The sequence below is a fragment of the Alteromonas sp. CNT1-28 genome, from assembly GCF_022348345.1.
Classification (GTDB): Bacteria; Pseudomonadota; Gammaproteobacteria; order Enterobacterales; family Alteromonadaceae; genus Alteromonas; species Alteromonas macleodii.
In genome coordinates this window covers 1-57,671 of sequence record NZ_JAKREZ010000022.1, presented here as the reverse complement: position 1 = coordinate 57,671, position 57,671 = coordinate 1, and the positions used below count along the sequence as shown (strand labels likewise).

Below are 57,671 nucleotides of genomic sequence, written 5' to 3'. Positions count from 1 at the left end.
CTTTTTGAAACACCATTACCTAAAGAATATCAGGGTGAAATTTATCGTGTTATCGCCGAAGGCTTAAATGACGATAAGGGCTATATCGACCCTTATCAATTCTCCGAGCAGGCGTACCATGCGGTACACTACATCGATAGCAAGCCTTCAAATTTGTACGAGCAAGCGGGCGCGCAACTTTTAACACTCACTTCATCACAAGGCGATTCGGTAAAAGGTGTCAGGTTCTGCGTTTTCGCGCCCAATGCGAGTACGGTGTCGCTCATTGGCGATTTCAATCAGTGGGATGGGCGCACGCATCCTATGGAAAAGACCTCTATGGGATACTGGGTACTGTTTGTGCCAGAACTCGCAGAGGGAGAGCGCTACAAGTATCACATTAAAGATGCACACGGCCACGACCTACCTCACAAGGCTGATCCACTTGGCTTCAGTGCAGAGCAGTATCCTTCTCATGCTTCGAAAATTTACAACCACAATAACTATGAGTGGAATGATAGTGCATGGATGGAAAAGCGAAAGGGGAACAAGTACAACAGCCCAATGAGCATTTATGAAGTGCACCTTGGCTCTTGGAAGCGCCCGGGTATTGATACTGATGCGCGCTACCTTACTTACAAAGCGCTTGCCGATGACTTAATAAGCTACGTCAGCGATATGGGTTACACTCACGTTGAACTGCTGCCTATTTCCGAGTTTCCTTTCGACGGTTCGTGGGGCTATCAGCCCGTGGGAATGTTCGCACCAACGAGTAGATTTGGAAACCCAGATGAATTTAAATACTTTGTTGATAAGGCCCACCAAGCAGGTATAGGCGTAATTATCGACTGGGTACCTGCGCATTTCCCAGAAGACGGCCATGGCTTGGCGCGATTTGATGGTTCTTGTGTTTATGAATATGAAGATCCGAGAAAAGGTTGGCATCCGGATTGGAATTCTTGTATTTACGATTTCGGCAAAGACACAGTTCGTCAATTTTTAGTTGCAAACGCATTGTTTTGGCTAGACAAATTTCACGTTGACGGACTCAGGGTTGATGCAGTGGCATCCATGCTTTATCTCGACTATTCACGCAATGACGGAGAGTGGATCCCGAATGTGGATGGTGGCAACGAAAATTACGAAGCCATCAGCTTACTGAAATGGATGAATGAAGAAGTGTACAAGCACTTCCCTGACGCCATGACTATTGCCGAAGAATCAACGTCGTTTCCCAAGGTTTCTCGTCCAGTATTTGATGGTGGTTTGGGCTTTGGCTTTAAGTGGAACATGGGGTGGATGCACGACTCATTGCACTACATCGCTAAAGACCCCGCCTATCGCAACTATCACCATGGCGATATTACCTTTAGCATGGTTTACGCGTTTGACGAAAACTTTGTGCTGCCGATTTCGCACGATGAAGTGGTACACGGCAAAGGCAGCATGCTGCATAAAATGCCTGGCGATGAATGGCAGCAAGCCGCTAACCTGCGTTGTTACGCGGGCTTTATGTACGGCCACCCCGGCAAGAAGCTTAACTTTATGGGGAACGAGCTTGCGCAGGCACGAGAATGGAACCATGACAGTAGTTTAGACTGGCACTTGCTCGATTACGAAAAGCACAAAGGCATTCAAGCGCTTTATAAGGCGCTCAACCACCTCTATACGTCTACGCCAGCGCTTTACGAGCAAGACCACGAACCAGGGGGCTTTGCTTGGTTGGACCACAATAATGCAGACCAAAGCGTAGTTTCATTTGTTCGTATGTCAAAAGATGCGAGGCAAAAAGTATATGTGGTATCTAATTTTACGCCTGTGCCTCGTCAGAACTTCAGAATAGGCGTAGATGATGCGTGCACGCTGACGCTAGCATTAAATACAGATGATGGTGCATATTGGGGTAGTGACTACGACGTTGCTTCTACTGTAAATACGCAAACCATACCTTGGAATGAGCGTACACACTCTGCAGAAATCACGTTACCGCCGCTAGCCACAGTATTTTATGTTGCCAATGTGGATTAATCCGACTAGGGCGACACGCCCTAGTGAAGAGATAAATTGAGAACGAAGTGAACGAAATTCGAGACACCGCACTAATTGTAGAAAGTGGAATGGGGAAGGCATATCCACTTGGCGCAACAGTTACACAAGATGGGTGTAATTTTGCCGTATACGCGCCCGATGCGAAGGCGGTCGTGCTGTGTTTTTTCAATAGTGACACAGAAGAGGCGGTGAGTGAGCATCCTTTGCCTGAGAAAACCGGTGATGTCTGGCATGGCTACTTTAGCGGCGTTAGCGCAGGACAATACTATGGTTATCGCGTAGAACGCGGTGAGGGAGGGTTGCATGCAGTACCCACCGACAAACTGCTGATCGACCCTTATGCCAAGAAAATTAGTCGCGCAATAAAATGGGACGCTAGGCAATACAAACATGACTCTCAGTTTATGATCCCCAAGTGCATAGTAATTGATCAAAATGACTATGCGCCCAGTCATGTTAGCGCGCCTGTTATCCCGAAACACAAGCGAGTAGTTTACGAAGCACATATTAAAGGGCTCACAAAACTCCACCCCGATGTACCTAAAGAACATCGTGGCAAATTCATCGGTGCTGCCCATCCGAGTGTCATCAAGCATCTCAAAGCATTAGGCATAACCACGGTGCAATTTATGCCGTTGTGCTCATTCATGCCTGAACCATTTATAACAGAGAAAGGCTTAACTAATTATTGGGGATACAACCCGGTTAACTTCTTTGCGCCTGAACCACGCTACGGTGTGTCAGACGCGCTTGCTGAACTGAAGTCTATGGTTGATGCTTATCATACAGCCGGACTTGAGGTCATTGTTGATGTGGTATTTAACCATACAGCAGAGGCAGGCAATGGCGGTCCTATTCTTTCTTATAAGGGGTTTTGCCCTTACCAAGCGTACTTATTAGAGCAAACGAAAAACGGAGAATTGGTTTATTCCAACCACTCAGGCTGCGGTAACACGGTAAATACCGCGCAGCCATTTATGATGGGACTTATTTTAGATGCCATGCGCCACTGGGTATCCGTAATTGGCGTTGACGGCTTTCGTTTCGATTTAGCAGTATGCTTGGGAAGAGAGCCACAAGAATATAGTAAAAAATCTGGGCTATTGAGAGCCATTAATAGCGATACTGTCTTAAAAGAGAAAGTATTGCTTGCCGAACCCTGGGATATTGGGCCTGGAGGCTACCAAGTGGGTAACTTCCCGTCTCCGTGGTTGGAGGTGAATGATAAATACCGCGATACGGTGCGCGCCTTCTGGCGTGGAGACGATGGCGTTACCGCGGACTTTGCTACCCGCTTAATGGGCTCACGGGATATATTTCACAAAGGCCATCGACATATCAGTACGTCGGTAAATAACGTGACATATCACGATGGGTTCACGCTGCACGATATGGTGACCTACGCCGAGCGTCACAATCTCGATAACTTAGAAGAAAATCGAGATGGCCATGGACACAACCTGTCTGCCAATTATGGTATTGAGGGGGAAACGAATGACGAGCAGATACTCGTTATGCGTGAACGTCAAAAGCGCAATCTCTTTGCAACGCTGATCTTCTCGCAAGGTACACCGCATATTCTTGGTGGCGATGAATTAAGCCGCACCCAAAATGGCAATAATAATGCCTATTGTCAGGATAATCCTATTAGCTGGATGAATTGGGAATTAAACAAGCGCAAGCAAGATTTTCTTAGCTTCTGCCAATATGTGATCCGCTTGCGTCAGTCCTCTTCACTGTTAAGCGAACTAAAGCTGCATGATGATACTTTTACGCTCTCACGAAATGTAAAAGAAATAAATTGGTATAAGCCCGATGGTTCTGACAAAGCGTCTGAAGACTGGAATGCGCATCATAACAAAGCGTTTGGTGTGGAAATAAAAGGTTGCGTAACGGGCGAACAGAAGCCAGAGCATTGGTTCTTGTGTGTTAATGCAAGTGAAAGCGACGTGCGTTTTCACCTACCTTCTGTCATACCCAGGGGAGGGTGGACCATGCACCTGGATACGCGCTACAGCTCTCTTGAAGAACAGCCTTCAATTTGCATTCAGAAGGTGTTTTTACAGGCCAGCAAATCGCTAACCTTGTTCAGTTTCTCTCAGTTCTCTGGATAGAATAATGGCTTACAATACGACCTTATACTTGGTTAAGAGTGCCGTTAACGAATTTCAGAGTGCCGCTAAACGGCACTTTACCCAGTGCACTTTAGCTGAATAGGAAACAGAGTCTTTACCTTTGTGTGAATTTCATACAGCATGGGTAAAAGCGCATAACGCAGGTGCTGAATGCGTGCCAAAGTCTCGGCTAAACTTGCTTACAAAACCCGTTAATGTTTACCGCTGGTGACAATTACACCACTGCGCACTAAATTGTTAGCTTAGACTGTTCTTTATTCTTTCAGGTGGTATCATGCGCAGCCATCTGAAATGTGAGGGTGTTCCTATGCAAAAGAAAGGTGGTAATTCGCACGAAGACAAGTCGTGTGACATTGGTTTTATCGGTTTAGGGGTGATGGGTAGTAACCTTACCATGAACCTAGTGGACCATGGCTATCGTGTAGCGTGTTTCGATTTAGACCAAAACAAAGTTGAGTCTATTCTTGCCAAAGACGCGAGCGAAAGAGCTGAAAATACTGAGCCTCGTGTTGAAGGCTGCAGTTCTTACACCGAGCTTTTAAGCAAGTTAAAAGCCCCGCATCTTATTATTATCTCTGTGCCTGCTGGCGATCCTGTTGACCACGTTTGCAATCATCTTATTGACGCCGGAATTCACGCTGACGATATCGTGGTTGATACTGGCAACAGTTTGTGGACAGACTCTGTTGCACGTGAAGAGCAGTACAAAGGTAAATTTATCTTCTTCTCTACCGCCGTGTCAGGTGGTGAAGTAGGCGCTCGTTTCGGGCCATCTCTTATGCCTTCAGGCAACCCTTATGCATGGACACGCATTGAGCCTGTTCTTAAAGCTATTGCTGCAAAGGTTGACCCAGAAACAGGTAAACCATTAGAAAGCCATACGCCAGGTCAACCAGTGTTAGAAGGCGAACCATGTGCGACCTACATCGGTCCGGTTGGAGCAGGGCACTATGTAAAAATGGTGCACAACGGTATCGAATACGCCGACATGCAGCTTATCTGCGAAACTTACCATGTTATGCGCGAAGCGCTACATATGGCGCCAGCTGAAATAGCAGAGGTGTTTCGTCGCTGGAACGAAGGCAAGCTGAATAGCTACCTGATGGAAATTAGTGCTGAAGTTCTTGAGCAAATGGATCCAGAAACACAGCAGCCGTTGGTTGATGTGATCTTAGATAGAGCAGGTCAAAAAGGTACAGGCCTTTGGACTGCAGTAAGCGCATTACAAGTAGGTAGTCCGGCACAGACCATCACTTCTGCGGTATTCGCGCGCAGTATTTCTAGTTTGAAAGACGAGCGTGTAGCTGCGAGCAAGGTTCTTGCAGGCCCAGATGCGCCATCATTCAGCGATGATGAGAAAATGTCGATCATCAACAAGCTAGAGCAAGCGCTTTATTGCTCTAAAATCTGTGCATACGCACAGGGCTTCCAGTTAATGGCAATGGCAGGTAAAGAACACGGCTGGACACTGGAGTTTGGTGAAATTGCTAAAATATGGCGTGCGGGCTGTATTATTCGCGCCGTATTTCTTCAGTCTATTTCTCAGGCCTACGAGAATAACGAAGACTTAGCCAACTTGCTTATGGACCCATTCTTTGCAGAACAAATTACACAGTACCAATCTGATTGGCGCGAGTCTATTGCCCAAGCGACACTGGCTGGCGTTCCTTGCCCTGCCATGATGTCGGCGCTAAGCTATTACGATTCATATCGCACAGCTGTGTTACCTGCTAATTTGCTGCAAGGCCAGCGCGATTATTTTGGCGCACATACTTATCAGCGAGTAGATAAGCCAGCAGGTAAAAAGTATCACATCGAGTGGAGTGATCCCGCACGTCCGCAAACGGCTATCAAAAAATAGTATGAACTAAATAGTGTTACACGCGCTCATAACTGAGCGTAAACTATTAAGAGGTGTATTTGTTTTCAAATACACCTTTTTTGTTTAAAGAGGTAAGTTATGTCGACAGATGAAAAAGCAAACGCATCAGTAGCTAAAAAAGACTGGAAAACTGAGCTCACTGACGAGGAATATTATGTATGCCGCGAAGCGGGTACTGAGCGACCTTTCACTGGAGTATTGCTAGACGAGCAGCGAGATGGATTGTACGTGTGTAAGTGCTGCGAAGCGCCACTTTTCCCCTCAGATACTAAATTTGATGCTGGTTGTGGATGGCCTTCTTTCTATAAGCAGCTTGATGACGGTAATGTAGATTACAGAGAAGACTTGAGTCACGGTATGCGTAGGGTTGAGATTTTTTGTAAGCAGTGTGGCTCGCACTTAGGCCATGTATTTCCAGATGGTCCTGCGCCAACGGGTCAACGCTACTGCGTAAATTCGCTATCTATGACCTTTAAAGGCGAAGATGATACACAAATTAAAGGTTAAAAAGCCCTAGGTGAGCGCTTGATTAAGGTAAACATCTGATTAAATTTTGACCTCATGTGGAAAGTAGAGAGATCCAATCATAAAAAACCGCCCATAAACGGCGGTTTTTTTAATTATTTACCAATGAAATTGTGTAATTGAGTTTCAAAAAATCAGAGCTTGTTCAGTTTTAACGAATCCGCGTCAAAGGTCGCGCTATTCAAGCTACTGACTATTTCATCAACAATATTGTCTAGAATGTCTACCGGAAGAGCATAGCGTTGTCCAAGCTGAACACGCTGAGTGTCGTTAAGTCTCTCGTTAAAGGCTTCAGCCACACCATACCAAACATAAGCAAGACGATAATTATCGACATCCAGTCCCATGGACGCGAGCGAATAGAAGATGCTGACATCAATATCGTCGCTATCTGTATATAAACTTAGCGCGCGATATAAGGTTTCAATAGTACGCTTTTGGTCTGTTTTAATCTGAACAGAGGCCAGTGCGACCAGTAGCTTTGGATCGCTTACACGGTTGCTGGCAGCGTAGCGCTCAAAGCGATGAAAAGCCTCTTTGTCGTTATGTCGTGTCCAATGATAGTAAGAAAGGTAAGGATCAAGGGATTCTTTCGTCTCGCGGCTTAGGCGTTTAATTTCACGTTGAGCAGTAATAACGCCTTTTAGCCGTGTCGCTTCCTTGCCTTTGCGTTTAACGTGTTCGATATGCTGCACTTCTTCGACGCAGGTTAGATACTCTTCGAAGTTTAGAAGAAGAGGGTACTTGTAAGCGTCGTCTTTTGAATCTTGATTGTAGTAACGCAAGCGAATAATCTCAGCTCGCTCGCCGCGACAACGGGCATCCAAACTCAAATCTAAGCAAATCTCGCTGTGAGATTCACAAATTTCACTGATAGTAGGTTCAAAAAGATCGCCACAACCCGTCAGTGTTGTCGCTGCTGCCAGCCACACCGTCGCTACATAACCTTTTGTTGGAAACTTACTAAATAAACTCTCTGTTATAAGAGTTTTCATAGAGGTTATGAAACTTATCAACAATTTGGTCTTCCTTGCTTGTTTATTTAAGATACTGCTCGTCACCGTCAGGCGAAAACTCACCTAGTGTACCCTAAAAATAATAAAAAGCTGACGCGTAATTAGGATTAGTTATGTGTGTTTGTGCCACAAAAAATTGGCCGCGCATACAACAATGACAACACCGTTAAATTAATATCGATGAAGGCAGAAGCATGAATCAACAGTTTGAGCAGGAATTACAAAGCAGCTGGCAAGAGCGTCAGGAATACGCAGAAATGATGTTGCCCCTTATTGGTAAATTGTATCGCAATAAGGCAGTTGAAATTTCGGTTTATGGACGCTCGCTACTGAACGCCAGTGCTATTGATGTTATTAAAGCGCACCGCAAAGTGCGTCTGCACGAAGGTATTAAGCTACGCCTACGCGAAAGCTATCCAATTTTAGAAGCCTTGAGCAACATGAAGCTTGCTCCTGCACAAATTGATATTGGTAAATTGGCTTTTGATTTTCACTACGGTTCTGCGGTCGACAACAACGACCTTACGGCCTACCTTAACGAAAAACTAAACGACGTTGCCGATAAAGAGGACGATCAGAAACCTCAGGACGTTGTACTATATGGTTTTGGCCGTATAGGTCGTTTACTTGCTCGCTTGCTTATTGAACGCCAAGGTAAAAACAATAAGCTTCGCTTACGTGCCATTGTGGTTCGTGGCGGGCGCGATGGCGACCTAGAAAAACGCGCAAGCTTACTGCGCCGCGATTCAGTGCATGGGCCGTTCAACGGCAGCATCACAGTTGACCACGAGCGTAACGCGCTAAAAGCAAACGGTTCATACATTCAAGTCATTTATGCCAACAGCCCAGATGAAGTGGATTACACGCAATATGGTATCGATAACGCTATCATCGTAGACAACACGGGTATTTGGCGTGACCGCGATGGCCTTGGCCTACACCTTAAAGCTAAGGGTGCAGCGAAAGCTATTCTTACTGCCCCGGGTAAAGGTGACATCAAGAACATCGTACACGGTGTAAATGACGAAGAAGTAACACCAGAAGATACAATTGTATCTGCTGCTAGCTGTACGACCAACGCAATAACGCCGGTACTTAAAGCGCTAGACGAAGAATATGGCATTGAAAACGGTCACGTTGAAACCGTTCACTCTTACACTAACGACCAAAACCTTATCGATAACTACCACAAAGGTGATCGTCGTGGACGTAGTGCGCCACTTAATATGGTTATTACCGAAACGGGCGCTGCGAAAGCCGTTGCCAAAGCGTACCCGAAACTGGCAGGTAAACTTACCGGTAATGCTATCCGCGTACCTACACCTAATGTGTCGCTAGCGATTTTGAACCTAAATCTTAAAACGCCGGTGGATCGCATTGCAGTTAACGAGTTCTTGCGCGATACCGCGTTGTTCTCAAAGCTTCAACACCAAATTGACTACACGGCAAGTAAAGAGATTGTGTCAACAGACTTAGTCGGCTCTCGCGCTGCGTCTGTGGTTGACTCTCAGGCGACCATCGCCGCAGATAACCGCCTGACACTATATGTGTGGTATGACAACGAGTTTGGTTACAGCTGTCAGGTACTGCGCGTGGTTCGTGATATGGCAGGGCTAAGTTTCCCTACGTTGCCGCTTTAAGCAACACGCAGTTTAATTAACTGTATAAAAAAACCGACCTAAGTGGTCGGTTTTTTGATGGTGTAAACATTTTGTATACTTTCGATAGTACAAAACCCGCTGTGCGCGTGGAATTTGTGTTTACGTCTATGCTAAATTAGCGCTCAAATAATGAGGAAAACGACAGTCTATGCATATTTCCAGTCAATTCGACAGCGGTAACATTGAAGTTGTTAGCGCACAATCACCAGACGATATCCGTCTAACCATTCCCAACGACAACCAATCTGAATTTGCTCAGTGGTTCCATTTTCGTTTAGTGGGCGAAACTTTTGTAACTCACACTATGACGATTGGTAATCTGGCTAAGTCAGCGTATCCAGAAGGTTGGAAGGGATATAACGTTCTAGCGTCTTACGACCGTCAAACTTGGTTTAGAATTCCTAGCGAATTTGACGGTGACAATCTTACGTTCTCACTAACGCTAGAACAGCCAAGTGTGTACTTCGCGTATTTCATTCCTTTTAGCTACGAACGTCACCTTGATCTTGTGCACGACGCGCAGATGTCACTACTGTGCGAGCACAAATTCCTAGGCCTTACCCTTGATGGCCGTGATATGTCTATGCTGGTTATCGGTGAAGAAACACCAGAAAAGAAAAAAGTCTGGATCACGGCACGTCAACACCCTGGCGAAACCATGGCCGAGTGGTGTGCCGAAGGTATTATTTATCGTCTGCTCGACGAGCAAGATGGTTTGGCGCGACAGTTGCTTGATAATGCTGTTTTCTACATTGTGCCAAACATGAACCCAGACGGCAGCGCACGCGGTCATCTGCGTACCAACGCTGTAGGAACCAATCTAAACCGTGAGTGGGCAACGCCTTCGCAAGAAAAAAGCCCAGAAGTACTTTACGTATTGAATGCAATGAGCGAAATTGGTGTAGACATGTATCTTGATTTGCACGGTGATGAGGCATTGCCGTACAACTTTGTCGCAGGAAGTGAGGGTATCCCTAGCTACAATGACACCATCAAAATGCTTGAAAATACGTTTAAAGATACGCTGTTGAACGCTACGCCAGAGTTTCAAGATGAATTTGGTTACGATAAAGATGAGCCAGGCAAGGCTAATTTAACCGTAGCGTCAAATGCGGTGGGCGAGAAATTTAAATGTATGGCATATACGGTGGAAATGCCATTTAAAGACAATGCAGATGTACCGGACGATATCTACGGTTGGTCGGTACAGCGTAGCCGTCAATTAGGTGAAGATTTACTTATTGGTGTGAATGCAGTTGTTAAAAAGCTAAAAGCATCAGAGCAATAAAACAAGAATAAGGAAGCGAAAGCTTCCGCAAAAAAGGCCTCGACAAAAAGAGGCCTTTTAATTATTAAAATAAAACAACAATTAAACATAATAAAAAAGGGGAATAACGTTGGAAGGGTTATATGGTTTTCTAACTATGCTCGATGGTTTCTTAGGGGGCGCGTTCTGGTTTCCTTATGTACTGTTAGGCGTAGGTCTTTTCTTTACTGTTTATCTTAAGTTTCCGCAAATTCGTTTCTTTAAACACGCCTGGCAGGTTGTTACCGGTAAGTTTGATAAAGAAAGCGATCCAGGTGACACCACGCACTTTCGTGCACTTACAACCGCACTGTCTGGTACCGTAGGTACAGGTAACATCTCAGGTGTTGCATTCGCTATTTTCCTTGGTGGCCCCGCTGCACTATTTTGGATGTGGGTAACCGCCTTTTTAGGTATGACAACAAAATTCGTTGAAGTTACTCTGTCGCACAAATATCGCGTAAAGACAGAAGACGGCACCATGGCCGGTGGCCCTATGTATTACATGGACCGTCGCCTAAACATGAAGTGGTTAGCGGTTGCATTTGCTGTTGCAACGGTAGTCAGCTCATTTGGTACCGGAAACCTTCCTCAAAGTAATGGTATCGCGCAAAGTATCGAAGCAACGTTTGGCTTCGAGCCTTGGATGGTAGGTAGTGTACTGGGTATTCTTCTAGCCTTGGTCATTCTTGGTGGTATCCAACGCATTGCCGCGTTTACAGCGCGTGTTGTTCCAGTTATGGCTGTTATCTACCTTATCGGTGCGCTAGCGGTTATTTTCGCTAATCTAGACAACATTGGGCCTTCGTTTGCCGCAGTTATCGGTGATGCGTTTACTGGTTCAGCTGCCGCAGGTGGTTTCTTGGGGGCTTCATTAGCTTATGCGTTTAACCGTGGGGTTAACCGAGGCTTGTTTTCAAACGAAGCGGGTCAAGGCTCTGCACCTATCGCTCACGCAGCGGCAAAAACGAAAGAGCCTGCGTCAGAAGGTATGGTGTCACTGCTTGAACCCTTTATCGACACTATTCTAATTTGTACCGTAACGGGTTTGGTTATTTTGTCGTCTGGCGTGTGGAAAGAAAAACACGAAAACGTATTCGATCGTTCAGACATGTACTTTGTTGCAGGTCAATACGACGACTCGAACCAGGATGACGTAAACAAACTATATGGTTACTTGAATGAAATTGAAGGTAACAATGTACAGCCTTACACTGGCTCAATTACCGTTGTTAACGGCACGGCGGTAAGCGATGGGTTTACACTGCTTAACGCTAGGTCTGTAGCAGAAGACGTGAAGTATGCAGTAGGTAGTGAAGACTTGTTTACTGGCACGCTTAAGATTGTTGACGGAAAGCCGGTTAAAGAGAACCTTGAAGTAAGCGGTAAGTCACTGGTTCACTCGGCAGCGCTCACCACCATTGCCTTTACTCGCGGTTTCTTTGGCGATTTCGGTCAATATATCGTGTCAATTGGGCTTATGCTGTTTGCGTTCTCAACCGCCATCGCTTGGTCATATTATGGTGATCGCGCTATGACATATTTGTTCGGTCCTCGCTCCGTAATGCCGTATCGCGTCATCTACGTCGCCGGTTTCGTTTGGGCTGCATTCTCTGACACCACATTAGTTTGGGCACTTTCAGCTGTGGCTATCGTGGTAATGACCTTGCCAAACTTGTTCGGCATCATGTTGCTTTGCAAAGAGATGAAAGAAACGGTTAACGACTACTGGTCTCGACATAAAAAATAAGGTGAGTATTGCCTAAAGCATCGCCCCCTCTTGAGTTTCACTGAAGGGAAATGCAACTTGGCTATCAGGTAAAAATGCGTAGCGGTGAACTTTGTATAAAAGTTAACACCCTGCGCATTTTTGTTTTATGGCGATAAGGTTAATCCACAGAATCGACTTCATTGTTGTGATGAACTTAAGTATGATACCCATCCGCGTATAAATGCGTATTCGCTCAATAGCGAGTTGCGCATTTCCATTTCGCACCCAATAAACAGGAGCAACATATGGCATTAGTTGACTGTCCTTCGTGTAACAAAAAAACGTCTGACAAAGCGAAGACGTGTCCTCACTGTGACTTTAAAATCGGTGATGCGACCTCTGAAGATATAGAGCGCAAACAAAGCTTACAAAGATTTAAAAAGTTAGCCAGTATCCAGAACCAATCCCTTCTTGCTATGCTGATATTCGTTGCGAGTTTTGGCTTCATGTATTGGGGCGGAACACGCCCAGGTGATTTGCAACATAATTTAGCTATTTTGGGCGCAGTGGTTGGCTTTGTTTGGTACTTAGTAAACCGCGCGCGTATTGTTTACATAAAGCGTTTTTCCTAAATGAATATAGAAGCACTTTTAGCCAGCATGACGCCGGAGATTTACGAGCGTCTGCGTCAGGCTGTTGAAACAGGTAAGTGGCCAGATGGCACGCCTTTAAACGAAGAGCAAAAAGCAAGCAGCATGCAGGCTGTTATGCTGTATCAAGCAAAAATAGAAAAGTCCTCTGAGCATATGACAGTAGGTGAAAGCGGCGAAATCGTACATAAGAGTAAAGCCGACTTTAAACGCTCGTTACGCGATGAGCAGGATGATAATAATACAATAGCGCGGTTTAAACAGGATGATATTTAGTCGTATATTTGCGCCTTCACACCAAAGCCCAAAGCCTGAAAAACGGATGCAGGCAATCGAGAGTCTCTCTCCCGAAAAGGCACAGGAAAAAACAATTCTTCACGAACTGGCATTTAATGACGAAGATGCAAATGTCAGTTTAGCAGCACTCGAAAAGCTTAATAGCTTTGTGCTGTGGCTCAAAATGTCACAAATTGCCAAGCAGTCTCGCGTTAAAAAAGCGGCGGAGAAAAAGGTAAACGCCGCTTTGTTAGGCGAGGGGGATGTCACACTCTCCCGCCAAGAGATATTCTCTTTTTTAACTGAAACAGCCAACGCCGATTTGGTAGTGCAGTTAGTACCGCAAATGTTGAAGAAAGAGCCTATGCTCTTACAAGATGATGCGCTAGCTAACGCGCTAATCGAAAAAGTAGCGAAGCCATCTTTTACCCAGTTTGTCTTTTTAGAAGGCGCAAGTCCCCAACTGCAGACTCAACTAGTCAACGCACATTCAGACGTATCAGATCTGCAAAAGCTTGCTAAGAAAGTGTCAGATGATGCGCTTGTTACGCAAATTAATGCGCGGATAGATGCTATCAAAGAGGCTGCAAAGCGCCCAGTGGAGCTTAAAAAGCAGCTCACTTTGGGACTTTCAAAATATCAGGCTTTGCTCGACAAATCAGATGTAGAAACCATTGATGAAAAGCGCAATGAGCTTGAGAGCGAATTGACAGGGCTGTTTGCTCAAATTGACTTACTCACTTCAGAAGAACGCGTTGATTATGAAGAAAAGCGTGCGCGTATTGGTGAGCAGCTCGAGCGATACTTAAGCCGTATCCGCCCAGCATGGGAAGAGAAGCAACAAGCGTCGCAACGTGCTAATACCAAAGCATTGTGCGAACAGCAGCTTACATATGCCAAGGAGCAGGTAGCTTGGTTGTACAATAACAGGCTTTGTGAAGCGACGCTTGCTGATGTTGCTACGGTTAATGAAAGCGTGCGCGGTGTTGAAGCAACGCTCGAACAGCTAGCACGTCTCGATGATGAATTTGCAACTGATAAGCGAATTACACAGATTAAGCGCTCTGTCGACGAACTAAACGAGCAGCTTGATCGCTTCTCTATGCAGCAGCAATACGGCCAAAAGCTACTGATAAAACTTCAATCGCTCGAAGACATTGCCGCTAAGATCGTTTCGCCAAGCGATAGCGAGTCGGACAAAGATACCCGTGATGTGAGCGTTGGAGAAGCTGGCGCATCGACTGAGGATTTGAGTCAAGTAAATGGTGGGGACGCATTACAAAGCAGTAGTGTAGTGGCTCTTAAAGCGGAGTTTGACGAAGCACGTCAAGCGTATAAAGCGCTTAGTCGCGAAATCGATGCCATTCCAAAGGCGTTGTCTAAACGTTTTAACGCAGCGACAAGCAGTGTAAATGCCAAAGAGCGTGCTCAAAAATCCAAAGAAAATGAGCAAGTAAAACACATTAGAAAGCACATTAGCGTTATCGATAACTTAATTGCTCAGGGTAAATTCCGCGTTGCTATTTCAAAATTTGCAAAGCTTCAGGAAAGTTATGCTGCGCTTCCTGGTTCAGCGAAAAAGTATGTTGAGAAGCGTTTTGAAAAGACCGCTGGTGATGTGTCGCGCTTAGAAGGATGGCAGGATTACCTTGCTGCGCCGCGCAAACCCGCACTTCTAGAAGAAGCAAAGGCGCTAGCTAGCGCTGACGCTGAAAACATTAAGCAAAGAAGTGAGGCTATTAAATATCTGCGTAAGCAGTGGTTATCACTAACGCCGTCATCATCAAATAACGAAGAGAGCAGCGAAGATACGTTGTTACAACAGCAATTCGATGATGCACTTGAAAAGGCGTTCGAGCCTTGTAGAGCACATTACGCAAAGTTAGACGCACAACGGGCTGCAGCACGTGAACAGCGTATGTCGATTATCGCTACGGTTAAGGCAATGGACATTAACATGCCGGAAGCCGAGTTAGTGAAAGTTTTCGATAGAGTGTCTAAACAGTGGCACGCTGCAGGTCAGGTTGAACGTGAAATTTATGAACAGCTGAAGCAAGAATGGAAGGCGGTATCATCGCCCATTCAGGCTAAAGTAAATCAATGGCAAAGTGACAACCAAGCCCAAAAGCGTGCGTTAGTCACCCAAGCTTGTCAACTTGCTACGGAAGAAGATGTCGCTGGCGCTGCCGACAAGGCTCAGCAATTGCAAAGCCAATGGAAGCAAGTAGGCCATGCAGGTAAACGTGAAGAGAGTATGTTGTGGGCAGCATTTAAAGCTGCCAATGACACCGTATTTGAACGTTTAAAAGCCGAGCGGAAAGTACAGAATAATGCATTTAACGCGTTAGTAGATTCGCTACTCAAGCAAGTGGAAGCTGTTGACATCAACAGCGATGATGCAACGTTCAGTCAATCAATAAGCGACGTTCGCGCTCAGTTAACCGACTTGCCTAGAGCGCAACGTACGAAAGTAGATAAAAAGATTGATTCACTTGAAAGTAAGCGCGCGGCGCAAGCGAAAAATGCACAATCTCAAGCCCGATTGGCGCGAGCTCAGGCTCTGATTTCTTTACTACAGCTAAGTGTAGGTGAGGGAAGTGGTGATGAGCAATCTCTAGCGGAAACGTTAGGGAAGCGTTGGTCAAGCGTATTGGGTCAGTCTACTGGAAATAAAACAACTCAGCACGATAGACAATGGTTGACGGTAGCATTAGAAGTCGCAACTGGTATGCCAAGCCCAGATGCAGACGCATCTATACGCTCTAGCGTACAGCTACAAATGATGACATCTAAGTTGGAACAAGGCGAAGCGGCAACAGCTCCCGACATTCTTGCTGACTGGTTATCATACGACTCGATAAGCGAAGAAGATAACCATTTGCTGCAACGAGTTGTTTCAGTTATTGATACTCATCCTGAAATTGTTGCTTAAACGGAAAGCCTAAATGGAAAACAGTGTTGAGTTTCAATTTGAAACAGAAATGTCTGCCTATCGCTTTTTGAATACCGTGAAGCATATTGACGCAGAAGGGTTAAGAGTGAAGTTCGGGCGTACGGATCATCACGTGAGTGTAAAATACCGTTACGGCGTAGGTGAATTTGATTCGACGCTATCTACACTAGACGATCTTGCTCGTGAGTTAGGTGGTGAAGAAGTGTCTTAACTAACCAGTTAGGTCAAACCACGTCGACTGTAAATACAAAAAGGGCCAGACAATTGTCTGGCCCTTTTTTGATAAAAACGTGATTAACAGTCTTTATCTTCAGCGTCTACGCCTTCTTTCACATCTTCACAAGCGTCTTCAACGGCATTACCTGCATCGGTAACAATTTCGTCTAGCTCTTCGCCTGCGTCTTCCGCTTCACCGTCACCGCAAGCTGCTAGTGATAGTGCAAATGCTGATGCTACTAGTACCTTTGATAAGTTTTTAAATGAAAACATATCCTTACTCCTTTTTCCTATTAAAATACTTCTAACTCTTAGGCTCTTGGTGCTCTACCACGTAACGCATTTGCGATAAGTGAGATTACGAGCAACGCGATAAACACAAAGAAAAGAAACTGTGCGATACCTGTTGCTGCACCTGCGATGCCTCCAAAACCAAAAACTGCTGCAATAATGGCGATGATAAAAAATGTGATTGCCCAACCTAACATAACTAAATCCTCGTATTGCTTCCGTTACTTTCACTTTAACTAATGCTATCTTTGTGCCTGTTTTTTAAGTTATTGAAATATATTGATATAATTTAATTTTTCTCTGGTTGTCAGGCCGTATCTGCAGGCAATTAACGTCACGATTACACGTACGAATGCATTTTTTACATGATTGTGTAAGGCCCTAGTCACCCAACTTTACTCTTTGTGTGTTAAGGGCCTTTGGCTGGGGGTATTCTTTGATCCTTACCAGCTTCCGAAGAACGTGAGAGCAAGGTTGTGGTTTGTTATGGCGTCTGAATTGGCGCCTGGCGACGCAATATGATTATGTAAGTATCCCATCTCGACGCGCCATTTCTTGTTGAGGTGATAGGCCGGTCCCACGTAAAGTCTATTTTGATCAAACCCGCTATTTTGGCCCCAGTCTGTGTCGTTCAAAGCCCAAAATACCTCGTCCCACACGACTATTGACCATTGCTCATTTAAAGGTTTCGACCACCGTATAAATTGTCTAAACCTATAGCCTGTATCACCGCCTTCATCGCTCCTGAATCGCTGCTCCAAACGACTTCTACCTGAAATGGTACCGCCCATAAATTTGCTTAATGAATACGTAGCTTGCTGCCACACCCTGTCTTCTTCAATTGAACCGTTGTCTGAGTCTATCGTTACTCTCGCAACACCCAGCCACAAGGTCGTATCGCTTGAAAGTTTGTAGCCGACACCGGGACGAACGATAGAAACGCCTAGCCGAGATGCGTCGTCTTTAAAGCGCAAATGACCGTCAAACCAAAATTGCCATTTACCTTTATCATCGGCATTTCCAGTGAGTGCGAGGGCATTCCAAGATTGAAAATCTGACTCGGCGTGTGACTTAACGCCGGCTGTCATCGCCATCACAAGTAGTAAGACGCAACGCGTCATAATTCGTTTTGCGCACATAGTTTTTCTCGTTGAAAATAAAAAAGAGGCAAAGCGAAAGGGAAGGGACGCCTTGCCTGCAAAGGGAGAGTGTTTCGCCCCTCACACTTCCTAAGAATGGAGGGGCAATGGCCTATTTAGTTACCGTTTGGGTTGTAAGGTAACGAAGATTGGTGAGCAACAATACGCAGGTCGCCGTCACTATCTTTGACATAGGCAAACGTGTATTCCACCTTCGTTTCGCCACCTTTTGTATCGGTAAAGAAGTAGTTGCCCATCGCCACGGCCATGCGACAGCTGTTGTTGATAATACCCACATTATCGAATTTCACATTTGTGTATGGCTTTATTGCAAAGCCTTTGTCCTCTTCGTAAGCGTCATTACCGCCAACAAAGTATGAAAGCGCAGCATCGAAGCTTGAACGGAACTGGTCGTTAGCTGCAAGCGTTGGTTTAAACAGTACGCTGCTTAAATCGTAACCATACATAGCTTGGATGAAATCTGCGGCTTCGCCAGAGTAATCACCATCATTGCTAAATACTGCACCAATTCGCACTATGCCGTCACCCCACATCTTTTGTGCCGTTACCACTTCTCGCTCAGTAATACATTCGTCGGAATAAAGTAATGCGTTGTCGAGTGCTTTAGCTTTTAACGCCGGAACATTCGAACTAGCTGAATGCTCCATCTGCGGTTTTGCCACTGCACTGCAACCAGTCACCAACATTACTGTAGCTGCTACAAGGGTAGTTTTTGTCATTAACGTGCTTAGCTTTCTCATCGCCTGACTCCTTAGTCATTTGCAAAATAAATATGTGCTATTAACTGATTCAATTGCTTAGAGCAGTACCGCTACAACGTTGTCGATAGAGGTGTATAAATCTGCTCTGCAGTTCATGGGTTTAATGATAGCGAGCTATGATGACGGAGACTTTTGTACAACATTAATAGAAGATTAACGGGTCATTAAAAATGCAAGGAGCACTTCAGGAGAATGAATAACAGCTATAAATTAGAGTCTTTAGACTAGAGGCTTTAAATTAGAGAAAAGGGCTGTGATAGCAGCAGTGTCATCGACTCTTTCAAGAAGAAACGAATATGACACTGGCCAAGTTTGTAGAAAAGTGAAGAATGCAGTTAACCAATGGACCGCTAGCCACAACAGAAAAGTAATAAAGACTAGTGCACCGGTTGTTGGCTTTGAAACATATTACGGTTTTGCTCATGTGTTTGAGCGATGCTTTTCAGTAACTGCAACTAGGGCCTGAAAAGCATTTCTATTAAAACTGATGTTTCAGAGCATTAGTGAGCGGCAAAACGCTCAGCTAGTTGCCATTTTTTGGCTCTAGAGGCTCTGATAGTACCTCTAAGACAGTGAAAGCATTTTTACCTAGACGCGTTTTATCATTCGCCATCATTACATCAATAGTAAAGTAGATGTCGTTAATTTGAGTTTTCACAACGTCGTTTGAGCTTGGGACGGCCATAGGCTGTGCCACTTCATCGCAGCCTGACATAGTGCACTGCCTGTCTGTTTGAAATGCCACGGGCTCTTCCTTATTCGCCATAACTTCTCGCGCAACAACTGGCTTTTTATCCACGTTGGTTTTAACGATGGCCAAATAAGTAAAACCTTGTTTTTGTGCAATTTCCGCTGCTCTGTAAAGGGCATATTGCTGTACTTTATCAGCAGGAGTCTTGTCTGTTGCCTTAAAAAGAACCTTGTATTCGTTCTCAGAGATTTTTTCGCTTGAATAGCCATAGGCAGCTTTGGTACTCGCTGACTTATAAGGGGTAGGGGCTGCTACAGGGGTCGATGAACAACCTACTATTGCAAGGCTAAACGCCGCACCAACGCAGGCAAGCATCAAACGGCTTTTCTTCATATTTTTTTTGTTGTTCATCTCACATATTCCTTAGTACTGTGATCATTGAAATAGCGACAATAGCGCAGTCCTACTTATTGCCATTAGGGCTTGATTGCGTTTTGCTTTGGGTTTTGCATCTACCGCACCCTTGTATGCGCCAAGGGTTGCAATGCCAAGCAATGTTTCAGGCTTTCCCATCATCAGTTTACATTGCCTCTTTGCTTGTGTAAGTGCAACATCTGCATGATGTTTTTGCGAAAAATAAGCATGCTCTTTCTGTGCTATATCTTTCATATTCGATTTAAAAAAAATGTTCATCGCTTTTCCTCACTATTGGCGGTGGCTTTTTACGCAATGGTAAGCATTTTCACTATCCGAAAACCCGTCGCCACGTTTGTATGAGTCTGCTAAAGCTTAGGTAATTAAATGCATTTTGTGCAAGCTTAAATAAACAAAAGACCGCAATGCTGTTGAACACCAACAACAGGAGTGGAACTACCACATAGCTAACGCCCACACTATGAAGTATAGCGCCAATGGCGATGTTTAAAATGAGCCAACATACTGTGCCCACTGCAAATGCCGCTAAGCATGCAAAGACTGTAACAAAGAAACTCTTTTTAATGAGCATCAATTCACTGTTAGTGAGCTCTAAAAACGCCAACCCCTGCGCTTTCCTCTGAGTAAATGCTTCTGAGAAAGCCGAGAAGATATCCGAAAACGATGGGTCGGGGTAATTCTGTTGTGTTGCCTTGTTCTGTTGTGTTGACTTGTATTGTGCAGCGTGTTCCGAGGTTGCTGATGCAGCGTTAGCATTGTCACCGTTGCTTGTAACATTTGGATTCACCTGCGCCGCGGGCGGCGTCAGGCGAAAAGGATTTTCTGTGCACAAATTGAAATTTGCTCTTCGAAAATCTGGTACAGTCATGGTATTACTTCTTACGTAAAAGTGACGTCACTAACATTCCTGCTGCGAAAGCGATACCCGCTGTCGCTACTGGGTTCTCAATGGCATATCTACGTACTTTCGACGCCTGCCATTTTTGCTGTGCCAGACGCTTTCTCGCTGACATGTTCTCTGCAGACGCTGTCGCAGTGCGACGAATGTTTTCCTCTGCAATGCCTGCACTGTCTGCTAACTTGTCTACTGACGCATGAAGAGAATCTTTCAGTTGATCCGTTACTGGGTGACTCGGCTCAGCCACGTTGTTTGTACCGTTACGTTTAACTGTTTGCGATTTAGCTGAAGCTTGTGTAGCCATAATACTCTCCTTAATATTTGGGGTTCACATAGATAGCTGCAACTGGTATACCAAACTATTATCTTACTGTTTTACATGGTTTATTTTTATTTTTCTATTGTTGCGTGAGGTGCTTATGTGCAAGTCTCACACACTGTTGTGTCTTACGTCTGTAATATTTTCTTGGTCTTGATGATGCGCTGCTTAACCTTCGATATTCGATACAAGTTGGCAACGATAAAATTAACTTTTCAGCCCACTACCGAGGCTAAATCGTCTTTGGTGACAGGTTTGAGCAATGCACTGTCGATCCCTATGGTTGTCATCGCTTCGGAGTCCGCTTCGTGACCGCTTACAATAGTAAGGATGGCATCTGGTAGCTTTTGCTTGAGCTCACTCGCTAAGTCGTAACCGTTGTAATCGGGAAGGGTAAGGTCCATAAGAATGTGATCGAAACTTTGATTTTCTGCAGCCTGTAATGCTTCAGCACCGCTGTACTGAGTAGTGACCGTATGACCTAAGTGGGAAAGAAACAATTGCAGTAACTCCGCCGCATCCTCATCGTCTTCAATCACAAGTATGTGCTTATTGGCAGGCTGATCTGAATTACCATTTGAATCGGTAGACGGCATTTTCTGCTCTGCTTGCCTAGGGTTTGCAAGCCCTCGATAAGCGGTCTCGTCCTCTGGAGCATACGGCTTGTTCATTGGCATGTCTGCAACTTGGGCTTCCACGTTGGTGAATGTTACGTGATTACCTGGCGGAAGGTATTGCGAAAGCAAGTTAGCCAGTGCAAACCGGTCAATGGGCTTTCCAATTACGTCGTTAAACCCTTCGCGAATTAACGATTCTCTTAAGCCTTTGCGGCTTGCTGCTGTCACGGCAATCACTGGGATATCCTGCCCATGTCGCCTAATCGCATGCAGGGCTTCTATGCCATTCATCACTGGCATGTGAATATCCATTAAAACGAGATCGAAGGGCCGGTTGTGTTCATCCGCCTGCAACACGGCTTCTAGTGCTTTTACGCCATTTTCAGCGTAGCTAATATCAGCTTGAGATTGACTCACAAGGTGACCAGTTAGCCGTCGAATTTCTCGCAAGTCATCAACAATTAATACGCGTCCAGTTACGTTTAAATTGATGCTACTAGACTCGACAGGTTGAATTTGGCCTAATTCAAGATCTACACGAGGCTGTTCAGAAACATCGCCAGGGTTTATATCAAATGTAAATGTGCTGCCTTCTCCTAAACGAGACTTAACATCAATGTCTCCGCCCAGTTTAGTGACAAGCTCTTTACAAATGGCTAGTCCAAGTCCTGCTCCGCCATGATTGGCACGCATCACATCTTCTATTTGTTCGAAAGGCTGAAAAATATTGATGAGCTTATCAGGCGGCATGCCGATACCTGTATCATCTACAGAAAATCGCAGCAGTGTTTGACTCGAATCGTTTTCAGACGGCTCGTCGAGAGAGATGGTAAGCGTGATACTGCCCTTGTCGGTAAATTTCACCGCATTCGAAATTAGGTTCAACAATACCTGACGAAGGCGGGTAGGATCTGTGTGTATAAACTCTGGTATTTTTGTTTTGGAAACAACGTTAAGGCTTAGTCCTTTGTCTTTGGCATTCAAACGCATTAATGAGTGAATGTCCGTCAAAAACGCGCTTAAGTTCACTTCTTTAATGTTGAGTTCAAGTTTCTCTGCCATTATCCGCGACATGTCTAGCAAATCATTGAGTAGGCTTAACAGGTGCTTGCCATTAGAGTGGATAATAGATAACTCTTGTTGAAAAGGGCTGTTTCTCGCATCGTCTATAAGCAGTTCGGTGTAGCCAAGAATAGAGGTGAGGGGGGTGCGCAGCTCATGCCCTAAATGCGCAAGGAACTTATCTTTGGCCTTGTTCTTTTGCTCTACTTTGTTCCGCTCAATTCGCTCGTTCTCGATGTCACGGCGAACCATGGCGTATCTAATCGTGCGCATAAACCGCGGTGATTCAATTTCCGATTTTTGCAAATAGTCTGCGGCACCTGCTCGCATGACCATTTCATCGACGGTAGCATCCGACTGTCCGGTAAGTATCACCACGGGTAGATTGAACTGGTTAGATTTTAAAACACCCAGTACATCAATCGCGTTCTCAGCACCCAGTAAGTAATCTAACAAACACAAGTCGAAACTTTGTGTCTTTAATGCCTCTACTGCGTCTAAGCTATTTGTCACCCACGTCAACTCAAACGTAGGTGACTCGCACTGCGCTAGATAATCAGAGGTTAAGAAGTAATCATCTTCATCATCCTCTACCAACAGAATTTTTATTACCTCTGTCATCTAGTACCTCTTTTACTCGTGTGGTAATTCTACGAACTCTATCCAGTAACGTCCGAGCGCGCGCATTAGTTCAACCAATCCTTCAAAGTTCACTGGTTTTGTAATGTAAGATGCGCAACCTAGATCATAACCGCGAAGCATATCTTCCTCTTCTTTAGAGGTAGTGAGAATTACCACCGGGATACTGCGAAGCTTGGGGTCATTTTTCAGTTCTTGCAGCGCCTCTCTACCGTCTTTTCTTGGCATATTTAGATCAAGCAAAATAAGACTAGGTCGCGGTGCCGATGCAGGATCTGTATATTTACCTTCATGTCGAAGAAATTCTAATAATTCAACGCCATCTTCAACACAAAACAGGTTGTTTAGAACGCGGCTCTCTTTGAGCGCGTCAACCGTAAGTAGGCGGTCGTCTTCGTCATCGTCCGCCATAAGTATATTGATAGGCTGAGTTTGTTTACGCGTCATTGTGTGTTTCTCCATTATTGTTGTTAGAACCAAACGGTTCACTATTTTTGGGTATTATTATCGAGAACGTTGCCCCTTTTCCGGGAGAACTAACTGCGGTTATTTGACCGTTGTGGCGTTCTACAATACGACGACAAACGGCAAGCCCAATCCCCGTACCTTTGTATTCACTTCTACCGTGAAGGCGTTGGAAAGGGGCAAATATTTTTTCAGCAAATGATTGTTCGAACCCTATACCGTTGTCTGATACGGTGATTTTTGTCCAGTCATATTCTTCAGCAAGCAGAATGTCTTTCGTTTCTTCTTCCGTCGCGTCCCTTGCAGATATCGTTACTTCAGGCCTCACGCCCTCGCTCTGAAATTTCAGTGCGTTAGACACCAAGTTTAGAAACAACTGCTCTAATTGCGATTTGTCACCGCGAATAGTCGGCATATCGCTAACATTTATTTGCGCAGACTTTTCATCGATAGCGATTTCCAAATCGCCCATGATGCTATCCACTACGGTGCCTAGATTAACGTCGTCAAACTCTTTACCTCGTGTGGAAACGCGAGAAAAGGCGAGAAGGTCTGAAATAAGCATGGACATCCTCTCTGCTGCATTGAGCATGCGCGCAAGATAGTCTTTGCCTCGTTCGTCTATCACGTCGTTGTAGCCCGATTCTAAGCGGTTACCAAATGCCCGAATTTTTCTTAATGGTTCTTGAAGATCGTGTGACGCCACAAAGGCAAAATCTTCCAACTCTCTATTACTTCGTGCTAATTCGTCTGAATAAACACTTAACTCTTGCGTTCTATCTGCTATCCGAGATTCTAGATCTTCGTTAACAGACTCTAGATCAGCTTGATACTTCTCATGCTCACGGGAATTTATTTTGAGCAATAAAAATACCGTAATAATCAGTAGCAGAGTCGTTGCAGAGGAAATGATCAGCGTATTAACAGAGTCTCGTCTTAGGCTCATTAGGTTGGCTAAGTGAGTACCCTGCATATCTTGTTCCGAACCGTCGATTTCTCTAAATAAAGCTTCAAACTGTTTGTAGAGTTTTAGGCCTTTGTCACTATTAACCAAAATAATAGCCTGTTGCTCTTTTCCTTCTTTATACAGTTCAACCACTTCAATCACTTCATTGACTTTTGCTTTGGTTAGAGAAAGAAAGTTCTCTATGCGATTAGTTTGCCCTTCTATATCAGATGAAAAGGAGCTTACCTCAACTTCGTCCATTAATTCGCCCAATGAACTTAACGTTTCGGTGTAGTCGGTAAGATATTCTTCATCGCCAGTTAGCATATAGCCGCGCTGACCAGACTCCACGCGAAGTACAGCAACGTGAAGGCGGTTAACTGCATTGATAACACGGTTCGTAGTGAACAGCCGCGCTTCCAGAGCAGAAAGGTCATTCAATGTACTAACTACGTAAAATGAATTAGCAGTTATTACAATAATGACCAGAACAACTAAAATTATCCAACTGTATAGTGAAGACAATACTTTAGTAATCATTTACTTAATCCGAAACATTGCCACTTAACTCTGATGTCATTTCAGCAAGAGTATGGCTGCAGTCTTTAGCACTGCTTATTATTTTATCCAACGCCACCAATGCCTTTTCAGGTGGAACGTCACCGTTTAATGCCATTTTTACTAGCTCAGCTTGCATTGATATTCTGTTTAATGGTTTGCGTGCATCATGCACATAAACACTTAGTCGAGAAAATTCTTCGCTAGTCATGCCGAATACCTCTTACTTAGTCGTCTTTACTTAAGTCACCATATGCATGAAGACGGTTGTAAAGCGTTTTTGTACTAATTCCCAGCATTTCTGCTGCGGTGGTCTTATTGCCATTCACTTTTTCCAACGTGGCATAAATTAGCTCTTTTTCCACGTCTTCAATGGTTCTACCGGCTTGAAGTGCCGGTGTCGTACTCTGTTTTTGAGCAAATGGTGACTCAATGGTTTTTGGTAATTCAATCTCACTCTTTTCAGGGTCGCTCATAATGGCAGCGCGATGCACAAAGTGTCTTAGTTCACGCACGTTGCCGGGCCAGTCGTAGGCTTGTAACGTATCGAGTTGACTATCTTCCCACTTAAATTGCGAGCCATTATCTTTATTGAATTCAGCAATAAAGGTTTTTGCTAGTAATGGAATATCTTCCTTTCTTTCACGTAGCGGAGGAATGGTGATTGGGAACACCGCAAGTCTGAAGTAGATGTCTTCGCGCAGTACTTTGCTTTGCGCAATCTCTTCCATTGTTCGGTTCGTGGCAGATACAACGCGGCAGCTCACCGGGATGGTCTTCGTTCCGCCCACACGAATAACAACCTTGTTTTCTAAAACGCGAAGTAAGTTGGGCTGCATATCAATGGGCATTTCTGTGATTTCGTCCAAAAAGAGCGTGCCGCCCTCAGCTTGTTCGAAAACACCTTCTTTACGTCCTACAGCGCCGGTAAATGCTCCTTTTTCGTGACCGAAAAGTTCGCTACCTATTAGTTCTTTTGAGAATGCACCACAGTTGGTTGCAATATAGGGACCTTCACTTTCTGAAGCACGATGAATTGCGGCAGCCACCACTTCTTTACCTACACCGCTTTCACCAAGCAGCATTACGTTAGCGCTGGTTTTACTCACTCTAGAAATCAGCTTGTAGAGCTCTTTCATAATTGGCGATTCACCAATCAACAAGTCAAAATGTTTCTCTATTTTTTCTTGTGCAGGTGCTTTTTCTTTTGGCTTTTGACTTAATACAGCCTCTATTTCCTCCCGTTGAATTGGCTTAACAAGGTAGTCGACCGTGGGGCCACACAGACCCTTTATCACGCTTTTCACAGAAGGGTGACCCGTTATCAAAGTAACGCGAGGGCGCTTAGGAAGTGCATCTAACTCATTGAACAAGTGCGCGCCGCTTCCATCGGGTAGCATGAAATCAAGCAGTACATGGTCAAAGGTTTCTTTCTCTAACCAATCGCGGGCTTCTTTGAGTGTGGCAGCGGTAAGTACTTCGTGGCCAAGAAATTCGATAATAGTACAAGCTACTTCTGTGAACTCGGCGTCGTCATCAACTAAAAGTACGGTAAGCACGTGGATGTCCCTCTCTTCTTTCGTTTCCTATTCAGAAAAAATATGGAATAGAATCAATGTTATAGTTTTATCATACGCTATTAACAACTGAATGCTAAAGCGCATATTTAAAGTTTATTTATACGCTGGTTTAAATTAATAAAGTGTAAGCGCATCGGAAAATATCTAAGCGCTTCAAGCAAGCCGGAAATCTTGAACATTTGCCTGGATGCCAGGGATAGACGGTTGCGCTACCTTCTTCTAATTTATCAACTCTTTGCGATCAGCGGTACACATCGCACTAAAGTACAGAATGTCTATATCTGTCTTTGTTTTATTAGGTGATTTTATTCTACTTATCAGGGGCATTTGCAAAAAGTATTCCTGTCTTCAACACACCGTCACATGCAATCGATGGCATATTTTTCGCACGATTTGCCTGTCTAAGGTTACTTGCAGTCTCACTATGGTAAATCGAGTAGGTGCAAGAAATGTATATTAATTAGGCGAGGAGCCCGTCTGATTAGCGCGACGTTCGCTGGTAATGTGATATCAAAGGAATTGAAGATGTGGGGGAAAACAGCTGTAAGATCAATGACCTTGTACGAGTTGTTGGGGAAAATGCAGCCGCGAGCAAGACAAGATACGTTCGAGTTTGCTGAGTTCTGGGATGTGATGGAGAAAAGAGGCTTTGGACCAATGTTGGCGCTGCCATCTTTTATCGCTTGCACACCGATTGGGGCCATCCCTGGGATCCCATCTTTAGCGGGTGGGACAATTTTACTCATCGCGTTGCAAATTTTACTCGGTCGTAGGCATCCTTGGTTACCGCAAAAAGTGATGCAACTAAACTGTGACGCCGATCAGCTTCGCTACATTGTCGAAAAGGTTAAACCGTATGCAGTACGCGTAGACCGCTTTTTAGTTCCTCGGTGTTTTTTCATGCGCCAGCCTGTGTTCAGATCACTCATCGCATTATGTTGTGCAGGTTGCGGACTTGTAATGATTCCTCTGGAGCTTATTCCCTTTATGGGCCTTATTCCCGCTTTTGCTGTTTTTATTATGGCAATAGGCATGGCCACAGACGATGGTGCTGTGGCGTTAGTTGGTGTTTCATTATCGGTATTTGGCTTTATACTTGGATTTGAACGCCTTGCAGTCGCTCTAAGCTGATGGTCAAACTACTCAGTACACGAATCGAGCATAAAATCTGACGATGGAAGGTTCATTGTTTGATATCGTAGCTCACCAATAAAAGCACGGGCAGCTGGCCCCAACGTATCGCCGTCTTCAAAAGACAGATAAAGGAGCGCCTTACGCAATGCTGCATTATTATCCAGGGGAAGGGGAACGAGTGTACCGTCTTCAAGCTCATCTTTAATTATTGCTATAGGCAGCCACGCAAAACCCAACCCCTGAGCAATAATATCTAATGACGTTCTAACGTGGCTTACGGTCCAGCGTTGCTCTGCACCTAACCAGCCCACATCAGCTTTACGCTCCGCAGATGAATCCCTTACCACAATTTGACGATGCGCTTTTAAGTCTTCCAGTGTGAGCGTTCTATCTAATTGGTGTAGTGGATGGTCGGCGTGAGCGACAGCTGCAAACTCAATTTCGCACAAGTCTTCGCTAAAGCCATTTGGAAATACGAAAGGAGAGATGCCTAAATCAACTTTACCATTGCTCAAAAGTGAATTTGCGCCACTGAGCACAGTTTCTTCTATCTCGATACGAAGCAGCGGAAACTCAGCAGAAACTTTCGCTAGCACGTTATAAAGCATTTCAGACGGAAAAATAATATCCACCGCTATGCGTAAAGTTGTTTCTGTGCCAGATTGAAGGCTATTGGCAACGGCCTCGAGCTTGTGTGCTTCGCTCAGCAAAAAAGAGGCACGGCGATACATAAGTTCGCCTTGCGGCGAAAGCTGGACTTTACGTCCAATATTCTCAAACAACGACACACCAATGGCGTTTTCAAGCTTTTGAACCGCGTGGTGAACGCTCGATTGACTTTTGTGAACTTCAGCAGCAGCTTGATTAAAGCCGCCTGCATCGACGACGGCTTTGAACATTCGCCATTGTTCTAACGTAGATTTCAGCATACAGCGCCTTAAAACTCTTAATTAACGATACTTATAGCATACACGTGGTTAAGAAGTCATTTTCGGTTTGCTTGGTTTATCGTGGGTACAGGGCATGTCACCACCGAAACGTTCTCATAGCCCATTTTTATAAGTTGCTCTGCTGCTAGTTTTGCTCGAATGCCCGATGCACAGTGAATATAAAGTGGCGCTGAAGCATCTTTAAACTGTTCCAGTGCCTTCATTTCGAGCACGCCGCGTGGTATGTGAAGCGCAGAAGGTACGGGCTGATTGGCAACTTCGGCACTCTCCCGTACATCAATCAGTATACCGCTATTGTTTCGGCACTCAGTGGCCGCTTGCTCCGCAGATACAGTGCGTAAGTTATCGTCTATGTTTTCTATTCGAGTCTTCATGTCTATAAGCATACTTTTCCTTTTTGCCTAAACCTGGTTAAAATAAGTAAAATCTAACATATTGATGTCAGCGTAATAAAACAATGTAAAATACAGGGATTCGTCGCATAAATTGGCAGGTCGGCAAAATGTCTTATACTTTAGTATAGTAAATGGCTAAATTGGTGCCGAAATACTTTACAGATAGAGAGTGCTTATGTCCGAGGATATGGTAATAGGTTCAGATGATATAATGGAACACGCTGCGGAAGCCGAAATCTTCCTAAAGCAATTCGCGAATAAAACACGCCTTATGGTGCTTTGTTCGTTGCTGAAAGAGGAAAAATCGGTAACCGAACTTCTCGAAGTTGTTAGCGTCTCGCAGCCAGTGATTTCTCAGCATCTTGCTTTATTGCGAGAATCAAAGATGGTGGCCACAAGAAGGGAAGGTCAAACTATTTACTACCGCTTAGCAGACGAGCGCGTCAAGCGTTTGATTGCTTTGATGTACGAATTTTTCTGCGAGTAATCTTCTTTTTGTATCCTAAGCTACAATGTCCGCCTTCAACAACGGACATTGTAAAGTTCCTAACTAAAAATCGCCAACAGTGACATTCTTCGGTTATTAATTTCCTTTTTTATTCAATTGCTCGCAAAGCATAGGCACATAGCCTTCTTCAGATATTTTTTCACTTTCCACTTCAGGTCTATCAACCAATTCGTCGTGACTTAAATTCACTACTACGCTGTGCGCCGCCCAGTCGATACTTTCAATATCGCTAGGTAGAAGTGCGAGATGTTTGCCACCCGGAAGCCAGTTGTTGGTATCTACCACTAGCATGATTATCTTCCAGCTTTCGGTGTCAATGACGAAGTTACTGATGTGGCCAACGTTATCAGTGGTTGTAGCAACTTCATATCCACCAACTTCGCCCACTGCTCTTAGGTGGTTGGTGCTCTTTTTCGGGTTTTCAGTTTCAGACTCTTCAGCGCGCTGTAATTCGACCAGTTCATTTGGATGTGCGAACTCCCCCCAAGCTCCTGGTCCAATCCAGTAGTATCCGTAACCAAAATATTTGAAGAGATTTTCTTCGTATTCACGTGACACAGGCTTATGTTCGTCAATAGAGGGGCTGTTTTTTAATGTATCAACTGTCATATTGATATGAACAGACTCACTATCTTCATCTAACTGTTTGACAGATATAGGTGATATCACCACTTTACGGCTAAGCGGTAGCCAAGTATTGGTATCTGCGACCAAGTAGCGAACAGTGAAGGTTTCGTCATCGAAAAGGATATCGCGGATGCCGCCCACTTTGTCATCTAGGGCATGTATAGAAAAGTGAGTAAGCTGTTTTGAACTAATGATCATCGTTGCGCCTCCTTTGCATGGGCTCGTTTTTCAGAGTGAAATGCACAATTCACTGCACATCACTCTGTATTACTACTAAGTGTAGACAGTCCTTAATGTTTCTTCATTTTGTTCTTGTCTGAAGTTGATTGAGATCATTTGTTCAATAACAAAAAAGCTCGCCGGAGCGAGCTTTTTAGTAATGCTGTAGCATTATGCTACATCGAATTCTTCATCGGAGTAGTCTTCATCATAGTCTGATTGGTTACTCGCACTGCTGTGAAGGGTGTAGAAGTGCTTTTTGCCCCTTGCTAATCTGACGTATTTCGCCCAGGCTTTTTCTAGGTTATTGCTAGCTTCAACTTTACCCGTAACGAATTCGACGAAATGTCTCTCATCATCACTTTCAGGCGACAATTCGCCACTTTCAAGTCCTAGCAGTGTTTTGCCGTAGTGGGTTAGAAGATCGGCTTCAGTAATACTGAAGTCACCTGATTTACGAAAACCGTATGGAAACTTCTGACGGTCAATATAAGGTTTTGCAGATTGTCGAATAGCTAAACTTTTCATGTTGTACCCAACGTAATGTTTTGTTCAGCGCACTTTTAAGATAATTAAAAACGAAGATAAAACAAAAGATTTTTCTCTTATCAATAAAAAATTTTTAACGGTATAAAATCTAACACTAAATTTTAGATTACGTTTGAAAAGTATACAGAAAGTGCGAGGGCATAACCTCAAGCGTGATATGTCTAAGTTTCTGAAATTAAAGTAAAATGTTAGTTTTTATTTATTGGCCCTGCAACGGGCGTCGCTATTACACGAGCGTAAATGAGTTGGACGTTAAAAGTCTATGAAAATCACTGATGGGAATAATCAAAAATTCTTGTCGCTACGATGATTAAAATTCGTTTTCTATTTTGTCGCTTAAGATAATAATTGAGGTGTGTTAACAACCCAGAGAAGTCAATGAGTAAAGACTATCGTTACCAGCGTGATGAATGGGACTCGGTAGAAGAGGAAGATTTTCACGCTAAAAAGCCAAATTCCAAACGTCAAAGTAATGTAAAGGAAAAGCAGAAGCGTGACCTGCAACGCCGTGACAAACAGCGTCGCCTGCACCAAGAAGAGTATTAATTCAGCGAGTTGGTGAAATTTTAATAAAGCGTACCGTTTATAGCGGTGCGCTTCTGTGCTTTTGTGTTTACTTGCCGTATTATCTGTGTCAATTTAGACCCACTTTGATTCGGTTGTACAATAAGCATGGATATACGCTTTCTCACCACCTTTATAGAGGTGGCAAAAACTCGTCACTTTGGTAAAGCGGCTGAAAACCTTTACCTTACTCAATCTGCAGTCAGTGCGCGCATAAAGCTACTTGAAGAGTATTTTCATACCACGCTTTTTATTAGGCAACGCAACAGTATACAGCTCACTCAATCTGGTGAGAAACTTCTGCCTTACGCTAGGCAATTATGCGCAACGCTAAACGAAGCAAAACAAGAGCTCCAAATTCAATCCTCTGAATATGTTGTTTGCGGCGCAACACAGCTGGCGAGCGAGCTGTTATTGCCTCAGATGCTCAGTCACCTACACAACTCGTTTCCCGATTGGTCAGTAAAGGCTGAAGTTCTTACGTTAGATACCCTTTCGCGACAATTGCACGAAAGGGTGACAGACTTATCATTCTCCACTGAACCGTTGAAATCTGAAGAAGTAAACAGTGATGTATTGCTAGAGCAGGATTTGGCGCTATATAGAATTGGACAAGCGTCTGAGACTATTGATGCAGCAGATTTTGTGGCTATTGATTGGGGAACTAAGGCAAGAGACTGGTTGCTTACTGCTTACCCTCAACTTCGCGATGCAAAGTTAAGAACCAATTCGTTGAATCTTGCGCTCAACAATTTACAGAGCGAAGGTGGTATTGCCGTATTACCGACCAACGTTGAGAGTCAGTTACCCGGTAGTGTGAAAGTGACCAGAATTGAAACGTTAGAAAACGTATCGTTTAAGGTGTATGTGCACAGCATGAAGCAAGTCAGACGAGTGGGTCTAGCAGAGATAATAGAAAGCGTGTCTAAAGCGTGTTAACCGCTGCCAATAAATTTACTCACGGTGCCTAATTTAAAGGCATGTGAATCGCAGAATTAAAGAGAGAAACTTATGTCACAATTACATCCTTTATTGGAAAAAAACGCATTTCAACGACTAGAAGCAAGCCTTGCAACAATTAAAGCGGAAGAGAAACTCTTCATTCTTAAAGATGAGCACGGCTGCGTAATGCTAACTACTGATGAAGAAGATGGTGTTCCGGTTTGGCCTGATGCTGAATTAGCACTCTTGTGGGCAACCGAAGACTGGGCACACTGTGAAGCGATGGAATTAAGCACCGAAGAGTTTTTGACTAAGTGGGTGCCGGGCATGACGCAAGATGAATTAATGGTCATTGTATGTCCTGTACCTGCTGAAGAAGGAGAGGTGATTACGCCAGAAGAGTTCGCTGACTACCTTTAAGATGTGATCTCAAGGGGAAGACAAAGGGTAATTATCCAGTAAGCAAATGGGGCATAATAAAGTTAGTTGGGTACAACGTATCTGGCGATTATTGTGCCCTTAATTGATAACCCAAGGAGGCGTTATGTTTACTGAGCAACCCACAATGAATAGTCTATTCAGCCAACTAGGTTTAGGAAGTTCAGACGAAGAAATTGCTGAATTTTTTGAAACACATCGAGGGCTGAACAAGAGCCAACATCTTCATGAAGCGCCTTATTGGAATGAAAGTCAGTCTGCATTTTTGAAAGATGCCATTGTTGAAGACGCTGCGTGGGCCGAAGTGATAGACCAACTTAATGCTGAATTGCACGAATGATGGCTCTGCGCTCATAGATTTAAACGTCAAACTAATATTCAATGCTCTGAGAGAAGGTAATAGCCGTTTTGTTGCACCCATCTGCTGATGATTTGTGGTTTCTTCCGTTAGGCGGAACGGGCGAAATTGGGATGAACCTCAATTTGTATGGTCACGATGGTCAATGGTTAATGGTTGACTGTGGGGTTTCTTTTGATGAGCCTCTCGTACCTGCCTACAAAGGCGTCAGCCAAGCGTCTAACGAGAATACGTTCAAAGCCACTACGCATCGCGTTGTGGCTCCGAACCCTTCATTTATTGCTAAACAAAAAGAAGCACTGGCTGGCATTGTCATTACCCACGCCCATGAAGATCATGTAGGCGCAATTCCTTACCTTTGGGAACGTTTCCAAAAGCCAATTTATACTACGTCTTTTACCGCCGAAGTGTTAAGGCGAAAGCTTGCAAGGAGCAAATTGGCTAACCGTATTGCCATTATTGAAGTCGATGCAGGCGATACCAAGCAAATCGGGCCTTTTAGCGTTAACTGGCTAGCCATTACTCATTCGCTTCCAGAACCCTTCGCACTAAAAATCAATACACCAGTAGGCACAGTATTGCATACAGCAGACTGGAAAATTGATGCCAACCCCATAACAGGTTTACCTTTTGACGTTAGCCTTTACAAGCGACTAGGCAGTGAGAATATTCTTGCCATGGTTGGAGACTCTACCAATGCAACAAAACCGGGCTTTTCAATATCAGAGAGAAATTGTTACGACGGCCTATTAAGCACTATCGCGCCGTTAAAGGGGAGAGCGGTGGTAGGATGCTTTGGTAGCAATATAGCACGGCTAATTTCGCTGGCTAAAGTCGCGAAGAAAACTAAGCGCTACATGGCGCTGTACGGTCGTTCGTTAATGAACATGTACGGCATTGCCAAGCAACAGGGCATTTGGCCAGACGATTTACCTGTGACCGATCCCCAACATTTAGGTTATCTTCCCCCCATGAAGTTTTAGCCGTAGCGACAGGCAGCCAGGGCGAGAAAAATACCGCGCTGGCGCGTTTTGCAAAGGACACTCACCCTCACCTTAGTTTAGATAAAGGGGATACTGTGCTATTTTCTTCGATAGTTATTCCTGGAAATGAAGAAAGTGTAGGCCGACTAAGTAAAGCGCTGCAGGCAAAGGGAGTAACGGTTATTCACAGTGAAGATAGCACGCTGCCAATTCATGCCAGCGGTCACCCCTGTGAAGAAGAATTAAAGCTCATGTATCATTGGGTAAAACCTATCATTGCTATTCCGGTTCACGGCGAGCATCAACACCTTCAAGCACATGCAAATGTTGCTAAAGTGTGCGGTATTAAAAAGACCTATGTAGGGCAGAACGGTGATTTGTACAGGCTAGCGCCACAGCCAAGCATTCGCAGGCAGGTTGTTCCAGTTGGTCGCATTCCTGTACAGCAAGAGTAAAATAAAAATATCGAAATAGCCCTAAGTGTATTTAGTCGGACGCGCCTTTTGCTTTTGTTCATATTGTACGCTTTAGAAAAATTAATATTTATTTATCAATGCGATAGATGTTTCCTTCACGTTTATAAAAACCTCATTTTAGAAGCTGCCCAAGTTTAAAACATTCTGTTACACTTGGGTTTATAATAAAAATTTAAAACGTGCGACCCATTTTTGATGAGATATTTCAACTATCTTTTACTGCTGGTTTTAGTTGTAAGCCTACAAGCGGTGGCCTCACCGCGACTGTCTAATCCCGTCTTTCAGTCTTTATCGACCAAAAATGGCCTTCCGCAAGATATCGTCAACGACATTGTTATAAACGAAGATGGCTTTGTGTGGATAGCCACAGAAGGTGGTTTGGTTCGTTGGGATGGAGTAAGAACTAAACGAGTAGCAGGTCCAGACAATTCTCTTATAGACTCATCCATTTATCGACTTGCCCTGCAAGGTACTGAAGCGTTGTGGTTTAGCGTGTACGGCAGAGGAGTTTATTATCTCGATTTAGCCACTCAAGATGTGGTGCAATTAGAGCCAACGTACTACCACGACTTTGAAGGTTTTGTGCAACATGCGGAAACCTTTCATTGGCAAGATGACACGCACCTTATCATTGCACTGACAGAAGAAGTGCATAAATTTAACACGCAAACTAAAACCCTTGAGCGAATAGCAAAGCTCCCTGAGCCGCTGTTGGGTAACAGCCAAAGCATCCGGGCGGCAATCACCGTTGAAGACACCTTACTGGTAGCCACTACATCGGGGGTGTACGTCAAAAATATCAACAATTTTGAACAGCCTTTACGTAGACTTGATTACCTGGGTGATATTCCCGAAAACCTCGATAACGCCAATGCAAAGTTTCTACTTTTAGACGATAAGGACAGGGTGTGGATTTCAACGGTTTTGGGCGTATTTGTTGCTCAGAAACAAGACTTTCTCAAGCAGGTTCAGGGTGAAAAAGAACATGTCTTTACACAGGTCGTATCCGACAGAAACGTGTGGACGTTGGTTCAGTACAAAGACGACGCTTTTTGGATGGGCACTAATAAAGGGCTATATCAGCTGAGTAAAAAAGCAGGTGGTTGGGAATACGAACACATCTTAGAACCGCATAACGGTTTCACCGAAATTTCAAACAAAAAAATTATCGCCATTGCCAAAGATGAATCTGACAACCTCTGGTTAAGTTCAGTCTATGCTGGCGCGCTGTATTTCGGTGTGAAAAGTGCGGATATTTTTGCCATCCAGAATGAACGAGCAGGTGAGGCTAGCGTTTTGACTAGCCATGTGGTGTGGTCGTTTGCCGAGACTGAGCCTAATAAAATTTGGATAGGTACAGAAAATGGGCTTAATCACTATGATTTCACGACAAAAAAGTCTGAGAAGTATCTGTATTCAAAAAGTGAAAGAGCGATTATCGGTGAAGGAGCCGTAGACAAAATTGTTCCAACGCAAAGTGGCGAATTGTTTCTCAATACGTACAACGGAATACGGTTGTTTGATATGGAAACAGGGGAGGCTAACCGGCCAGAGGTATTAAAAGGTGGCGATGACACCATATTTGATGCGTATGGCACGGGAATGATGCTTTCAGATAAAGGGGATTTGTACTTTATTGGCAACGAAGGTTTTGTAAAGTATGACGTGGACGAAAAAGAAATTTCCTCTTTAGAGCTGGACCCTCGTGTTTTTGACATAAATTTTTCACTGGGTTTTTTGGGGCAGTCTCATTACCACAATGATCGATTATTTTTTGCTACCGAAGGTGGTTTGTGGTTAATCGACCCAGAGACGTTTCAGCATGAATTGGTCTATCGATTCTCAGAGCTACAGCGTGGCCGAGATCGCTCTATATCGTCGTGGGTTATCGACGATATGGGTGTGCTGTGGCTTGCATACAGTGGCGTAGGGTTGGTTGGTATAGACGCAGACACGTTTGAGCCGTTGTACAACCTAAATGAATCGAATATTTTATTATCAAACATTGTTTACGGGCTGCAAAAAGACGAAGCAGGCAATATCTGGTTTAGTTCGCACAAAGGGTTACACAATTACGATCCGTCTACCGGCCAAATCAAGAACTTTATCTACGGACGAGAGCTAAGCGTTTCTGAGTTTAACCAGGGGGCTTCCCTTAAGCTTAAGGACGGTCGACTGGCTTACGGTTCGACGAGCGGCGCTGTGGTTTTCTCTGCATCGCAATTGGAAAGCTTGGAAGTTGGAAGAAGTTTGCTGAGTAAGCAAACTGCTATAACGGAAGTTGCCGTAGATAATAGGGTGCTTAATCAGCCGCTTAAAAACCTAAGTGGACATCATTTCGATCTCGATTACGAAGATTATGGGTTAACAATCCATTTTTCGTCATTAGCGATGTCAGGCATAGGAAAAGTAAAGTACTACTACAAGCTGTTGAACGGTGATCGCGTCGTTACAGAAGGCGTGACTGACGATGCAAAAATAACCTTTACCAACATAGAACCGGGTGACTACGTTTTTTCTGTTGCCCCCACGCCAGGTAGTTTCGACTATAACGTGCTACCGGCTGAAATTACGCTTTATATGCCACATGCGCCTCTGCGTTCACCGCTTGCATATACTATTTACGCAGCGCTCATCGTAAGTTTATTCGTAGCATATTTACTCTCCCGTCAACGCCAACTGTTTAGACTACAAAAAGCTCAGCAGCAGGTAACGCTATTCAGTGACGCTTTTAGACAAACTCGAGACTGGGTTTTAATTTTTGATAAAGAAAAGCGTTTAGTTGCCGCGAACCCAGCTTTTGAACACGTGTTCGGCTTTAATAATAAAGAGCCGTTACCCAAGCAGTTGGCACGACTTTATTTGCGTTACCCAACGTTGAATAGACACCTGTCTGGCAAATTACCGGAAATGCAGGGAGGGGATTTTTGGAAAGACGAGGCCGTGATCGATGGTGCTGATGGCAAGCGCTACGACGTGCTTATTGATATAACAGCGGTAAGTGGCGAAAGTAACACTGCAGAGCATTACCTGATTGTTATTTCCGACATCACAGAACAAAAAAATGCTGAGCGCAAACTTCTGAAAATCGCGACCTACGATGGCTTAACAGGCTTGGTCAACAGGACATTGCTGCTAGACAGACTGGAGCATGCTATTGGGCTTGCCCGTCATCATGAGCATCGTGTGGCGGTGATGTTTGTTGACTTAGATAGATTTAAAGGTATTAACGACTCACTTGGGCATGACTACGGTGACAAACTGCTGCGCATTGTAGCTAACCGAATGCGAAACCTTGTGGCTGAGTCGGGCACCGTTGCGCGATTAGGCGGCGATGAATTCGTTATTGTTATTGAGGAAGTTAATGCCAATGACGACTTGAGCTCATTCGTGGCACAAATCATTGAATCAGTAGAAACGCCTATATCGTTAGCAGAGGAAGTGCTTCGTGTTTCGTGCAGTATTGGTGTGGCGTTTTATCCAGAAGACGCCTCTGAGCCTGCTGAGCTTATCAAGCAGGCTGATGTGGCCATGTATACGGCGAAGAAGGACGCATTAAGCGGCTTTACCTACTTTACGACAGACATGAATGAACGTGCCAAAACGCGTTTACAGCTTGAAAATAAAGTAAAACGTGCCTATTCAGATGACTGCTTCTTCAATCACTACCAGCCAATTATAGATGCCAGAACTAATACCACTATTGGGGTTGAGTTACTGCTGCGAGGAAAACTGGATAACGAGCCTCTTTTCCCCGATCAGTTCATTCCGGTACTTGAAGAATTGAAGTACATAATAGAAGTTACACGACAGGCAATGCGAAGAGCGGCAGAGGACTTGTCGTCCTGGTACAGCCAAGGCTTCACGGGGTTTGTCTCTATTAATCTATCTGCACTTCACTTCAAAACCGAATTCGACTTAACCGGTGTGCTAACCCTGCTTGATGAGTTCAATATACCCAAAGAAGCGTTTCGATTCGAGATTACCGAAGGCGTATTGATGGATGACAGTGACAATGCGTTAAGACAGATTAATCGGTTTGTGAAAGAAGGTTTTGTATTAGCCCTTGACGATTTTGGTACAGGTTACTCGTCTTTAAGCTATTTAAAGCGTTATCCGTTGTCGGTATTAAAAATCGACAAGAGCTTCGTTAACGAAATGGCGCCGGGTAATGCAAACGAAGCGCTGGTAACAACAACCATTACGTTAGCGAATAACTTGAATATGAGTTGTGTTGCGGAAGGCGTTGAAACAAAAGCGCAAGCAGAAGAATTGATTGGAAAAGCGTGTTATTTCCACCAAGGCTATTTCTACGCCAAGCCTTGTACCGCCGAGGAAGTTGCACCGCTGTTGTTTAAAGCGTGGTAAAACGTCGATATTTACCGCGTTTTTCTAACAGATAAGACCATAAAGATTCAAAAGCCAAATCTATAAGAAAACTAAATTTAGCCTCTAAAGCCTTGTTATTCGTCGCATAGAATGTAAACGCTTGTTTAAAAAGCTTGTTTTTCAATAAAAAATAGGGCTTATTAGAAGTCTGTGAAATCATTGTAAAAATGAGCTACATTATAACAACATATGAGTGACTTATGCCGCTAGACATGACAGCAAACGCAAATACCACGGAAGTAATAACATCGCCATTAAGTATGTTGTACCACTGGGAACAGAGCCGTGGGAACGACGTATTTCTTACGCAGCCTATTAACGGTGAATACCACGACTACACATGGAAGCAAGTCGCCGAACAAGCCAGAAAAGTGGCAGCACGTTTACGTGAATTCGATTTCCCGCAAGGCAGCCGTATAGGTATCTTTTCAAAAAACTGTGCTGAGTGGTTTATCGCTGATCTGGGCATTATGATGGCAGGTCACGTGTCGGTACCTATTTTCTCAACAGCCGGTCCAGACACGGTCCAGTATGTATTGAAACATGCTGACGTACAGCTATTGTTCGTTGGAAAACTAGATAATACTGCGGAACAAGTTGCCTCTATTCCTTCAGAATATTTAACGGTTGCCTTTCCTTATCCAAACATTGCTACTAAGCAACAGTGGAAAGCGTTTATGGATATCGCGCCCATAACAGACTCGCCTGTACCTGATATGGATGATTTGATGACAATCATTTATACGTCTGGTAGTACTGGTCAGCCTAAAGGGGTGGTGCACAGTTACAATACGGCTTGTTGGGCAGCGCGTCGCTCGCTCGATCAATTGGGTATTAACCAAAACGATCGCACAATGAGCTACTTACCACTTGCGCATATTACAGAGCGTGTACTGGTCGAGCTTTCAAGCTACTACAGTGGTGGCAAAATTCACTTTGTAGAAGATTTAACTACCTTCCAACGGGATGTAGGTCACTGTCAGCCAACGCTATTTATTTCGGTACCGCGTTTATGGACAAAGTTTCAGATGGGCGTGTTAGCGAAAATGCCGCAGAAGAAACTGGATACGCTGCTTAAAATTCCAATTTTGAACAAAATTGTTGCGAAGAAAATTCGCGATGGCTTGGGCATTAATAACGCACGTTTGTGGGCAAGCGGTTCGGCGCCACTTGCACCAGCAGTCATTGAATGGTTCGCGAAAATTGGTATCTACATTTCTGAGGGGTGGGGAATGACCGAGAACAGTGCTTATGGCACCGGCAGTGTACCTTTCCGTCATGATAAAATCGGCTGTATCGGCAAGCCATACGACGGCGTAGACATTCGCACGTCAGAAGAAGGTGAGATTCAAGTTAAGTCGCCGTGCAATATGCTGGAATACTACTTGGAACCACAAAAAACGGCTGAAGTCTTTACTGAGGATGGTTATCTGCGCACTGGCGATAAAGGGGTAATTGATGCTGATGGCTACGTTAAAATTACTGGTCGTTTAAAAGACATCTTTAAAACCGCGAAGGGTAAGTATGTTACGCCAGCGCCGATTGAAGCAAAATTCATGGAAAACCCTATTGTTGAGCAAGTGTGTGTAACGGGGACTAATTTGCCTCAACCTGTGGCTTTGCTAGTGCTTAGTGAAGAAGCGCAGAAAAAAGACAAAGCGGGCATTGAAGCAAGCCTTAAGAAAACATTCGAAGCCATCAACGCAAAACTGGAAAGCCATCAGGTTATGGATCGCGTTGTCATTATGAAAAACGAATGGAGCATCGAAAACGACTTGCTGACTCCGACGCTCAAAGTAAAGCGTCATGTTTTAGAAGACCGCTTTGTTGATATTATCCAAGGTAGCTATAGCGACAAATTAGTTTGGGTTGACGCGTAAAATCGTCGTTGAGTCTTTTGCTTTGGCAATAATTAAAAAAGCTCTGTCCATGACAGAGCTTTTTGTTATCGGAAGGAGACGCAATAAGCGTTGAAACTGTGTTGGGCTATAAGTACTACAGCGACGCTAAATCGCGTCAAACGAAACGCAATGGTCGCTTTAAGAAGGGTAGCGAGAGCGTAACCCTTCATACACTAAGTCGCTAAACTCTGGCTTCGTTAAATCTAGGGCATCCATTACTTCTACCAGGTGCTCGTTGTCTTCACGACCTTCCCACACTTTTACGTAAGTGCCTTCTTTGTAGCCGTTATCTTGGCGGAAAAAATTGAGCACATTTTTACCTACGTACTGACGATACAGTTCGTCAGCTGACATTTCACACTGGCTTACGATGAACATGAATAGTGGCACGCTAAAGCGTTTGGCGGCGCAAAGGCCCGTCATGAGCTCTAAATTATCAAGAAGCGACAGATTTGACGCGTCGTAGTCCTTTCCATCGAAGGTTACTAGCGTTTTGCCACTTGCTAATTCAGAAGCAATACTTTTTGCAGATTCAGCGATATCGCCTTTATATTCAATAATGCAAGCACTTAGTGCAAAGTGCCAGATATCCACCAATTCCATTTGAAGCTGTGGTAAGTCTTTTTGCTGTGCTTTCCACCATTTCCAGCCGTGATGCTCAATTGCTTCAACTGACTCTACCATTGCTGCACGTAAGTATCCGTAACCAGCATTTAGCCAGTCTGGGTTTACTTTGGCGTTCATTTTATCCTGAAGAGAAAGCATAGTGGCGAGTTGTTGCGCGGTTAACATTGTTGCTCCTGACCGTGAAATTGTGTTGCGTTTCGTAAAGGCGAAATTGTACTTGAATGACGCTTCGGGAGAAACTGCTAAATTTAGGACGGCGAGAGTAAAGCGCTTTCTTTAATGTCTGCTTGCTTGTGGTGCACTTGCACCACGGTAAAACTATGACTTATTGGTCATGTTTTCTATTTTTGTTTAAGTTGTTGATATTTCAGGTTTAAAAAGTTGGCATTCAACCTGCAAAACATAAAGCGTTAACAGTGCTGCTCAGTAGCGCTAACGTGAATGAGTGCCAGGCAACGCTTATTCACGTTGTTACTGAGTAGACCGTAAACCTTACCCATACAGATTTTTCGTGTCCTGAGGTCTGTGTGGGTTTTTTTTGTCTGAAAAACGCCTTCGCATGCTTCTTTGTACTCTTTCGCTCCGCCATATCTTTGTATCACTTCGTTAATGAATTATTCGGAGGTTGTTTTCGCCATGCCCCTCGGTATTTGTTTTATTATCATAAGACATTTGCTTATCTAAATTTTGGAGAAATAACTTAACTACTGAGCCCAATGCGATACACTAAATTATAAGGTCGACGATACCTGTACAGTCTTTGCACAGTATCTAAAAGCACGTTCTACAAAGGATTTTTCGATTGCTTGCGCTATATCCCTCTAATAAATTAGAACACTTAAGTTTTCTTCTCACCACGCTTTTACGTCAGCAGCCCATGGGCGTATTTACGCCAGAAACCATCTTGGTTGAAAGCCCGGGAATGCAGCACTGGGTCAGCATGCAGCTTGCCACAGAACACGGCGTGGCAATGAATATTGATTACCCTTTACCAGTACGCTTTATGTGGAATACCGCACGTACCGTACTTGGACAGGACAAAGTACCCAAGCAATCTCCCTATCGTCGTGAAGTACTGACATGGCGTATCGACAATATTCTCCAAGATGGCTCGCTAATGAGCGCAGAAGCCTTCGAACAAGTTAACCGGTATTGGCAAAATGCGGGAAGTGAACAAGAGCAGGGGTTACAGCGCCTTCAGCTTGCTACCGCTCTGGCCGACGTGTACGAGCAATACTTGTTGTACCGCCCAGACTGGTTGTTTAAATGGGAAGCTAACGAACGCGCTGTATTTGATGACATGGAGATATGGCAAAGCGAAATTTGGCGCATATTGGTCAAAGAGCAACCGCTGCATCCTGCACGTTTGCATCAAATGACCCTAGAGGCGTTAGGAGCGTTAGAAACTGGCCATTTACCAAATGATTCAGCGAATAAGTTGCCTACTCGCGTCATAGTGTTTGCCATTAACACTATGGCTCCGCAGCTGATCGCGTTTTTTGACGCTCTCGCGCAGCACATCGATATTCATATATTTCACTTAAATCCTAGCGTTAATTATTGGGGTGAAGCGAAAAGCAGTAGCGAACAGGCGAAGCTATTGCGCTTAGAAGGCCTTAAAAAATGGATGGAAGAAGATCAGTCAAACCCGCTGCTTGGCAACTTAGGTAAGCAGGGCAGAGAGCTATTCAACTTACTCACAGAGCTGGATACCTTTGAGATAAGTGCGTTTGATTCACCAGATTTTGAAGAGGCTTCTAACAGTGGTGAGAACGTTCACCGTTATAGTCTACTCGAATATATTCACAACGATATATTGCAGGCCGCTCAACCTAAGCCACTTACTCATGATTTGAGAGAAAAAGACGATAGCGTTACTATCATGTGCACCCATTCCGCGCTTCGCGAAGTGCAGGTTTTACACGACCACTTACTACATTGGTTATCTCAAGATAAAACGCGCACCCCATCAGATATTCTTGTGATGTGCCCCGCCATCGAAAACTACGCGCCATTTGTTGATGCTGTATTTCACAGAATAGGCACAAAGGCTTTGGCTGGCAGGGGGCAGGTTAGGCTTCCTTGTACCATTGCAGATAGAAGCCCAATGGATGCAGAGCCGTTGATTGCGGCGTTTATGGCGCTGTTACAGCTGCCCGATAGCCGCTTTGGTGTGTCGGACATTATGGATTATTTGCAGTTAGATTCAGTGCAAAAGCGTTTCTCAGTGTCACAAGATGATATAGAGCAAATGGTGGTATGGCTAAAACAAGCTCATATTCATTGGGGTCTTAATAGCGCCCATAAAACGGCCGTTTCAGAAGGCGTTGATCTAGACGACACTTACAGCTGGTGGTGGGGAATACGCCGTTTACTTATGGGCATGCTTGCACCAGATAGTGAAGTCATTGTTAGTGACTTACTTACTATTCCCGACGTTGAAGGACAAAGTGCGCTTACGCTAGGCAAGCTTATCGACGTTGTGGCGCTGTTAGGTGAGTTTGCCCAAGTATTAACAGCCCCAAGGACGGCGGCGCAGTGGTCTAAAGCCTTAATATCGCTCAGAGATGCGTGTTTTATGCCGACAAAAGAGCAGCAGCAAAGTTGGGATCTTGTTGCCAAAGTTGCTGCCGATCTTGCTGCACGATGCGAAGAGGCAGGTTATGAACACGAACTCACCCTTCGTCAGGTTCGCGACCTGCTACTCAATCGATTCTCGTCGCCAGATGCCGGAAATCACTTTATGACCGGTCAGGTTACGGTGTGTTCTATGCTGCCCATGCGTAGCATTCCGTTTAAAAAAGTGTGCATTTTGGGGCTGAACGACAGTGAGTTTCCCAGAAAATCAAGCCCGCTGGGTCTCGATTTAATGGCAGGTGCTGGCCGCCAGATTGGTGACCGCTCACGGCGTTTAGAAGACAGGTATTTATTCCTAGAAGCCATTATTTCCACCAGAGAGAGCTTATATTTAAGTTACCAAGGGAACGACGTTACCAATAACAGTGAGCGGCAACCCAGTCTAGTCTTGGCTGAGTTCATGGATATGTTAGCAAACAGTTACGCACTGGATTTATCAAAGTACAGCGTTAATGCACCGCTACACCCGTTCAGTGAAGAAGGCTTTACGGGAACCTTGCCGAGCTACGAAACAGGGTGGTTACGGTTAGCTGACGCGTTACAAAAAACGAAATTAAATACCGACGAAGCAGATAATGAATCTACCGATGATGGTAATTCGGCAACGTTAGCGCCATCACCTGATGCACTATTAACGCAATCGCTTCGTCTATCAGGTATTCAAGTTGCGAGAGCTTTCAAAGATCCGCTGGAGTATTTCTCTGTCCAACGGCTGGGCGTGAATCTGTCTCAATCGTTTACGCTACTTGAAAATAGCGAGCCGTTTGAAACCAATGCGCTACTGCGCTACCAGGTGCTCGACGCTATCTTTTCATCCGCGGAGCGCATTGCGCCAGAAAAAAATGATGTCACCCCGCTTTCCTATAGTGAAAAAGTGATCACGTTTGCGTCGCTTAGAGGTGATATCCCCAATAACCCCGTTGCGAGAGATGAAGTTGAAATGTGGAAAGAAGGGGCGTTGGCATTAAGTCAGGCCATGGGCCCTCACGACGCGGAACCTAAAAAAGCACACTTTCAAGGCAAATACATCACCTTTACTTCGTCGGCTTTATTAGGCAGTGACGCGCTAGTCGAGCTTTGTGCAGGCAAGATTGACGCACATCGCGCATTGGGTTTCTTCATCTCCCAATTAGTTTTTTCAAGCAGCGATGAAGAAACCAGCTACAGCAACTATCCGCTGGATATCTATTCGTGTGCCTGGGAAAAGGGCGAAACCATTTTGAAAAAGCAGCGTTTCTCCGCTTACGACAAGGAAACTGCTGTACGGTTGCTTTTGTTTATTGAACAGCTTTACATGGCAGTGTACACGGCGCCGACACCAGTCCATTTAAGTTTGTTCGGTACGTTTATGCCCGGAACCAGTAATTCAGACACTAAGCCTGTAGTGGAAAGCACAAAGCCTGAGATGTTTACCGACATTCTGCATGCGCTACTAGAGAGTGCGGACGGGACTAGTGAAACCGACAAAGCGATACTTAGCCAAGTTCAACAGGCAATTGATGAGATGTGTCCGTTCACTGATAAAGAGAACGCTGTAGCTAGCGAAGCGACAAGTGAAAAACACGAAAAAGCGAAACAGACGGTGGATCAAGCCGCTGCACTTTTTGACACGATAGAGTTACAGCGAGCGTTAACTGACTGGCAGCAAAGTAGCGGGCAATTCAGCGCAGATATGGCAAGCAACCCTTACTTAAATTGGCTGTTTCCTCAGGGCGTGAGTTGGAACGATGTGCCGTATTTAAGTGCTTTTGTAATGCTTGCCATGGTCAACAATGCGTCTCAGGAGGAGAAGCTATGAGTTACAACCCTACATCCTCTGACAACCCTATAGACGAGCAATCTCAGTTGCAAACCGACAACCATAGCGGCACTGAAGCGCAATTGCTCGATGTCGTCGCTATGCCGTTAAAAGGGCGCCATCTTATTGAGGCCAGCGCTGGCACAGGTAAAACCTTTAATATTACGCGCTTGTACCTGCGTCTATTGCTTGAAAAAAAACTCACCGTCAAAGAAATATTGGTGATGACTTTCACCAAAGCCGCGACCGAGGAAATAAAGGGGCGTATTGCGGCAACACTAAGAGAAGCTCTACTTATTTGGCAGCAAGCGAAAGATAACGGCAATGAAATAGACAGTGGCTGTGACCCGGTTTATCAGTATTTATTTAACAACTGTGATATTGACGAGAGTCTGGCCCTATTAAAAGCGGCGCAGCTAGAGCTTGATGAAGCCTCGGTGTTTACTATTCACGGCTTCTGTCAGCATGTTATCACCCAGTTAGCGTTTAACAGTGGCTTTGCCATGTCGCTTAACTTGGGCAATGACACCAGCGATTTATATCTTGAAGCTGCCGAAGACTTCATTCGAAAGATTAGCAAAAGTGAGGACGAATTTAGACTACTGGCAGAGTCAGGCTGGCATACACCCGAAAAACTGCTGCGAGAGTTTAACGCCAGCATTAAAAGTACTCTGACCCCAATATTACTTAGTGAAGAGGATATTGAGGCGGCGTGTAAAACGCAGCTAGATGAAGCGCCGCATACGTCTTTAGCCCACGTGAAGTCTCTACTTCAAAGCGTAGAAGACAATGAAGGGCTATTGGTAGAACAGCTTATCAAAACACCGGCTCATAAAAAAGAACGGCCACAGGAGTTGGCTGCACTTAAAGCTTGGTTGCGTTCTTGTGTAGATGAACAAAGTTATTATCTTCCGCCGCCGGAAGCGGAAGCCTTTGTTAAAGGTAACCGATATGCGCGAAACTCTTCTGGCGTAAAAGAGATCTTAACGCCTATAAAAGATTTTGCAGGGGCGCTAAAAAAAGCATTTGGTGAGAAAGACAAAGCACTTGGCAAAGTGCCTGTATTCAAGCTGGTGGTTGAAGCTATTTCGTTCATCAAATCCCGCGTTGAAAAGCAGAAAAAACAGCTTGGCGTTATCGACTTCGACGATCTTATTCGCATGCTCGCCGACGAAGTGGTGAAGCCGAGCAATACCCTTGTGCCTGAGCTTCGCAAGAAGTTTCCCGTAGCGCTTATTGACGAATTCCAAGATACCGATGCAAAGCAGTACGCGATTTTAGACGCAGTTTATCCTAATCTTGAGAATGCTAACGAAAGTGCGTTATTAATGATAGGTGACCCCAAGCAGGCGATTTATCGCTTTCGCGGTGGCGATATTTTTACCTATTTAAAAGCGGGTAGGCAGGCAGATTACCGCTGGGTGATGAATACCAACTGGCGCTCGGTTGAGGGAATGGTTAAAGCCTATAATCGGTTATTTTATGGCGCGTCTGTGGCATCAAATAGACCTGCCGATGTGTTTGGTTTTGATATCAAATACAACCCAGTCGAATTTACGCCTAAAGCGGCCGCGGCAAAAACGCCACTTATCGACCCTGCCGAACAAGACAATGTAATGAAAAGTGCTGTAATGAAAAGTGCTGTAATGAAGAGCGGTGTAATGAAAAGTGCTGTAACGAAACGCAGCGCAATGAACTACGTTAGCATGTGTTTGGACGACAAAGAAAACGCCCACATTATGCGTCGCAAAATGGCTCAGTGGATTGCGCAAGAGATTTACCGCTTATTGAACGAAGCGCACTTTCAAACCGCCAATGGTGGCACCGCGCCGGTGAAGCCTCAGGATATCGCTATCTTGGTGAAAGACAGAACCGAAGCTGGCGCTATCAAAAGCGTACTGCAGCAAAAAGGTTTGGCATGCGTTTATTTAAGCGATCGCAGTAACTTATTTGCCAGTGCCGAAGCCAAAGATGTACTGAGGCTTCTTAACGGTATTTGGCACGCTAACGACACCAGTAAAGTGGCGTCGAGCTTGGCGTCACCGCTTTGGGGGTATAGTGCCCAAACACTTATTGAACTGTTGTACCATGAAGATGACGCGCAGTGGGATGCTGCTATCGACAAGGTATTGTCGCTGCGCGATATGTGGCTGCAAAAAGGCTGCATGAGTGTGCTGCTGTATTTAATGCAAGACAGTTATCAACCTCATGCTGACAGCGTGGAACGCGCCCTTACTAACTATCAGCACCTAGCTGAAGTGCTGGAAAAAGCTAGCACTACTCACCAGCGCCCAGAGCAGCTACTCGACTGGTTGAATAAGCAAATTCATAAGCCTGAAAGCGATGAAGAGCTTACTTTGCGCCTTGAAAGTGACAGCCAACTTATTCGACTTATTACTCAACACGGCTCGAAAGGGCTAGAGTACCCCATCGTGTTTGTTCCTTTTGCCACCGGCTACAGAGACGCCGCTAAAAACGGCAACACTACGTCTCAAATATTTACTTATTACGACGAAGAAAAACAAGATTTACAAATGCAGCTTGGGCAGACGCCACAGGCCATTGCTCGCGTCCAAAGCGAGAGCGAAGCCGAAGACATGCGACTGGCCTATGTGGCGGTAACACGAGCTGCCCATCGCTGTTACATGGGCGTTGTACCGCTGACTAACAACGAAAGAAGCGCATTAGCACGCGCTCTTGGTGTAGGTGGCGACGGCAGCAACAACGATTGGTCGAGTGTGTTAAACCGTGTTGCTGAAGAAGAAGCGTCCCATGCCTGCCATATCGACGGTGATGAGTTTGAGGAAGTGTATACTGGCTTTGAACAAGAAGATGAGTTACCTCAGCTAACCGCGTTGCAATTTACTGGCACGGCAAGCGAAGAATGGCGACTGTATTCATTCTCAGCAATGAGCCGTTTAACCACGGTTGGTGCTAACCAAAGCGTTGAAACAGGCACAGCAGCAGAGAGCGGCGCATCAACAGAGCCATTGAGTCAAACCCTTCCTAGTGTGCCCGTACTTCAAACCATTCGAGATGAAGAAGTGTATGCAAGCGACACTCTTGTGGGTGAGATGGGCTCAATTGATGCAGACATCAATTCCTCGGCAGGTATTGAAAGTACGATAAGTAAAAATGATCTGCGTTTTACCCTCGAAAAAGGTGCGAGCGCAGGTAATTTACTTCACGATATTCTAGAGCACAGTGACTTTAGTGCGCCCGATTGGGAAGAAACGGGTAAGGAACTGGTTAACCGCTTCGGGCTAGATGAAAAGCGAACGCCGCTACTCTATGAATGGTTAGAAGAAGCGCTACAGACGCCTCTGTATCCCAATATGCAGCTAAGTATGAGTGATTTGCCCTTAGCGCAAACCCTGCGCGAAGCCGAATTCTATTTTCCAATGAACGACACGCAATGGACTCAGCTTCGTGAAGTACTCGCTACCCATAGGCAAAACGTAGCTGACGTTATTGGTGGCGAGATGGAAACAGCGCCTCAATTAATCACAGCTAAATTACAGGGAATGATGCACGGGTTTATTGACTTGATTTTTGAGCATGACGGTCAGTTTTATGTGGCAGACTACAAATCGACTTGGCTTGGCGATACTCTAGATAGCTACACGCCAACAGCGCTGTTTCATAACAACCAGCATCACCTTTACGACCTTCAGTACTTAATTTACTGCCTGGCGCTACATCGCTATTTAAAGAATACGCTGCCTAACTACGACCCAGATATGCATTTTGGTGGTGTGTATTACTTGTATCTACGCGGTATGCACCCAGAAAACGAGCGCGGGGAAGGGGTATTTTATACTGATATTCCATCGTCTGTACTCAACCGATTAGACGGGATATTTGCGAGCAAAGACGAAGCCCAGCAAGGCAATAGTTCTTCGAATGCAGACAGCTCTTACCAGCCATTGGAACAAACGTCTTTGGGTCAGCAGCAGTTTAGTTTTGACGACGAGTAATACACGTCAAAAGAACTAAGGCAAAGGAAAATAATGAAAAGCGATCAACACTCTGTACCGACATTTTTTGATAACTTGTTTGGCATCGAAGCTATCGACAAATTTGTCGCAAAAGAATTTGGCTTTATTGATGAACTGGAAAAAGAAGAACAGTTTATTTGGGCTGGGATCTTAGCATACTTGTCGTATATGCAGCGCAATGGCCACAGCTGTATCTATCTTAAAGGCATAGCGGGTACGACGCTTTTTAAAGAGGTAGTCGCAGAACAAGAGGCAGCTTTGGCGGCCGAAACAAATGAGCATAGCAGTAACGGGGCGGCCGCTGCTTCACTGACGCTGGTTGAACAAACCGAGCAGGAAAAAGCGCCCAAACCAGGTGTCGACGTGCCACAACTAACGCAATTACTTAGAATTGTAAAAAGCGCGCTGGTTAACGCGCAGGTGGCACAACTATTTGTTTATAACAACGGCAAGCTGTACAGCCGTCGTTACTTCGAGTTTGAACAAGAAGTCGCACGAAATGTTGTAAAACGAGCGGCGCTTACGCCCTTAAGCGATGAAGCTAGCGAAAAAGTAAAACAACTTTGGCCAGCAATCTTTCCTACCGAAACAACCGATCGGCAAGATTGGCAGCAAATAGCGGTGGCGAAAAGCCTAATGCAGCGCTTTTGCGTTATAAACGGTGGGCCAGGAACAGGTAAAACCTATACTGTATTGCGCTTATTACTGGCGCTACAGGCTTGCGATGAAAACTTAAAAATTGTGCTGGCAGCGCCTACAGGTAAAGCGCAACAGCGTATGACCGAATCTATCATGAACAGCATAGACGGGCTTCGCGGCAAGTTGGACGACACAGTGCTTAACAACGTGCCTACCGATGCTGTGACGCTACATAGATTACTAGGATTGCGGGAGCACGGTGTATCAACTAAGTTCAATCAACACAACCAGTTGTCGGCAGATGTACTCATTGTCGATGAGGCAAGTATGGTCGACTTAGCGCTAATGACACGTATAGTACGAGCATTGCCAGACCATGCACGGCTCTATTTTATCGGTGATGCCGATCAGCTTCCAGCGGTTGAGCTCGGTAACGTGCTAGAGCAGCTAGTTAGTACCGAGACAGCAAGTTTTGACGAAAACGAGAATGTGTCAAATGGCACAAACAGCGCATATAGTTCAAATAGCTTAAACAGTCATGACGACGGGCTTTCTTTAGGTGGCGTGCCACCGTTAATGCGTCAGCACATCGCTACGCTATGCCCGCATTTGCCCCTGTTACCGGTTGATGAGCAGGCAAAAAGCTATGTAGCAACTCTGCAAGCACCGCAGCGCTTCAAGGGGCAGGTGGCAAAAGTTGCAACGGCCATACAGCGAGGTGATGCAAGCGGCGCACTTACCGCGATTAGCGATAAGGCTGGCGACAATAACGAAAGTGCGGGTATTGGTTCAAATACGGCATCGCGACTACAATCCGGCGTTCACCTATGGCCAGAACTCCAGGTTAGCGGCCGTGATTTACAACAGTTGGCCAAAGAAAGCTTCTCGCCTATTTTTGATGCCGGCAGTGCCGAAGAAGCGCTTAATCGCCTGAATGTGGTTAGGTGGCTAACCCCGGTCCGCAAGGGCGGAATGGGCGTAGAAGGCCTGAATAATTTGGTGTTCGATGCTATCACGCACAAGATCAGAAAGCGGGAAGGCCATTTCTATCAAGGTCAGCCCATTATGATTGTCAAGAATCATCATCCTCAACGACTATCAAACGGTGAGGTTGGTGTAATCTGGCCTGACAGCAAAGGAAAGCTATATGCGTGGTTTTACCAGGATAGCCAAGCTTCGGGTCAAAACGGTTCAAGTCAGAAAGCTTCGGCAAATGCGGGAGACAGTGCTGACAAGGCGCTAGCGCAAAAACAAGCGTTGCGCAGCATATCGCTATCAAGAGTACCGCAGTTTGAAACTGTTTACGCCATGACCATACATAAATCTCAGGGCTCTGAGTTTAATCATGTTGTACTTATTCTACCTAAGCCTGATAGCGAGAAAGCCGCCAATTTATTTCATCGAGGCCTAGTGTACACCGGGTTAACCCGTGCCAAAGACGGCTGCTTAATAATTTCTGACAACGCAACATTTAGCCACATGGTTCAACGGGTGGATAAGCGTTATTCCGGGCTTTCAGAGGCCATAAGCTTGCAACTAGAGAGCACATCAAACGCCACCACAGAAGTCGAATAAAAGAAAATGTACTCTGACCCCAAAAATTTTGGGGTCAGAGTACATTTCTGGGTCGTTATTTTACTGGCGTAAAAAGGCACAGGCCGCGTTTGTTAATATCAATTGGGGTTTTGCTGATTAGATAAATGCGAGTGGGGGCAGTTACACGCAAAATTCCGCCTTCGGCATTTAAAAACTGTGAAGGCAAAAGTACAGACGTGTCTTCACTTTCTGAATTGTCGGTCTCGGCTTTCACTGCAAAGTGTGACAAACCGCAGTGATCCAGCCAACCTAATATATTATCTGGCGTTGCCACAAAATTATCGTGCCTCAATACGCTGCTATGTAGCGTAATATTCGCACCGAAGACGGGCTTATTTTCTATCGCCATTTGCGTGTTAGGCTTTAAATGCAGACGGTATAGTCCGTGTGCTTCAGGCACAATGTCATCATTCGCATCTGTATTATTCACTAACGTAAGCATACAAAGTTTCACAGGTTAGTTTGGATGGTTTTATTTTGGTGGACTTACGGCTAGCCTGCGTTGATGTGGATCAACTGCCCTTGGGTTTACGCACTTTGTATAAAAAATTAGGCTTCTTGTGCAACAAGCATCTCACCAAGACGCTGAATAGCTTCGGTGCGCGCAGCCTGCGTACTATCAATAAAATTAAAACGCAGGCAATGTCGATACTTACCTGTTGCCGAAAATAGCTGCCCTGGCGCGACATAAATTCCTTTTTGCTTGGCTTCGTCAGCCAGCTTCACGGAGTCATAACGGCTGTTTAGCTCTACCCAAAGCACATAGCCCCCTTGAGGGTAGCTAATACAGGTGTCGGCGGGAAAGTAACGCTTAATGTCTGAACGTAGTGCGTCTCGTGCACTTAGGTAATGGTGACGCATAGCCCGAATATGTTTGTCATAACCGCCTTGCTCAATGAAACTGGCTATAGCTAATTGGGGTAGAGTAGGACACATAGAGCTACTGACATATTTAACGTGGAGCACTTTATTTCTATAGCTTCCCGGCGCTATCCAACCCACGCGAAAACCAGGCGCTAGCGTTTTTGAAAACGAGGAGCACAGTAAAACGCGCCCATCTTTATCGAACGATTTAATGGTTTTTGGACGAGGGTAGGCGTAGGCAATATCGCCGTAAATGTCGTCCTCTATAATGGCTACGTCGTACTCTCTGGCCAATTCATATAACGCTTTCTTTTTCGCCTCAGGCATAACAAATCCTTGAGGGTTATTTACCGTTGGGGCGACTAAAATGGCCTTGATCGGCCATTGATCAAGCGCTAGCTTTAATGCCTCTAAACTCAGTCCTTTTTCAGAGTCGGTGGGGATCTCTAACGCTTTTAATTCAGCGCCTTTTATAGCTTGCATAGCACCGTAGAATCCGGGGGATTCTACCGCTATCACATCGCCGGCGCTCGCCACTGCGCGAAGGCAAACAGATAAGGCTTCCTGGCAGCCAGAAGTCACAATGAATTCGTCGCTTTGCAACACACAGCCAGATGCTGCGGCCAATCGGCTTAGCTGTTTTCGCAGAGTTTCATCACCTTTTACGTCACCGTATATCATGCCGTCCAAGGCTCGATGTTTGGTAAGTTCATGCAGGCGTTTTATAAGCGGTTTAAGGGTTTTGGCAGTCATGGTGGGCATGGCATGCTGAAACTGACACAGGGTTTTAGCGTCATGATCTTTATTGAAGGTATTCAGCAAAGTGTCTAGCACATCTTCCCATTGAGACACATCCATAGGGCGTTGCGGAGGCTTCGTCATGCTAGGGGTGTTATCTATTAATATACTACGGGCGACAAAATAACCTGATTTAGGTTTTGCCTCTACCAGTTGCTGCGCTTCCAACACTCGATATGCTTCCTGCACGGTAGCTATACTTACTTTATGCTCCGTTGACAGCTGCCTAACCGAAGGTAACTTGTTCCCCACCTCAAAAACACCACGCTCGATTTGGGCTTTAAGTTCATTGGCTAATGTTTCGTAAAGCGTCATCGCAATATTTATTCTTATGAAGTCATCTGCATACAGATAACTATATCTTAATTGGCAGGAGCTTTTAACCATACAGATTGGTGAAATAACTACCATACAGACGTTACCATGACTAAACTGTATGGCTGTTTTTAAGTGTATTTGGGTATGATGCATACAAAAATATGATTGTATTGTGTTGGTGAAAAACAAGCGTTTGGTTAACCGACCCCTTTCTTTTAAAGAAACGCATTGCTCACCTCAACACATAAGGACTGTCATGGAAACATCTTTACTCATCGCGCTTGCGACATTCGCGTTCATCAGTACGGTAACGCCTGGCCCGAATAATATGATGCTATTAGCTTCTGGGGCACAATACGGTTATAAACGTTCGCTGCCGCACATGCTGGGTATTGTAATTGGTGTTGCAGGTCTAATGATAAGCACACTGCTGGGCATTGGTGCGCTGTTCAACATATTTCCCGTACTGTACAGTGTGCTAAAAGTGCTTGGCGTGGGATATCTGTTATGGTTAGCGTTCAAAATTGCCACTGGCGCCGTAGATGAGCCAGTAGGCCTAGTAGAAAACAAAATTAAGTCGACAAAACGCCAAGGGCCGCTCAAGTGGTGGGAAGGGGCATTATTTCAGTTAATTAACCCTAAAGCATGGATGATGGCGTTAGCCAGCGTAGGCACGTTTTCACTGCCTGGCGAGCACTACACCCAATCTGGTATTGCGATTGTTACCGCTTTTGCCGTGATTGGTTTTCCAAGCATCTCGCTTTGGGCAGCGGTAGGCGCAAAAATACGCGTGTGGTTGAGTTCGCCAACTCGAAGACGGCAGTTTAACCTTACAATGGGCGCGGCCACAGCAGCCACGTTATTTTTGATAGTGTAACGGTTATATTAACTGGACGCTGGCCTTTTGGGTGTAAACCGATTGGCTGGTGTCTTTTAAAAAACTGATAAAGGGAACACGTAAAATGGAGTGGGTCGACGTCTTTATTCAATACTTAAGAGCCTATGAACAAAAGGACCTAGACAGTGTTTCCGATATGTTTGCGGATGACATTGCATTAAGGGACTGGAAAATTTCTGTAAAAGGTAAACGGTTAGCCGTTGATGAAACACGTAAGAACTTTGAGAATGCTGACTCGATAGAAATAGATGTGCTGTCTACTATGGTAAACGAGAAGATGGTGTCTGGTGAGCTCAAAATTGTGGTGGATAAGTCTGAAACACTGTTCGTTGTTGATGTCTTGAAATTTAATGAAAACGGTAAAATCATAGCTATTCACGCTTATCTAGGACGCGACGATTAAATCTAGCGCAAACAATACAAATACAAGGAGCAAGTCTTCATGGAATTGAACCAAGTTACGTTACCCGTTACCAATATGGTCGAAGCGGTGGAGTTTTACCTTACACTTGGGTTCACTCAAATTGTAGATACACCGCATTATGCCAGATTCACGTGTCCTGAAGGCTCGTCCACATTTTCGGTCTCTTTAGAAAGCGAAAGTGCTCAAAATCACAGTGTGATCTATTTTGAACACGAGGCGCTAGACGAGTTGTATACCTCTCTTGTGGAAAAAGGTATTCGTTTTGAGCAGCCGCCAACGCAGCAGCGCTACCTTTGGAAAGAGGCCATTTTAAGAGATCCATCTGGCAACAAAATAAAGCTGTACTGGGCAGGAGAGAATAGAGTGAACCCGCCTTGGAAAGTGGAAATAAAGCAGTAGCCATTTAGATAAACTTCAAGAAAAACCGAGATAACCAGTGACAGACTCCCAAACTAGCGTGCACTTTCGCTTAACAAAATTAGATGCCATGCAGGCGTATACGCTAAAACGAGAAATTGAAGGCGCTTACTTTAGTAAGCGTGAAGAATTTGTAGATGAAAAAGGCTCAGGTGCGTTCATTGGCATGGTGCCTTTAAAAGAAAGCCTGTTTGACGAACTCAACGATTACGTTATTCGCCAGCAAATTCAATATGATGACTGCGATATTTATGTTGAATCAAAAATTGCTAACGGTGATATTGCCGTGCCAAGGGTGGTAAACAAATTGCTCAAATACATCGACTGCAAGCTGACTTTCGCTTTTGCGAAGTAGTTTCAATTGAGGTGCGCTACTTAAGCGTGAACCGCCAAGGCAAGGTTGTGTCATCCCGTGCACCTAGCTTACCGGTTTGATCGTCTTTTGCGTAGTCTATGCCAATGCGATGCGAACTAGTGATATGTTTACTAGCAATGGCATGGTTACTTTGCTCAATCCAAATCAGAGTGTTATTTAACACAGGCTCACCATTAAGCGCAGGTGTTATCGCAAGAGCTTGTGTCAGCTTAGCTGGACCGTCACATAGATTACGCAATGATGTCTTCATGCCGCGACGTTCGCGCATTTTGTCTACACCTTCTGTAGGCTTAATTTTTCGGATCAGAACTGAATCAGTGTGGTCAGCGTCATTTGTAACAATATTCAACATACTGTGAGAACCATAAATGGTGTAGATGTAAGCAACGCCGCCTTGCTTTTTAAGTGTTGTTATCGAAGAAGGGCGCCGCAACAGGTGTTTCTCCATGGCAAGATCATGATGTCCACGGTAGGCTTCCGTTTCTGTTATCGTTCCCCCGGTTAGTACGCCGTCGACGTTACTAAACAGGACGTTACCAATGAGCGTCTTTGCTATATTGACGACATCGCTATCAGTGAAAAAAGAACGCTGCATTTTTCGTTTAGGTTTACTAATCAACAAATTAAGACGACTTCGTAATTTCGCTGTGAGATTTTAGCACTTTGCTACCGTCGTCCTGTTCAATGAGATATGCTGGGTCGCTGTCGCTAGCCTCTCGTTTTACTGACGAACCCTTAATCGTGCGTTCTACATCATTGGTAAATTTTTTTCTGATATTTCCCGTTGCACTACCGTTTCCCCATTCCCATTCTACTTCTGTGTTTACCGCATAATGTTTCATAATTATTCCCTAAGCCACTAAATCAACTATTAACTTAAGTTGTTTAACGAAAAGAATAAGACCTGAGTTCAAAAAGGGGGAAAATAAGGATGGTAAAAAAGTAAAGAAAGTTTGAAACTCTAGGGCCTGTATATGGTCTCCCCCATTATTGCAAGAGTAAACATGCTGTTTTGACTAAAATGGTTTGCGTCCGTATATCCGGCTTCTCGTTGAAGTATTTTCACT

49 protein-coding genes and 1 pseudogene (1 of these 50 running past the window's edge) are annotated in these 57,671 nt (G+C 44.8%); 27 read left to right on the top strand and 23 right to left on the bottom strand.

Going from position 1 to position 57,671, the window contains the following annotated elements; translation table 11 throughout:
• From glgB to msrB, 4 genes are all read left to right on the top strand, one after another.
• Nucleotides 1–2,007 carry the 3' portion of a 1,4-alpha-glucan branching protein GlgB gene (gene glgB / locus MHN02_RS14140; RefSeq protein WP_171338492.1) on the top strand. The gene continues 177 nt to the left of window position 1, outside the view, so the window shows 2,007 of its 2,184 coding nt (coding positions 178–2,184); its start codon lies off the left edge, out of view; the stop codon is at nt 2,005–2,007.
• 47 nt (nt 2,008–2,054) lie between these two features.
• A complete protein-coding gene (gene glgX, locus MHN02_RS14135; protein WP_239246782.1) occupies nt 2,055–4,142 on the top strand; it encodes a glycogen debranching protein GlgX in 2,088 nt (695 codons plus the stop codon).
• A gap of 328 nt (nt 4,143–4,470) precedes the next feature.
• Nucleotides 4,471–6,024: an NADP-dependent phosphogluconate dehydrogenase gene (gene gndA / locus MHN02_RS14130; RefSeq protein WP_014976813.1), complete on the top strand. Its 1,554-nt coding sequence runs from the start codon at nt 4,471–4,473 to the stop codon at nt 6,022–6,024.
• A 99-nt stretch (nt 6,025–6,123) separates the two neighbouring features.
• Entirely contained in the window at nt 6,124–6,552 is a 429-nt protein-coding gene (msrB, locus tag MHN02_RS14125; protein ID WP_014949842.1) for a peptide-methionine (R)-S-oxide reductase MsrB, read from the top strand.
• A gap of 152 nt (nt 6,553–6,704) precedes the next feature.
• Here the strand turns inward: msrB and MHN02_RS14120 are convergent, their stop codons facing one another.
• A complete protein-coding gene (locus MHN02_RS14120) occupies nt 6,705–7,589 on the bottom strand; it encodes a DUF2989 domain-containing protein (RefSeq protein ID WP_343212225.1) in 885 nt (294 codons plus the stop codon).
• 191 nt (nt 7,590–7,780) lie between these two features.
• On the opposite strand from MHN02_RS14120, the gene MHN02_RS14115 reads away from it, so the two are divergent.
• From MHN02_RS14115 to MHN02_RS14085, 7 genes are all read left to right on the top strand, one after another.
• Nucleotides 7,781–9,226 carry a glyceraldehyde-3-phosphate dehydrogenase gene (locus MHN02_RS14115; protein ID WP_014979588.1) on the top strand — a complete coding sequence of 482 codons (1,446 nt, stop codon included), beginning with the start codon at nt 7,781–7,783 and terminating at the stop codon, nt 9,224–9,226.
• Nucleotides 9,227–9,395: 169 nt separating this feature from the next.
• Nucleotides 9,396–10,535: a M14-type cytosolic carboxypeptidase gene (locus MHN02_RS14110; protein ID WP_239246776.1), complete on the top strand. Its 1,140-nt coding sequence runs from the start codon at nt 9,396–9,398 to the stop codon at nt 10,533–10,535.
• Between the two features lie 109 nt (nt 10,536–10,644).
• Nucleotides 10,645–12,303 (top strand): AGCS family amino acid carrier protein, encoded by a 1,659-nt coding sequence (locus MHN02_RS14105; protein ID WP_014949838.1) that lies wholly within the window; start codon nt 10,645–10,647, stop codon nt 12,301–12,303.
• Between the two features lie 266 nt (nt 12,304–12,569).
• Nucleotides 12,570–12,896, top strand: coding sequence for a zinc ribbon domain-containing protein (locus MHN02_RS14100; protein WP_014949837.1), 327 nt, complete (start codon nt 12,570–12,572; stop codon nt 12,894–12,896).
• A complete protein-coding gene (locus MHN02_RS14095) occupies nt 12,897–13,190 on the top strand; it encodes a DUF1315 family protein (RefSeq protein WP_014949836.1) in 294 nt (97 codons plus the stop codon). It abuts the gene before it with no gap.
• Nucleotides 13,180–16,122 carry a DUF349 domain-containing protein gene (locus MHN02_RS14090; protein ID WP_239246772.1) on the top strand — a complete coding sequence of 981 codons (2,943 nt, stop codon included), beginning with the start codon at nt 13,180–13,182 and terminating at the stop codon, nt 16,120–16,122. Before MHN02_RS14095 ends, MHN02_RS14090 begins: the two co-directional genes overlap by 11 nt.
• 13 nt (nt 16,123–16,135) lie before the next feature.
• Nucleotides 16,136–16,354 carry a hypothetical protein gene (locus MHN02_RS14085; RefSeq protein WP_014949834.1) on the top strand — a complete coding sequence of 73 codons (219 nt, stop codon included), beginning with the start codon at nt 16,136–16,138 and terminating at the stop codon, nt 16,352–16,354.
• Between the two features lie 83 nt (nt 16,355–16,437).
• Here the strand turns inward: MHN02_RS14085 and MHN02_RS14080 are convergent, their stop codons facing one another.
• The 13 genes from MHN02_RS14080 to MHN02_RS14020 all read right to left on the bottom strand — a co-directional run bounded on the left by MHN02_RS14080 (nt 16,438) and on the right by MHN02_RS14020 (nt 26,760).
• Nucleotides 16,438–16,632 (bottom strand): hypothetical protein, encoded by a 195-nt coding sequence (locus tag MHN02_RS14080; RefSeq protein ID WP_014949833.1) that lies wholly within the window; start codon nt 16,630–16,632, stop codon nt 16,438–16,440.
• A 38-nt stretch (nt 16,633–16,670) separates the two neighbouring features.
• A complete protein-coding gene (locus MHN02_RS14075; RefSeq protein WP_014949832.1) occupies nt 16,671–16,847 on the bottom strand; it encodes a DUF1328 family protein in 177 nt (58 codons plus the stop codon).
• Nucleotides 16,848–17,093: 246 nt separating this feature from the next.
• On the bottom strand, nt 17,094–17,789 hold the full coding sequence (locus MHN02_RS14070) for a DUF2490 domain-containing protein (protein ID WP_239246769.1): 696 nt from the start codon (nt 17,787–17,789) through the stop codon (nt 17,094–17,096).
• Nucleotides 17,790–17,905: 116 nt separating this feature from the next.
• On the bottom strand, nt 17,906–18,550 hold the full coding sequence (locus tag MHN02_RS14065) for a hypothetical protein (RefSeq protein WP_014949830.1): 645 nt from the start codon (nt 18,548–18,550) through the stop codon (nt 17,906–17,908).
• Between the two features lie 544 nt (nt 18,551–19,094).
• Nucleotides 19,095–19,673, bottom strand: a complete 579-nt coding sequence (locus tag MHN02_RS14060; RefSeq protein ID WP_239246766.1) for a hypothetical protein — start codon at nt 19,671–19,673, stop codon at nt 19,095–19,097.
• Between the two features lie 24 nt (nt 19,674–19,697).
• Nucleotides 19,698–19,955 carry a hypothetical protein gene (locus MHN02_RS14055; RefSeq protein WP_239246763.1) on the bottom strand — a complete coding sequence of 86 codons (258 nt, stop codon included), beginning with the start codon at nt 19,953–19,955 and terminating at the stop codon, nt 19,698–19,700.
• 52 nt (nt 19,956–20,007) lie between these two features.
• Nucleotides 20,008–20,565 (bottom strand): hypothetical protein, encoded by a 558-nt coding sequence (locus tag MHN02_RS14050; RefSeq protein ID WP_239246760.1) that lies wholly within the window; start codon nt 20,563–20,565, stop codon nt 20,008–20,010.
• A 4-nt stretch (nt 20,566–20,569) separates the two neighbouring features.
• Nucleotides 20,570–20,899 carry a DUF883 domain-containing protein gene (locus MHN02_RS14045; protein WP_239246757.1) on the bottom strand — a complete coding sequence of 110 codons (330 nt, stop codon included), beginning with the start codon at nt 20,897–20,899 and terminating at the stop codon, nt 20,570–20,572.
• Nucleotides 20,900–21,129: 230 nt separating this feature from the next.
• A complete protein-coding gene (locus MHN02_RS14040; RefSeq protein ID WP_239246754.1) occupies nt 21,130–23,214 on the bottom strand; it encodes a response regulator in 2,085 nt (694 codons plus the stop codon).
• 12 nt (nt 23,215–23,226) lie between these two features.
• Nucleotides 23,227–23,679 carry a response regulator gene (locus tag MHN02_RS14035; protein WP_014949823.1) on the bottom strand — a complete coding sequence of 151 codons (453 nt, stop codon included), beginning with the start codon at nt 23,677–23,679 and terminating at the stop codon, nt 23,227–23,229.
• Nucleotides 23,669–25,183: a sensor histidine kinase gene (locus tag MHN02_RS14030; RefSeq protein ID WP_239246752.1), complete on the bottom strand. Its 1,515-nt coding sequence runs from the start codon at nt 25,181–25,183 to the stop codon at nt 23,669–23,671. Before MHN02_RS14030 ends, MHN02_RS14035 begins: the two co-directional genes overlap by 11 nt.
• 4 nt (nt 25,184–25,187) lie before the next feature.
• Nucleotides 25,188–25,412: a hypothetical protein gene (locus tag MHN02_RS14025; RefSeq protein ID WP_014949821.1), complete on the bottom strand. Its 225-nt coding sequence runs from the start codon at nt 25,410–25,412 to the stop codon at nt 25,188–25,190.
• 16 nt (nt 25,413–25,428) lie between these two features.
• Complete coding sequence (locus MHN02_RS14020) at nt 25,429–26,760, bottom strand: sigma-54 dependent transcriptional regulator (RefSeq protein ID WP_014949820.1); 1,332 nt, start codon at nt 26,758–26,760, stop codon at nt 25,429–25,431.
• Nucleotides 26,761–27,306: 546 nt separating this feature from the next.
• Here MHN02_RS14020 and MHN02_RS14015 point away from each other — a divergent pair.
• Nucleotides 27,307–27,912: an exopolysaccharide biosynthesis protein gene (locus MHN02_RS14015; RefSeq protein ID WP_239246750.1), complete on the top strand. Its 606-nt coding sequence runs from the start codon at nt 27,307–27,309 to the stop codon at nt 27,910–27,912.
• A gap of 8 nt (nt 27,913–27,920) precedes the next feature.
• Here MHN02_RS14015 and MHN02_RS14010 read toward each other — a convergent pair whose 3' ends face one another.
• Nucleotides 27,921–28,844, bottom strand: a complete 924-nt coding sequence (locus MHN02_RS14010) for a LysR family transcriptional regulator (RefSeq protein ID WP_239246748.1) — start codon at nt 28,842–28,844, stop codon at nt 27,921–27,923.
• A gap of 56 nt (nt 28,845–28,900) precedes the next feature.
• Nucleotides 28,901–29,251: a rhodanese-like domain-containing protein gene (locus MHN02_RS14005; protein WP_239246746.1), complete on the bottom strand. Its 351-nt coding sequence runs from the start codon at nt 29,249–29,251 to the stop codon at nt 28,901–28,903.
• Between the two features lie 184 nt (nt 29,252–29,435).
• Between MHN02_RS14005 and MHN02_RS14000 the strand changes: the two genes are divergently transcribed.
• Nucleotides 29,436–29,747: a metalloregulator ArsR/SmtB family transcription factor gene (locus tag MHN02_RS14000; protein WP_014949816.1), complete on the top strand. Its 312-nt coding sequence runs from the start codon at nt 29,436–29,438 to the stop codon at nt 29,745–29,747.
• A gap of 96 nt (nt 29,748–29,843) precedes the next feature.
• On the opposite strand, the gene MHN02_RS13995 is transcribed toward MHN02_RS14000, so the two are convergent.
• Nucleotides 29,844–30,593, bottom strand: coding sequence for a PRC-barrel domain-containing protein (locus tag MHN02_RS13995; protein WP_101564948.1), 750 nt, complete (start codon nt 30,591–30,593; stop codon nt 29,844–29,846).
• A gap of 192 nt (nt 30,594–30,785) precedes the next feature.
• The gene (locus tag MHN02_RS13990) at nt 30,786–31,142 is read right to left on the bottom strand and encodes a DUF413 domain-containing protein (RefSeq protein ID WP_014949814.1); all 357 of its coding nucleotides are present in this window, start codon (nt 31,140–31,142) and stop codon (nt 30,786–30,788) included.
• A gap of 399 nt (nt 31,143–31,541) precedes the next feature.
• Between MHN02_RS13990 and MHN02_RS13985 the strand changes: the two genes are divergently transcribed.
• The 7 genes and pseudogenes from MHN02_RS13985 to MHN02_RS13955 all read left to right on the top strand — a co-directional run bounded on the left by MHN02_RS13985 (nt 31,542) and on the right by MHN02_RS13955 (nt 41,193).
• A complete protein-coding gene (locus MHN02_RS13985) occupies nt 31,542–31,709 on the top strand; it encodes a hypothetical protein (RefSeq protein WP_239246744.1) in 168 nt (55 codons plus the stop codon).
• Between the two features lie 126 nt (nt 31,710–31,835).
• Nucleotides 31,836–32,666 carry a LysR family transcriptional regulator gene (locus MHN02_RS13980; RefSeq protein ID WP_014979575.1) on the top strand — a complete coding sequence of 277 codons (831 nt, stop codon included), beginning with the start codon at nt 31,836–31,838 and terminating at the stop codon, nt 32,664–32,666.
• A 72-nt stretch (nt 32,667–32,738) separates the two neighbouring features.
• Complete coding sequence (locus MHN02_RS13975) at nt 32,739–33,089, top strand: DUF2750 domain-containing protein (RefSeq protein ID WP_014949811.1); 351 nt, start codon at nt 32,739–32,741, stop codon at nt 33,087–33,089.
• A 124-nt stretch (nt 33,090–33,213) separates the two neighbouring features.
• Nucleotides 33,214–33,447 carry a DUF2789 domain-containing protein gene (locus MHN02_RS13970; RefSeq protein ID WP_014949810.1) on the top strand — a complete coding sequence of 78 codons (234 nt, stop codon included), beginning with the start codon at nt 33,214–33,216 and terminating at the stop codon, nt 33,445–33,447.
• Between the two features lie 68 nt (nt 33,448–33,515).
• Nucleotides 33,516–34,903 (top strand): annotated as a pseudogene (locus MHN02_RS13965) (ribonuclease J).
• A 216-nt stretch (nt 34,904–35,119) separates the two neighbouring features.
• Nucleotides 35,120–39,292, top strand: a complete 4,173-nt coding sequence (locus MHN02_RS13960; RefSeq protein ID WP_239246742.1) for an EAL domain-containing protein — start codon at nt 35,120–35,122, stop codon at nt 39,290–39,292.
• Between the two features lie 221 nt (nt 39,293–39,513).
• Nucleotides 39,514–41,193: an AMP-binding protein gene (locus MHN02_RS13955; protein ID WP_014949806.1), complete on the top strand. Its 1,680-nt coding sequence runs from the start codon at nt 39,514–39,516 to the stop codon at nt 41,191–41,193.
• Between the two features lie 159 nt (nt 41,194–41,352).
• Here MHN02_RS13955 and MHN02_RS13950 read toward each other — a convergent pair whose 3' ends face one another.
• Nucleotides 41,353–42,006 carry a dUTP diphosphatase gene (locus tag MHN02_RS13950; RefSeq protein WP_110288718.1) on the bottom strand — a complete coding sequence of 218 codons (654 nt, stop codon included), beginning with the start codon at nt 42,004–42,006 and terminating at the stop codon, nt 41,353–41,355.
• Nucleotides 42,007–42,643: 637 nt separating this feature from the next.
• Here MHN02_RS13950 and recC point away from each other — a divergent pair.
• From recC to recD, 3 genes are read left to right on the top strand one after another with little or no spacing between them, the layout of a single operon-like run.
• Nucleotides 42,644–46,276 (top strand): exodeoxyribonuclease V subunit gamma, encoded by a 3,633-nt coding sequence (gene recC / locus MHN02_RS13945; protein ID WP_239246740.1) that lies wholly within the window; start codon nt 42,644–42,646, stop codon nt 46,274–46,276.
• Entirely contained in the window at nt 46,273–50,253 is a 3,981-nt protein-coding gene (gene recB / locus MHN02_RS13940; RefSeq protein ID WP_239246738.1) for an exodeoxyribonuclease V subunit beta, read from the top strand. Before recC ends, recB begins: the two co-directional genes overlap by 4 nt.
• Before the next feature lie 33 nt (nt 50,254–50,286).
• Nucleotides 50,287–52,488, top strand: a complete 2,202-nt coding sequence (gene recD, locus MHN02_RS13935; protein ID WP_239246735.1) for an exodeoxyribonuclease V subunit alpha — start codon at nt 50,287–50,289, stop codon at nt 52,486–52,488.
• Nucleotides 52,489–52,543: 55 nt separating this feature from the next.
• Here the strand turns inward: recD and MHN02_RS13930 are convergent, their stop codons facing one another.
• On the bottom strand, nt 52,544–52,951 hold the full coding sequence (locus tag MHN02_RS13930; protein ID WP_014949801.1) for a hypothetical protein: 408 nt from the start codon (nt 52,949–52,951) through the stop codon (nt 52,544–52,546).
• A gap of 107 nt (nt 52,952–53,058) precedes the next feature.
• Nucleotides 53,059–54,486 carry a PLP-dependent aminotransferase family protein gene (locus MHN02_RS13925; RefSeq protein ID WP_239246732.1) on the bottom strand — a complete coding sequence of 476 codons (1,428 nt, stop codon included), beginning with the start codon at nt 54,484–54,486 and terminating at the stop codon, nt 53,059–53,061.
• Nucleotides 54,487–54,745: 259 nt separating this feature from the next.
• On the opposite strand from MHN02_RS13925, the gene MHN02_RS13920 reads away from it, so the two are divergent.
• From MHN02_RS13920 to MHN02_RS13905, 4 genes are all read left to right on the top strand, one after another.
• A complete protein-coding gene (locus MHN02_RS13920) occupies nt 54,746–55,366 on the top strand; it encodes a LysE family translocator (RefSeq protein WP_239246729.1) in 621 nt (206 codons plus the stop codon).
• An 85-nt stretch (nt 55,367–55,451) separates the two neighbouring features.
• Nucleotides 55,452–55,790: a nuclear transport factor 2 family protein gene (locus MHN02_RS13915; RefSeq protein WP_239246727.1), complete on the top strand. Its 339-nt coding sequence runs from the start codon at nt 55,452–55,454 to the stop codon at nt 55,788–55,790.
• A gap of 39 nt (nt 55,791–55,829) precedes the next feature.
• The gene (locus MHN02_RS13910) at nt 55,830–56,210 is read left to right on the top strand and encodes a VOC family protein (RefSeq protein ID WP_131137448.1); all 381 of its coding nucleotides are present in this window, start codon (nt 55,830–55,832) and stop codon (nt 56,208–56,210) included.
• Between the two features lie 37 nt (nt 56,211–56,247).
• Nucleotides 56,248–56,583: a hypothetical protein gene (locus MHN02_RS13905; RefSeq protein WP_014979563.1), complete on the top strand. Its 336-nt coding sequence runs from the start codon at nt 56,248–56,250 to the stop codon at nt 56,581–56,583.
• Nucleotides 56,584–56,599: 16 nt separating this feature from the next.
• Here the strand turns inward: MHN02_RS13905 and MHN02_RS13900 are convergent, their stop codons facing one another.
• Complete coding sequence (locus MHN02_RS13900; protein ID WP_239246725.1) at nt 56,600–57,199, bottom strand: DNA-3-methyladenine glycosylase; 600 nt, start codon at nt 57,197–57,199, stop codon at nt 56,600–56,602.
• A gap of 28 nt (nt 57,200–57,227) precedes the next feature.
• Nucleotides 57,228–57,446, bottom strand: a complete 219-nt coding sequence (locus MHN02_RS13895; RefSeq protein WP_049587649.1) for a DUF2945 domain-containing protein — start codon at nt 57,444–57,446, stop codon at nt 57,228–57,230.
• Nucleotides 57,447–57,671 lie beyond the last annotated feature (225 nt).

Excerpts from the sequence above, each read along its gene's own strand:
- gndA (WP_014976813.1), top strand. The coding sequence starts at position 4,471 with ATGCAAAAGAAAGGTGGTAATTCGCACGAAGACAAGTCGTGTGACATT.
- msrB (WP_014949842.1), top strand. The coding sequence starts at position 6,124 with ATGTCGACAGATGAAAAAGCAAACGCATCAGTAGCTAAAAAAGACTGG.
- MHN02_RS14115 (WP_014979588.1), top strand. The coding sequence starts at position 7,781 with ATGAATCAACAGTTTGAGCAGGAATTACAAAGCAGCTGGCAAGAGCGT.
- MHN02_RS14110 (WP_239246776.1), top strand. The coding sequence starts at position 9,396 with ATGCATATTTCCAGTCAATTCGACAGCGGTAACATTGAAGTTGTTAGC.
- MHN02_RS14100 (WP_014949837.1), top strand. The coding sequence starts at position 12,570 with ATGGCATTAGTTGACTGTCCTTCGTGTAACAAAAAAACGTCTGACAAA.
- MHN02_RS14095 (WP_014949836.1), top strand. The coding sequence starts at position 12,897 with ATGAATATAGAAGCACTTTTAGCCAGCATGACGCCGGAGATTTACGAG.
- MHN02_RS14090 (WP_239246772.1), top strand. The coding sequence starts at position 13,180 with ATGATATTTAGTCGTATATTTGCGCCTTCACACCAAAGCCCAAAGCCT.
- MHN02_RS14085 (WP_014949834.1), top strand. The coding sequence starts at position 16,136 with ATGGAAAACAGTGTTGAGTTTCAATTTGAAACAGAAATGTCTGCCTAT.
- MHN02_RS14080 (WP_014949833.1), bottom strand. The coding sequence starts at position 16,632 with ATGTTTTCATTTAAAAACTTATCAAAGGTACTAGTAGCATCAGCATTT.
- MHN02_RS14075 (WP_014949832.1), bottom strand. The coding sequence starts at position 16,847 with ATGTTAGGTTGGGCAATCACATTTTTTATCATCGCCATTATTGCAGCA.
- MHN02_RS14070 (WP_239246769.1), bottom strand. The coding sequence starts at position 17,789 with ATGTGCGCAAAACGAATTATGACGCGTTGCGTCTTACTACTTGTGATG.
- MHN02_RS14065 (WP_014949830.1), bottom strand. The coding sequence starts at position 18,550 with ATGAGAAAGCTAAGCACGTTAATGACAAAAACTACCCTTGTAGCAGCT.
- MHN02_RS14060 (WP_239246766.1), bottom strand. The coding sequence starts at position 19,673 with ATGAACAACAAAAAAAATATGAAGAAAAGCCGTTTGATGCTTGCCTGC.
- MHN02_RS14055 (WP_239246763.1), bottom strand. The coding sequence starts at position 19,955 with ATGAACATTTTTTTTAAATCGAATATGAAAGATATAGCACAGAAAGAG.
- MHN02_RS14050 (WP_239246760.1), bottom strand. The coding sequence starts at position 20,565 with ATGACTGTACCAGATTTTCGAAGAGCAAATTTCAATTTGTGCACAGAA.
- MHN02_RS14045 (WP_239246757.1), bottom strand. The coding sequence starts at position 20,899 with ATGGCTACACAAGCTTCAGCTAAATCGCAAACAGTTAAACGTAACGGT.
- MHN02_RS14040 (WP_239246754.1), bottom strand. The coding sequence starts at position 23,214 with ATGACAGAGGTAATAAAAATTCTGTTGGTAGAGGATGATGAAGATGAT.
- MHN02_RS14035 (WP_014949823.1), bottom strand. The coding sequence starts at position 23,679 with ATGACGCGTAAACAAACTCAGCCTATCAATATACTTATGGCGGACGAT.
- MHN02_RS14030 (WP_239246752.1), bottom strand. The coding sequence starts at position 25,183 with ATGATTACTAAAGTATTGTCTTCACTATACAGTTGGATAATTTTAGTT.
- MHN02_RS14025 (WP_014949821.1), bottom strand. The coding sequence starts at position 25,412 with ATGACTAGCGAAGAATTTTCTCGACTAAGTGTTTATGTGCATGATGCA.
- MHN02_RS14015 (WP_239246750.1), top strand. The coding sequence starts at position 27,307 with ATGTGGGGGAAAACAGCTGTAAGATCAATGACCTTGTACGAGTTGTTG.
- MHN02_RS14010 (WP_239246748.1), bottom strand. The coding sequence starts at position 28,844 with ATGCTGAAATCTACGTTAGAACAATGGCGAATGTTCAAAGCCGTCGTC.
- MHN02_RS14005 (WP_239246746.1), bottom strand. The coding sequence starts at position 29,251 with ATGCTTATAGACATGAAGACTCGAATAGAAAACATAGACGATAACTTA.
- MHN02_RS14000 (WP_014949816.1), top strand. The coding sequence starts at position 29,436 with ATGTCCGAGGATATGGTAATAGGTTCAGATGATATAATGGAACACGCT.
- MHN02_RS13995 (WP_101564948.1), bottom strand. The coding sequence starts at position 30,593 with ATGATCATTAGTTCAAAACAGCTTACTCACTTTTCTATACATGCCCTA.
- MHN02_RS13990 (WP_014949814.1), bottom strand. The coding sequence starts at position 31,142 with ATGAAAAGTTTAGCTATTCGACAATCTGCAAAACCTTATATTGACCGT.
- MHN02_RS13985 (WP_239246744.1), top strand. The coding sequence starts at position 31,542 with ATGAGTAAAGACTATCGTTACCAGCGTGATGAATGGGACTCGGTAGAA.
- MHN02_RS13980 (WP_014979575.1), top strand. The coding sequence starts at position 31,836 with ATGGATATACGCTTTCTCACCACCTTTATAGAGGTGGCAAAAACTCGT.
- MHN02_RS13975 (WP_014949811.1), top strand. The coding sequence starts at position 32,739 with ATGTCACAATTACATCCTTTATTGGAAAAAAACGCATTTCAACGACTA.
- MHN02_RS13970 (WP_014949810.1), top strand. The coding sequence starts at position 33,214 with ATGTTTACTGAGCAACCCACAATGAATAGTCTATTCAGCCAACTAGGT.
- MHN02_RS13960 (WP_239246742.1), top strand. The coding sequence starts at position 35,120 with ATGAGATATTTCAACTATCTTTTACTGCTGGTTTTAGTTGTAAGCCTA.
- MHN02_RS13955 (WP_014949806.1), top strand. The coding sequence starts at position 39,514 with ATGCCGCTAGACATGACAGCAAACGCAAATACCACGGAAGTAATAACA.
- MHN02_RS13950 (WP_110288718.1), bottom strand. The coding sequence starts at position 42,006 with ATGTTAACCGCGCAACAACTCGCCACTATGCTTTCTCTTCAGGATAAA.
- recB (WP_239246738.1), top strand. The coding sequence starts at position 46,273 with ATGAGTTACAACCCTACATCCTCTGACAACCCTATAGACGAGCAATCT.
- recD (WP_239246735.1), top strand. The coding sequence starts at position 50,287 with ATGAAAAGCGATCAACACTCTGTACCGACATTTTTTGATAACTTGTTT.
- MHN02_RS13930 (WP_014949801.1), bottom strand. The coding sequence starts at position 52,951 with ATGCTTACGTTAGTGAATAATACAGATGCGAATGATGACATTGTGCCT.
- MHN02_RS13925 (WP_239246732.1), bottom strand. The coding sequence starts at position 54,486 with ATGACGCTTTACGAAACATTAGCCAATGAACTTAAAGCCCAAATCGAG.
- MHN02_RS13920 (WP_239246729.1), top strand. The coding sequence starts at position 54,746 with ATGGAAACATCTTTACTCATCGCGCTTGCGACATTCGCGTTCATCAGT.
- MHN02_RS13915 (WP_239246727.1), top strand. The coding sequence starts at position 55,452 with ATGGAGTGGGTCGACGTCTTTATTCAATACTTAAGAGCCTATGAACAA.
- MHN02_RS13910 (WP_131137448.1), top strand. The coding sequence starts at position 55,830 with ATGGAATTGAACCAAGTTACGTTACCCGTTACCAATATGGTCGAAGCG.
- MHN02_RS13900 (WP_239246725.1), bottom strand. The coding sequence starts at position 57,199 with ATGCAGCGTTCTTTTTTCACTGATAGCGATGTCGTCAATATAGCAAAG.
- MHN02_RS13895 (WP_049587649.1), bottom strand. The coding sequence starts at position 57,446 with ATGAAACATTATGCGGTAAACACAGAAGTAGAATGGGAATGGGGAAAC.